Annotated in this window: 53 protein-coding genes; 19 read left to right on the top strand and 34 right to left on the bottom strand. The window is 64.2% G+C overall.

From position 1 onward, the window contains the following. Positions 1 to 57 precede the first annotated feature (57 nt). From OJJ21_RS12675 to OJJ21_RS12685, 3 genes are all read right to left on the bottom strand, one after another. On the bottom strand, positions 58 to 582 hold the full coding sequence (locus OJJ21_RS12675; protein ID WP_297686771.1) for a chemotaxis protein CheW: 525 nt from the start codon (positions 580 to 582) through the stop codon (positions 58 to 60). Then, the gene (locus OJJ21_RS12680; RefSeq protein ID WP_297686773.1) at positions 582 to 2,429 is read right to left on the bottom strand and encodes a methyl-accepting chemotaxis protein; all 1,848 of its coding nucleotides are present in this window, start codon (positions 2,427 to 2,429) and stop codon (positions 582 to 584) included. The genes OJJ21_RS12675 and OJJ21_RS12680 overlap by 1 nt, the downstream gene beginning before the upstream one ends. 304 nt (positions 2,430 to 2,733) lie before the next feature. Further along, positions 2,734 to 3,615, bottom strand: a complete 882-nt coding sequence (locus tag OJJ21_RS12685; RefSeq protein WP_297686775.1) for a bile acid:sodium symporter family protein — start codon at positions 3,613 to 3,615, stop codon at positions 2,734 to 2,736. A gap of 197 nt (positions 3,616 to 3,812) precedes the next feature. Between OJJ21_RS12685 and OJJ21_RS12690 the strand changes: the two genes are divergently transcribed. Next, positions 3,813 to 4,724 (top strand): EamA family transporter, encoded by a 912-nt coding sequence (locus OJJ21_RS12690; RefSeq protein WP_297686777.1) that lies wholly within the window; start codon positions 3,813 to 3,815, stop codon positions 4,722 to 4,724. A 17-nt stretch (positions 4,725 to 4,741) separates the two neighbouring features. Here OJJ21_RS12690 and OJJ21_RS12695 read toward each other — a convergent pair whose 3' ends face one another. Next, complete coding sequence (locus OJJ21_RS12695) at positions 4,742 to 5,221, bottom strand: PAS domain-containing protein (RefSeq protein WP_297686779.1); 480 nt, start codon at positions 5,219 to 5,221, stop codon at positions 4,742 to 4,744. Positions 5,222 to 5,556: 335 nt separating this feature from the next. Between OJJ21_RS12695 and OJJ21_RS12700 the strand changes: the two genes are divergently transcribed. Next, positions 5,557 to 6,597 (top strand): NAD(P)/FAD-dependent oxidoreductase, encoded by a 1,041-nt coding sequence (locus tag OJJ21_RS12700; protein WP_297686781.1) that lies wholly within the window; start codon positions 5,557 to 5,559, stop codon positions 6,595 to 6,597. Here the strand turns inward: OJJ21_RS12700 and OJJ21_RS12705 are convergent. The 6 genes from OJJ21_RS12705 to OJJ21_RS12730 form a co-directional block, all read right to left on the bottom strand. Continuing rightward, on the bottom strand, positions 6,594 to 8,150 hold the full coding sequence (locus tag OJJ21_RS12705; RefSeq protein ID WP_297686783.1) for an acyl-CoA synthetase: 1,557 nt from the start codon (positions 8,148 to 8,150) through the stop codon (positions 6,594 to 6,596). The two genes, OJJ21_RS12700 and OJJ21_RS12705, sit on opposite strands and share 4 nt — an antisense overlap. A 1-nt stretch (position 8,151) precedes the next feature. After that, positions 8,152 to 9,684 (bottom strand): long-chain fatty acid--CoA ligase, encoded by a 1,533-nt coding sequence (locus tag OJJ21_RS12710; RefSeq protein ID WP_297686785.1) that lies wholly within the window; start codon positions 9,682 to 9,684, stop codon positions 8,152 to 8,154. Positions 9,685 to 9,819: 135 nt separating this feature from the next. After that, positions 9,820 to 10,692, bottom strand: a complete 873-nt coding sequence (locus OJJ21_RS12715) for a GNAT family N-acyltransferase (protein WP_297686787.1) — start codon at positions 10,690 to 10,692, stop codon at positions 9,820 to 9,822. Between the two features lie 167 nt (positions 10,693 to 10,859). Beyond that, a complete protein-coding gene (locus OJJ21_RS12720) occupies positions 10,860 to 12,245 on the bottom strand; it encodes an AmpG family muropeptide MFS transporter (protein ID WP_297686788.1) in 1,386 nt (461 codons plus the stop codon). 3 nt (positions 12,246 to 12,248) lie between these two features. Then, complete coding sequence (locus OJJ21_RS12725) at positions 12,249 to 14,150, bottom strand: propionyl-CoA synthetase (RefSeq protein ID WP_297686790.1); 1,902 nt, start codon at positions 14,148 to 14,150, stop codon at positions 12,249 to 12,251. A 128-nt stretch (positions 14,151 to 14,278) separates the two neighbouring features. Beyond that, complete coding sequence (locus tag OJJ21_RS12730; protein ID WP_297686792.1) at positions 14,279 to 15,268, bottom strand: nitronate monooxygenase family protein; 990 nt, start codon at positions 15,266 to 15,268, stop codon at positions 14,279 to 14,281. A 149-nt stretch (positions 15,269 to 15,417) separates the two neighbouring features. On the opposite strand from OJJ21_RS12730, the gene OJJ21_RS12735 reads away from it, so the two are divergent. Further along, a complete protein-coding gene (locus OJJ21_RS12735) occupies positions 15,418 to 16,353 on the top strand; it encodes an alpha/beta hydrolase (protein WP_297686794.1) in 936 nt (311 codons plus the stop codon). 13 nt (positions 16,354 to 16,366) lie between these two features. Here the strand turns inward: OJJ21_RS12735 and OJJ21_RS12740 are convergent, their stop codons facing one another. From OJJ21_RS12740 to ribA, 3 genes are all read right to left on the bottom strand, one after another. Further along, a complete protein-coding gene (locus OJJ21_RS12740) occupies positions 16,367 to 16,876 on the bottom strand; it encodes a L,D-transpeptidase family protein (RefSeq protein ID WP_297686796.1) in 510 nt (169 codons plus the stop codon). A 50-nt stretch (positions 16,877 to 16,926) separates the two neighbouring features. Further along, positions 16,927 to 18,054, bottom strand: a complete 1,128-nt coding sequence (locus tag OJJ21_RS12745) for a hypothetical protein (RefSeq protein WP_297686798.1) — start codon at positions 18,052 to 18,054, stop codon at positions 16,927 to 16,929. A gap of 124 nt (positions 18,055 to 18,178) precedes the next feature. After that, positions 18,179 to 19,303, bottom strand: coding sequence for a GTP cyclohydrolase II (gene ribA / locus OJJ21_RS12750; protein ID WP_297686799.1), 1,125 nt, complete (start codon positions 19,301 to 19,303; stop codon positions 18,179 to 18,181). Here ribA and OJJ21_RS12755 point away from each other — a divergent pair. The 5 genes from OJJ21_RS12755 to OJJ21_RS12775 all read left to right on the top strand — a co-directional run bounded on the left by OJJ21_RS12755 (position 19,302) and on the right by OJJ21_RS12775 (position 25,549). Then, entirely contained in the window at positions 19,302 to 20,324 is a 1,023-nt protein-coding gene (locus OJJ21_RS12755; RefSeq protein WP_297686801.1) for an alpha/beta hydrolase, read from the top strand. The two genes, ribA and OJJ21_RS12755, sit on opposite strands and share 2 nt — an antisense overlap. Before the next feature lie 86 nt (positions 20,325 to 20,410). Beyond that, positions 20,411 to 22,888, top strand: a complete 2,478-nt coding sequence (locus OJJ21_RS12760) for a patatin-like protein (RefSeq protein WP_297686803.1) — start codon at positions 20,411 to 20,413, stop codon at positions 22,886 to 22,888. 77 nt (positions 22,889 to 22,965) lie between these two features. Then, positions 22,966 to 23,844: a peptidylprolyl isomerase gene (locus OJJ21_RS12765; RefSeq protein WP_297686805.1), complete on the top strand. Its 879-nt coding sequence runs from the start codon at positions 22,966 to 22,968 to the stop codon at positions 23,842 to 23,844. Positions 23,845 to 23,868: 24 nt separating this feature from the next. Next, positions 23,869 to 25,104, top strand: a complete 1,236-nt coding sequence (gene argJ, locus OJJ21_RS12770) for a bifunctional glutamate N-acetyltransferase/amino-acid acetyltransferase ArgJ (protein WP_297686806.1) — start codon at positions 23,869 to 23,871, stop codon at positions 25,102 to 25,104. Beyond that, entirely contained in the window at positions 25,085 to 25,549 is a 465-nt protein-coding gene (locus OJJ21_RS12775; protein WP_297686808.1) for a (deoxy)nucleoside triphosphate pyrophosphohydrolase, read from the top strand. Before argJ ends, OJJ21_RS12775 begins: the two co-directional genes overlap by 20 nt. Here the strand turns inward: OJJ21_RS12775 and OJJ21_RS12780 are convergent. After that, positions 25,546 to 25,980: a VOC family protein gene (locus tag OJJ21_RS12780; RefSeq protein ID WP_297686810.1), complete on the bottom strand. Its 435-nt coding sequence runs from the start codon at positions 25,978 to 25,980 to the stop codon at positions 25,546 to 25,548. The genes OJJ21_RS12775 and OJJ21_RS12780 overlap by 4 nt on opposite strands. Before the next feature lie 87 nt (positions 25,981 to 26,067). On the opposite strand from OJJ21_RS12780, the gene OJJ21_RS12785 reads away from it, so the two are divergent. Further along, positions 26,068 to 26,676, top strand: a complete 609-nt coding sequence (locus tag OJJ21_RS12785; protein WP_297686812.1) for a TetR/AcrR family transcriptional regulator — start codon at positions 26,068 to 26,070, stop codon at positions 26,674 to 26,676. A gap of 10 nt (positions 26,677 to 26,686) precedes the next feature. Here OJJ21_RS12785 and OJJ21_RS12790 read toward each other — a convergent pair whose 3' ends face one another. After that, complete coding sequence (locus tag OJJ21_RS12790) at positions 26,687 to 27,580, bottom strand: methyltransferase domain-containing protein (protein WP_297686815.1); 894 nt, start codon at positions 27,578 to 27,580, stop codon at positions 26,687 to 26,689. On the opposite strand from OJJ21_RS12790, the gene OJJ21_RS12795 reads away from it, so the two are divergent. Beyond that, entirely contained in the window at positions 27,570 to 28,727 is a 1,158-nt protein-coding gene (locus OJJ21_RS12795; protein WP_297686816.1) for a patatin-like phospholipase family protein, read from the top strand. The two genes, OJJ21_RS12790 and OJJ21_RS12795, sit on opposite strands and share 11 nt — an antisense overlap. Before the next feature lie 13 nt (positions 28,728 to 28,740). On the opposite strand, the gene OJJ21_RS12800 is transcribed toward OJJ21_RS12795, so the two are convergent. The 9 genes from OJJ21_RS12800 to OJJ21_RS12840 all read right to left on the bottom strand — a co-directional run bounded on the left by OJJ21_RS12800 (position 28,741) and on the right by OJJ21_RS12840 (position 38,122). After that, positions 28,741 to 29,376 carry a 2-dehydro-3-deoxy-6-phosphogalactonate aldolase gene (locus OJJ21_RS12800; protein WP_297686818.1) on the bottom strand — a complete coding sequence of 212 codons (636 nt, stop codon included), beginning with the start codon at positions 29,374 to 29,376 and terminating at the stop codon, positions 28,741 to 28,743. Then, positions 29,373 to 30,263 (bottom strand): 2-dehydro-3-deoxygalactonokinase, encoded by an 891-nt coding sequence (locus OJJ21_RS12805; RefSeq protein ID WP_297686820.1) that lies wholly within the window; start codon positions 30,261 to 30,263, stop codon positions 29,373 to 29,375. The genes OJJ21_RS12800 and OJJ21_RS12805 overlap by 4 nt, the downstream gene beginning before the upstream one ends. A gap of 18 nt (positions 30,264 to 30,281) precedes the next feature. Then, positions 30,282 to 31,355 (bottom strand): sn-glycerol-3-phosphate ABC transporter ATP-binding protein UgpC, encoded by a 1,074-nt coding sequence (gene ugpC / locus OJJ21_RS12810; protein ID WP_297686821.1) that lies wholly within the window; start codon positions 31,353 to 31,355, stop codon positions 30,282 to 30,284. Between the two features lie 44 nt (positions 31,356 to 31,399). Beyond that, positions 31,400 to 32,242 (bottom strand): carbohydrate ABC transporter permease, encoded by an 843-nt coding sequence (locus OJJ21_RS12815; RefSeq protein ID WP_297686823.1) that lies wholly within the window; start codon positions 32,240 to 32,242, stop codon positions 31,400 to 31,402. Then, a complete protein-coding gene (locus OJJ21_RS12820; protein WP_297686826.1) occupies positions 32,239 to 33,117 on the bottom strand; it encodes a sugar ABC transporter permease in 879 nt (292 codons plus the stop codon). Before OJJ21_RS12820 ends, OJJ21_RS12815 begins: the two co-directional genes overlap by 4 nt. Before the next feature lie 22 nt (positions 33,118 to 33,139). Beyond that, positions 33,140 to 34,519: an ABC transporter substrate-binding protein gene (locus tag OJJ21_RS12825; RefSeq protein WP_297686829.1), complete on the bottom strand. Its 1,380-nt coding sequence runs from the start codon at positions 34,517 to 34,519 to the stop codon at positions 33,140 to 33,142. Between the two features lie 198 nt (positions 34,520 to 34,717). Beyond that, positions 34,718 to 36,496: an IlvD/Edd family dehydratase gene (locus OJJ21_RS12830; RefSeq protein ID WP_297686831.1), complete on the bottom strand. Its 1,779-nt coding sequence runs from the start codon at positions 36,494 to 36,496 to the stop codon at positions 34,718 to 34,720. 28 nt (positions 36,497 to 36,524) lie between these two features. Next, positions 36,525 to 37,412 (bottom strand): DMT family transporter, encoded by an 888-nt coding sequence (locus OJJ21_RS12835; RefSeq protein ID WP_297686833.1) that lies wholly within the window; start codon positions 37,410 to 37,412, stop codon positions 36,525 to 36,527. Positions 37,413 to 37,414: 2 nt separating this feature from the next. Then, on the bottom strand, positions 37,415 to 38,122 hold the full coding sequence (locus OJJ21_RS12840; protein WP_297686835.1) for a GntR family transcriptional regulator: 708 nt from the start codon (positions 38,120 to 38,122) through the stop codon (positions 37,415 to 37,417). Between the two features lie 127 nt (positions 38,123 to 38,249). On the opposite strand from OJJ21_RS12840, the gene OJJ21_RS12845 reads away from it, so the two are divergent. Beyond that, positions 38,250 to 39,212 carry a sugar kinase gene (locus tag OJJ21_RS12845; RefSeq protein ID WP_297686837.1) on the top strand — a complete coding sequence of 321 codons (963 nt, stop codon included), beginning with the start codon at positions 38,250 to 38,252 and terminating at the stop codon, positions 39,210 to 39,212. Between the two features lie 2 nt (positions 39,213 to 39,214). On the opposite strand, the gene OJJ21_RS12850 is transcribed toward OJJ21_RS12845, so the two are convergent. From OJJ21_RS12850 to OJJ21_RS12870, 5 genes are read right to left on the bottom strand one after another with little or no spacing between them, the layout of a single operon-like run. Continuing rightward, positions 39,215 to 40,063: a fumarylacetoacetate hydrolase family protein gene (locus tag OJJ21_RS12850; protein WP_297686839.1), complete on the bottom strand. Its 849-nt coding sequence runs from the start codon at positions 40,061 to 40,063 to the stop codon at positions 39,215 to 39,217. Between the two features lie 22 nt (positions 40,064 to 40,085). Continuing rightward, a complete protein-coding gene (locus OJJ21_RS12855; protein ID WP_297686841.1) occupies positions 40,086 to 40,835 on the bottom strand; it encodes an SDR family oxidoreductase in 750 nt (249 codons plus the stop codon). 16 nt (positions 40,836 to 40,851) lie between these two features. Further along, positions 40,852 to 42,060, bottom strand: coding sequence for a UxaA family hydrolase (locus OJJ21_RS12860; protein ID WP_297686843.1), 1,209 nt, complete (start codon positions 42,058 to 42,060; stop codon positions 40,852 to 40,854). Then, a complete protein-coding gene (locus OJJ21_RS12865; RefSeq protein ID WP_297686845.1) occupies positions 42,057 to 42,365 on the bottom strand; it encodes a UxaA family hydrolase in 309 nt (102 codons plus the stop codon). Before OJJ21_RS12865 ends, OJJ21_RS12860 begins: the two co-directional genes overlap by 4 nt. After that, entirely contained in the window at positions 42,352 to 43,017 is a 666-nt protein-coding gene (locus tag OJJ21_RS12870; protein ID WP_297686847.1) for a hypothetical protein, read from the bottom strand. The genes OJJ21_RS12865 and OJJ21_RS12870 overlap by 14 nt, the downstream gene beginning before the upstream one ends. Before the next feature lie 173 nt (positions 43,018 to 43,190). Between OJJ21_RS12870 and OJJ21_RS12875 the strand changes: the two genes are divergently transcribed. From OJJ21_RS12875 to OJJ21_RS12900, 6 genes are all read left to right on the top strand, one after another. Further along, a complete protein-coding gene (locus OJJ21_RS12875) occupies positions 43,191 to 44,012 on the top strand; it encodes a hypothetical protein (protein WP_297686849.1) in 822 nt (273 codons plus the stop codon). Between the two features lie 128 nt (positions 44,013 to 44,140). Next, on the top strand, positions 44,141 to 45,301 hold the full coding sequence (locus OJJ21_RS12880) for a YbfB/YjiJ family MFS transporter (RefSeq protein WP_297686851.1): 1,161 nt from the start codon (positions 44,141 to 44,143) through the stop codon (positions 45,299 to 45,301). A gap of 91 nt (positions 45,302 to 45,392) precedes the next feature. After that, positions 45,393 to 45,704: a metalloregulator ArsR/SmtB family transcription factor gene (locus OJJ21_RS12885; RefSeq protein ID WP_297686853.1), complete on the top strand. Its 312-nt coding sequence runs from the start codon at positions 45,393 to 45,395 to the stop codon at positions 45,702 to 45,704. 18 nt (positions 45,705 to 45,722) lie between these two features. Further along, a complete protein-coding gene (locus tag OJJ21_RS12890; RefSeq protein ID WP_297686856.1) occupies positions 45,723 to 46,256 on the top strand; it encodes a rhodanese family protein in 534 nt (177 codons plus the stop codon). A gap of 11 nt (positions 46,257 to 46,267) precedes the next feature. Then, on the top strand, positions 46,268 to 47,131 hold the full coding sequence (locus OJJ21_RS12895) for an MBL fold metallo-hydrolase (RefSeq protein WP_297686858.1): 864 nt from the start codon (positions 46,268 to 46,270) through the stop codon (positions 47,129 to 47,131). Positions 47,132 to 47,133: 2 nt separating this feature from the next. Continuing rightward, entirely contained in the window at positions 47,134 to 47,910 is a 777-nt protein-coding gene (locus tag OJJ21_RS12900; protein ID WP_297686860.1) for a sulfite exporter TauE/SafE family protein, read from the top strand. A gap of 13 nt (positions 47,911 to 47,923) precedes the next feature. Here the strand turns inward: OJJ21_RS12900 and OJJ21_RS12905 are convergent, their stop codons facing one another. Then, complete coding sequence (locus OJJ21_RS12905) at positions 47,924 to 49,099, bottom strand: 3-hydroxybenzoate 6-monooxygenase (protein ID WP_297686862.1); 1,176 nt, start codon at positions 49,097 to 49,099, stop codon at positions 47,924 to 47,926. A 248-nt stretch (positions 49,100 to 49,347) separates the two neighbouring features. Between OJJ21_RS12905 and OJJ21_RS12910 the strand changes: the two genes are divergently transcribed. Together OJJ21_RS12910 and OJJ21_RS12915 are read left to right on the top strand one after the other, a co-directional pair. Further along, positions 49,348 to 50,643, top strand: a complete 1,296-nt coding sequence (locus tag OJJ21_RS12910; RefSeq protein WP_297686864.1) for a solute carrier family 23 protein — start codon at positions 49,348 to 49,350, stop codon at positions 50,641 to 50,643. A 127-nt stretch (positions 50,644 to 50,770) separates the two neighbouring features. Continuing rightward, positions 50,771 to 50,989 carry an alkylphosphonate utilization protein gene (locus OJJ21_RS12915; RefSeq protein ID WP_297686866.1) on the top strand — a complete coding sequence of 73 codons (219 nt, stop codon included), beginning with the start codon at positions 50,771 to 50,773 and terminating at the stop codon, positions 50,987 to 50,989. Positions 50,990 to 51,004: 15 nt separating this feature from the next. Here the strand turns inward: OJJ21_RS12915 and OJJ21_RS12920 are convergent, their stop codons facing one another. The 4 genes from OJJ21_RS12920 to rfbA form a co-directional block, all read right to left on the bottom strand. Next, positions 51,005 to 51,949: a DUF72 domain-containing protein gene (locus OJJ21_RS12920; RefSeq protein WP_297686868.1), complete on the bottom strand. Its 945-nt coding sequence runs from the start codon at positions 51,947 to 51,949 to the stop codon at positions 51,005 to 51,007. Positions 51,950 to 51,984: 35 nt separating this feature from the next. Next, positions 51,985 to 52,842 (bottom strand): dTDP-4-dehydrorhamnose reductase, encoded by an 858-nt coding sequence (gene rfbD, locus OJJ21_RS12925; RefSeq protein ID WP_297686870.1) that lies wholly within the window; start codon positions 52,840 to 52,842, stop codon positions 51,985 to 51,987. A 4-nt stretch (positions 52,843 to 52,846) separates the two neighbouring features. Further along, positions 52,847 to 53,437, bottom strand: coding sequence for a dTDP-4-dehydrorhamnose 3,5-epimerase (gene rfbC, locus OJJ21_RS12930; protein WP_297686872.1), 591 nt, complete (start codon positions 53,435 to 53,437; stop codon positions 52,847 to 52,849). Then, a partial coding sequence (gene rfbA / locus OJJ21_RS12935) for a glucose-1-phosphate thymidylyltransferase RfbA (protein ID WP_297686874.1) occupies positions 53,438 to 54,286 on the bottom strand: 849 nt, incomplete at its 5' end.

Genomic DNA, 54,286 nt, shown 5'->3' on the forward strand with positions numbered 1-54,286 from the left:
GTGCGATAAAAAAAGGGCGCCGTTGCCGGCGCCCTTTTCGATAGTTATCCGTTCAGATCAGGCTGCGATCAGCGCCGGGCTATGCTCCGGCAGCGCAGCGGGGGTGCCGCGAACCAGAAGATCAAGATTCAGCAGCGACACCATGCGATCCGGGCGCGCCAATAGGGCGGTCAGAAAAGCATGCTCCTCGTCCATGCCCGTCTCCGGCACCGGCTGCAGCTCGCTGTCCGACGCAGACAGGATATCCGATACCGCATCAACCAGCAGACCATAGAAGCCGGCCGCAGCCTCCACCACGATCACCACATGGATCGCGCTCGGCACGCTCGCCTCGGCACCCAGGCGGATCCGCAGATCGTAGATCGGCACGACCTGACCGCGCAGATTGATCACGCCTCGAACCGCCGCAGGGCAATTCGGCAACGGATTTTCCGGCGTCCAACCGCGGATTTCGCGCACAGCCAGAATATCGATCCCGTAATCCTGACCGGCGACCGCGAAGGTGAGATATTCGCGGACTGTGGCGCTGGCACTGGAGCCGGCGCCAGCGCCGGCCCGTTCAGTTACAACGAGCGTGTTCATTAAAATTCCTCCCAGGCTTCGTTCTGCGGCTTCACGGCAGCATTGCCCTGGGTGGAGTCGGTCTTCATAACCCGGACCGGCTTCTGCGCCGGCCGGTTGCTGGCCGCCACCTTCAGCGCCGGGCGAGCGGCAGCTGCCGGGCGAACAACGACCGCGGGCCGGACGGCCGCGCTCTGGCCACTCACCTTGTAACGCTGCACCAGCGTGGCAAGCTCCTCGGCCTGGTTGGACAGCGACTGTGCCGAAGCAGAAGTCTCTTCCACCAGTGCGCCGTTGCGCTGGGTCATCTCGTCCATCTGGCCGACCGCGCTATTGATCTGCTCCAGACCGGTAGCCTGCTCGCGGCTCGCGGCCGCGATCTCGGCCACGATATCGCTCACCTTCTTGATCGCCGAAACGATCTCGGTCAGCGACGAACCCGCCTGATTGACCAGGGTCGCGCCGGTCTTGACCTGGCTGTTCGAGGTCTGGATCAGCGCCTTGATATCTTTCGAGGCATTGGCCGAACGCTGCGCCAGGGCACGCACCTCCTGGGCGACCACCGCGAAGCCCTTGCCGGCTTCACCGGCACGCGCGGCTTCGACGGAAGCATTGAGCGCCAGCAGGTTGGTCTGGAAGGCGATCTCGTCGATCAGGCCGATGATGTCGGAGATTTTGCGCGCACTCTCCTCGATCTGGTTCACGGCGCTCACCGCATTGGCGACCACACTGCCGCCCTTCTCTGCCGTATCCCGCGCCGCAGAGGCCAGCTGGTTGGCGGCCTGGGCATTGTCGGCATTCTGCTTCACCGTGGTGGTGACTTCATGCATCGAAGCCGCGGTTTCCTCGATGGAGGCGGCCTGCGATTCCGTGCGGCTGGCCAGATCCTGGCTGCCGGTGGAGATTTCCGCCGAGGCGGCCGCGATCGTATCGGAGGCCTCGCGGATGCCGCCGATGATATCGGTCATTGCTTCCACCAGATCGTTGACGCCGGTGCAGAGCGAGCGGATTTCACCGGACTTGCCGTCGAGATCGATGCGTTGCGTCAGGTCGTTGGTTTTGGTGGCATCCACCACCTGCTGCACCTGCTGCACGGCGAGCTGGGTCATCTGCGCCAGTTTGGTCTGCGCCGTGATGTCGGTAGCGTATTTCACCACTTTGTAGGGCCGGCCATTGGCATCCATGATCGGATTGTAGCTGGCCTGGATCCAGACTTCCTTGCCGCCCTTGCCGATCCGCTTGTACTGGTTGGCGTCGTATTCGCCCCGTCCCAGCTTGTCCCAGAAGGCGCGGTATTCGACGCTTTCGCGATAGGCAGGCTCGACAAACATGCTGTGATGCTTGCCTTTCACGTCGTCGAGCGAATAGCCGAGGGTGGTGAGGAAATTCTCGTTGGCATGCAGGATGCGGCCATCGAGCGTGAACTCGATCACGGCCTGCGCCTTGTTGATCGCACCGAGTTGGCCCTCGTAGTTGGCCATCAGTAGCTTCTGTTCGGTGATGTCGGTGGCGAATTTCACCACCTTGTAGGGCTTCCCGCTCTTATTGTAGATCGGGTTGTAGCTGGCCTGGATCCAGACTTCCTTGCCGCCCTTGCCGATCCGCTTGTACTGCGCGGCATCGTATTCGCCGCGGCCAAGCTTGGCCCAGAAGGCCCTGTAGTCGGCGCTCTCGCGATAGGCCGGTTCGACGAAGATGCTGTGATGCTGTCCCTTGACCTCATCCAGCGTATAGCCGAGGGCCTTCAGGAAATTCTCGTTGGCATGAAGAATCTTGCCATCGAGCGTGAATTCAATCACGGCCTGGGCTTTGTTGATCGCGTCAAACTGCGCCTTCAGGTCGTCGTGCTCTTTTCCAAATCCGAACATGGCCTCGCCTCTTGCTGGTATCGACCGATCACCTCGGTCAGGTCGGCAGCCATAAGAATATAAAAATTGTATCCTGACACATTACCATTCAGTCACCTTTTGCCAGATTACCGGCAATTTACGTGCACGAAAAAAACACCTTTCTCCGTTTTCAGAAACGCGCCCGACATCCCAGTCCGCAACTGCAGTGCGTAATACAGGCCGCATGGCACGGACTTTTCCCCTTCCGCAGCGCTTCGCTGGCAATCTGCGCGGTTCAGAGGTCCCCCTGCGAAATGCGGGTCGGTTTTGCGGGGTGGCGCGACTAGGCGATCTGCGCGCCGCGCATCACGCCAAAGCGTCGCATGCCGAAGGCGAAGATCAGCCCGCCGGCATACATCAGCACGCCATAGAGCCCACCCGGTATGGCAAGCGCATCATCCTGCAGCACGCTGCTGGCGATCACGATGGCGAGCGTGGCATTCTGGATCGCCGTCTCGATACCGAGCGTGATCGACTGCCGCCGCGACAGCCTTGCCAGCCAGGCGACCAGGAAGCCGCAGGCCAGCATGAGCAGGTTGAGCCCGATGGCAAAGCCCGCCAGGCTGCCGAGATTGTCGCGCAGCAGCGTCCAGTTCCTGGCCACGGCCCCCAGCACGATCAGGATGAACAGGATCGCCGCCAGCCGTGTCGCCCGCGGTTCCCAGCGCAGAGCCGCAGCGGGCCAGCGGTGACGTACCAGCATGCCAAGTCCGACCGGCACGCCGAGCATGAGGAATATCTGCCCCATCATCAGCCCGACAGGCACCGTCACGGTTTGCGCGCTGCCGGAAAAATGCTGCATCGACCAGATCACGATCAGCGGCAGGGTGAAGATCGTCGCCACGCTGGCCACGGCCGTGAAGCTGACCGCCAGCGCCACATCGCCGCGCGCGATATAGGTGAGCAGGTTGGATGTGGTCCCGGTCGGACAGGCGGCCAGGATCATGAATCCGATGGCGAAGGTACCGCTCAGACCGACCGCCTTGATCAGCAGGAAGCAGATCACCGGCAGCAGCACGAAGTGGCAGAGAATGCCGACCAGCAGCGCGCGCGGCTGGCGCACGATCCGGACGAAGTCGGCGAACGTCAGGCCGAGGCCGAGCGAGAACATGATGAAAGCCAGAATGCCCGGCAGCAGGATGCCGGTGACGATATCGCCGTCCATGATGTTACCCTCCCCGGCAGCTCTGCATGGCCACCTGTGGTCACGATACGGCATGCCGCGCATGGTTTCCATGACCGTCGCAGGATGCAATCGCGTGGTCGCAATGCTACGGCCGGCACCGTAGCATTGGCCGCAGACCCTTCCCGCACGGCATGCCATGGTGCGGTCGCATCCCCGATACGCTGGACATCCCGCCCATGACCGTCGCCACTGCTGTTTCCCCGCCCCGCCCGCTGATCGTTGAATTCCTGCTGCTCGCCGTGCTGGCTACGCTCTGGGGTGCCTCCTACACCTTCATCAAGCTGGGCGTCGCCACCATTCCGCCAATCACGCTGATCGCTGCACGCACGATGATTGCCGGCGGCCTGCTGCTGTGCATCCTGCGCCTGCGCGGTATCGGCCTGCCGCGCGATGCTGCCACCTGGCGCCATCTGGCCATCCAGGCCTGCATCAACTCGGTGCTGCCCTTCACCCTGATCGCCTGGGCCGAGATCCGCATCGAGGCCGGACTGGCGACGATCCTGAATGCCACCACGCCGATCTTCGCCTTCCTGATCACCTGGGCGATCACGCGGCATGAAGCCGTCACGGCCCGCAAGCTGTTTGGCACGGTGATGGGGCTGGGTGGCGTCTGCATGATCATCGGCGTCGGCGTATTTACCGATCTGGGCAGCGACCTGTGGGGACAACTGGCGATGCTGCTGGCTTCGCTGTCCTACGGTGTCGCCGCCATCTACGGCCACAATTTCAGGCATCTCGATTCGATGGTGCCGGCGACCGGCTCGATGCTCTGCGGCGCCGCCATGCTGGTGCCGCTCAGTCTGATCGTCGACCGGCCCTGGACGCTGTCGCCCTCACAAAACTCGCTGCTGGCACTGCTGGCCCTGGCGGTGTTTTCCACCGCGCTGGCCTTCGTGATCTATTTCCGGCTGGTGCGCACGCTGGGTTCGGTCGGCACCACGTCACAGGCCTACCTGCGCATCCCGATCGGCGTCGGCATCGGCGTGGTCTTCCTGGGCGAAAGCCTGGCCGGCTCGGCCTGGCTCGGCCTGATCTTCGTGGTGATCGGCGTGGCCGCGATGTCGCTGCCGGCCCGCAAAGCGGTATAACCGTCAGATTTTGATCTTCAGGCGTCGACCTTATCCGACCGGTACAAGGCGCCGAGGATTTTGGTCACCTCGCCGCCTTCCATCAGCGGCAGCGCCAGCTTGTCGACCTGCAGGTATTCGCGCGCCGAAGGGCTGATGCGCGAGGCATAGACCGGCGCGCCGATCCGTACCACCTGGCGATATTCGTCCAGCGGCTTGTCGCCGATCTGGCCGATGGCATCACTGACGCCCTTGCCGGTGAGATCGAAGCCGAACAGGCTGACCAGTTCGGTGCCGTAAAGGCGATAGCGGTATTCATTATTGCCCACGCAGTCGAGCAGCATGAGATGGCCGAACCATGGCCGCAGATCTTCGAAGGAGAAGTCGCTGCGCGGCGGCGCCTGGCGGGTGCCGCGCTTGGCATTCCAAAGATCGTAGAGGGCGCGCAGCTTGGGATTGGCAATATCAATATCTGTCATGTCGTCATGATAGGTGAAAAGCCGGCGTTTGAACTGCATGAACATCGGAGCACCTCGGTTGCTCGCTGGATCGGATGGCTGGCATCGGTTCAGGACAGCAGAGTGGATCGCGTACGACTGCGCCCAGTGGTTTTTCGGTTAGATCACAGCCTGGGGGCGAAAATTTTGATAACCACCCACCTTGTCAGCGAGCCTTGGCCACCGGCGGCAATGCGATGCCCGCAAGACCGCGGCTGCGGGATCCACCCCGAATCGCCCGGTTTCCGGTCGGCAGCAGGGGTAGCCCTGCCGCCCGGAAGCCGCTAAATAACCTGCCTTACCCTCTGGCCATCTCCGGCCCTGGGCCTGTCAACGGCACGGATACGTCCGCAGCAATGAGCATCCAGAAAGCAGATGTCGCCATTATCGGCGCCGGCCCGGTCGGCCTGTTTGCCGTCTTCGAATGCGGCATGGTCGGCCTCTCCTGCCATGTGATCGATGCACTGGATGCCATCGGCGGCCAATGCAGCGCGCTTTACCCGGAAAAACCGATCTATGACATTCCCGGCTTCCCGCGGATCAGCGGCGCCGGCCTGGTCGAGCAGCTGGAAAACCAGGCGGCGCCGTTCAAGCCGGCCTATCATCTGGGCCAGCGTGTGGAAAAGGTCGAGCCGCCGAATGGCACCGGCGGCGGCTTCCGCCTGACGACCTCGAAAGGCACCGTGATCGAGGCCGGGGCGGTGATCATCGCTGCCGGCGCCGGCGCCTTCGGTCCCAACCGCCCGCCGCTCGACAATATCGAAGCATTTGAAGGCCAGCCCGGCGGCAGCGGCGTGCATTACCTGGTGCGCCGGGCCGAGGATTTCCGCGCCCGCCGTATCGTCATTGCCGGCGGCGGCGACAGCGCGGTGGACTGGGCCCTGATGCTGCATGGCATTGCTGCGCAGATCTGGTTCGTACACCGGCGCGACCAGTTCCGCGCCGCACCCGACAGCGTGACCAAGCTGCGTGCGTTGAATGGCCATGGCCTCGATATCGTGGTGCCCTACCAGCTGGATGCGCTGGAGGGCGGCCACGGCGTGCTGACCGGGGTGACGGTGAAATCGCTGGACGGCGACAGCCGGCACCTGCCGGCCGATGCCCTGCTCGCCTTCTTCGGCCTGAAAAGCGATCTCGGCCCCATCGCGCAATGGGGCATCGAGCTGGAACGCCACCACCTGCCGGTCGATCCCGCCACCTGCCAGACCTCGGTACCCGGCATTTTCGCCATCGGCGACGTGGCGGCCTATCGCGGCAAGCTCAAGCTGATCCTGACCGGTTTCGCCGAGGCCGCCTCGGCCGCGCATGCCATCTACCCACTGCTGCATGGCGGACAGCCGCTGCATTTCGAGTATTCGACCTCGAAAGGCGCGCCCGGGAGTACGGCGAAAGCCTAGACAATACGGCTGGTGCGGTTGCCCCAGTAGCGGTCCTTGATCAGCCGCTTGTACAGCTTGCCGGTCGCATGGCGCGGCAGGGCTTCCTCAAAATCGACCGAGCGCGGGCATTTGATGCCGGCGAGATGCTGGCGGCAGTAGGCCAGCAGTTCCTCGGCCAGCGCCGGCCCGGCCTCCTTCATGTCGACCGGCTGCACCACGGCCTTCACCTCTTCGCCGAAATCCTCATTGGGCACCCCGATCACCGCGACATCGGCGACCTTTGGGTGCTCAATCAGCACATTCTCGGCTTCCTGCGGATAGATATTCACGCCGCCGGAAATGATCATGAAGGCCTTGCGGTCCGTGAGGTAGAGATAGCCCTCGGCATCGACATAGCCGACGTCGCCGAGTGTGCTCCAGCCCTTGTCGTTGAAAGCCTGTTTGGTCTTGCCGTCGTCGTTGTGATAGGCGAACGGCTGGCCATTGGCGAAGTAGACCAGTCCGGATTCGCCGACGCCAAGCTCGCGACCGCTTTCGTCATCGACGATGTGGAGTTCACCGATGATGGCGCGGCCGACCGAACCCTTATGCGTCAGCCAGTCCTGGCTGGTGATGAAGGTCATGCCGTTGCCTTCGGAGGCGGCATAATATTCGAACAGCACAGGACCCCACCAGTCGATCATCTGCTGCTTGGTCGCCGCCGAGACCGGGCCGGCGCCATGAATCGCGACGCGATGCGAGGACAGGTCGTAGCGGCTGCGGATTTCGGATGGCAGTTTCAGCATGCGCACGAACATGGTCGGCACCCAGTTGCTGTGGGTGACCTTGTACTGATCGATCAGGCGGAGCGAGCCCTCGGCATCAAAATGCTGCATGATCACCAGCGTGCCGCCCACCCTGGATACCAGCATACAGTAGCGCAGTGGCGCGGCATGATAGAGCGGTGCCGGCGACAGATAGACCATGTCGGGTCCGTAGCCATAGAGGCTGTAGCCGTTATCGACGAAATAGCTGCGCGTGCCGACAGGATCACCATTGATCGGCCGCTTGATGCCCTTGGGCTTGCCGGTGGTGCCCGAGGAATACAGCATGTCGCGGCCCTGCATCTCGTCGGCGACCGGCGTCGCCGGCATGGCCGCCACCGCATCCTCCCAGCTTTCGTAGCCTTCTGCCGTGCCGCCGATCATGTAGAAGCGCTCGACCAGCTTGCACTGCGCGCGCAGCTCGACCGCCATCTCGGCGAAATCCGCAGTGATCACCAGCACGCGAGCGCCGGCATCGCTGACCACATAGGCAACCTCCGGCGCGCTCAGCCGCGTGCTGATCGGCGTGTAATACAGTCCGGCGCGGTCGGCGCCGAAACAGACCTCGAAGAATTCCGACCGGTTTTCGATCACCAGGGCCATATGGCTGCGCGGACCGAGTCCCAGTTTGCGGAACAAATGGGCCGCACGATTCGATGCCGCTTCCAGCTGGCCGAAAGTGGTGACCACGCCGGTCTCGGCCATGACGATGGCCGGCTTGTCGGGCGTGGCGCGCGCATGCTCGGTGATATAGACGAGGTTCGACAATTCAGCCTTCCTTCTGCAGCACAGCACGCAGCTCGGTCTTCAGCACCTTGCCGTAATTGTTTTTCGGCAGGGCCGGCACGAAACGATACTGTTTCGGCCGCTTGAAACGGGCGATATGATCAAGGCAGAGCGAATCGAGTGCCGTCTCGTTCAACATGCAGCCTTTGCGCGGCACCACGAAGGCGATCACTTCCTCGCCCCAGTCGGCATGCGGCTTACCCACCACCGACACCTCGTCGACATCGGGATGACGCAGCAGCACCTCCTCGACCTCGCGCGGATAGATGTTGCTGCCGCCGGAAATGATCATGTCCTTCGAGCGATCCTTCAGGGTGAGGTAGCCATCGTCGTCGAAACTGCCTACATCGCCGGTATGCAGCCAGCCGCCGCGCAGGGTCTGCGCCGTCGCTTCCGGATTGCGCCAGTAGCCGGCCATGACCACCGGGCCACGACAGATCACTTCACCCACCTCGCCATTGGGCAGCGGATTGTCCTCGGCATCAACCACCCGCACTTCCACATCGGTACGCACCGCACCGGCCGAACCGAGGCGGGCCAGATAGTGCGGATGCCCGTCATCGACATGCATGCCCTTGTCCATGCCGGTGATGGTCATCGGCGCCTCACCCTGGCCGTAGATCTGTGCCAGTTTCGGACCCAGCACGCGCATGGCATCCTGCAGGTCGGCGACATACATCGGGCCGCCGCCATAGACGATGGTCTTCAGGTTCGACGTATCGGCCGTGGCGACCTGCGGGGCATGGATCAGGCGATGCACCATGGTCGGCGCGAAGAAGAAGCTGCAACCCGGCCAGTGCGCGATCAGCTCCAGCGTCTCGGCCGGATCGAAGCCGCCGGATTCCGGAATCACCTGGTTGGCGCCGCGCGCCACATGCGGCAGGCCGTAGAGGCCGGAACCATGGCTGATCGGCGCACAATGGATGATACAGTCCTGCGGATCGACGCGGTCGACATCGGCGAAATAATTCATCACCGCCGCCCAGAGATTGCGATGGGTCAGCATCGCGCCCTTGGGCCGGCCGGTGGTGCCCGAGGTGTAGAACAGCCAGGCCAGATCGTCGGGGGCCACCTCGGCCATCGGGATCGGCGGCGCCTCATACAGGGCGGCAAAATCCGGCTCTTCCATGACGATCAGGCGCTGCAGCGCCGGCAGGTCCTGCGCCAGCGGTCTGAGATCATCGGCCAGAGCCGCCGAGGCAATGGCCAGCCTGGCCCCGGCATTGTCGAGAATCCAGGCGACTTCGCGGGCATGCAGCTTGGCATTCACCGGCACGGCCACGATGCCGGCATGCCACAGAGCGAACAGCAATTCCCAGTATTCAGGACAGTTCTTCAGCAGCAGGGCCACACGGTCGCCGCGCTGCAGCTGGCCGGCCGCAACCAGCCCGGCTGCCAGTTGCGGTACGCGCCGGCCCACCTGCGCATAGCTGAGCCGAACCGACGTGCCGACCGACAGGGCCGGCCGCTCACCCCAGATTTTGGCTGCACGATGCAGCAGATGCGCCAAATTCATGATCGCCCCGGATTGTTTCCTCGGGAACGATGTTACGCAGAGCGCCGCCGGGCCGACAACGCCTTCGATTTCACCCATAAAAAAAGCGGCGCCGAAAATTGGCGCCGCGGTGTCGGGGTGGACTGTCTGCGCCGGTCAGGCGTGATATTCGGTCACCACCAGGCCTTCATCGGCCGAGAAGCGGTTCTGGTATTTCGGCGCAATGCGCTCGACCGGCAGCAGGATGAAGACATCGGTGGTGCCGAACTGCTGGTCGATCACTGCGCCGTCGCCGATATAGGCGCCGAGTCGCAGATAGCCCTTGATCAGCGGCGGCAGGGCATGCAGCGCAGCACGCGGATTGACCTGGTCGGCCGTCGTCAGGTTCATCGACACGAAGCGCTCTGACAGCGCCCGCACCCGCCATTCCGGCGGCGGCAGGTGGTTATGGTGGAGATAGCTGAGCGCCAGGGCATGCTGCTGCGGGTCGGTGCCCGGGAAGGAGGCGCAGCCGAACATGAAGCTGATGCTATGATCGGCGACATAGGTGGAAATGCCCCGCCACAGCAGCTGGATCGTCGCATTGGTGCGGTAGTCGCGATGCACGCAGGAGCGGCCGAGTTCGAGCAGGCCGCCGCTGGCACCGACAAAATCGAGCATCGGCTGCAGATCGTATTCCGAGGACGAGTAGAAACCGCCATGCAGTTCGGCCATCTGGCGCCGCAGCAGACGGTAGGTGCCGACCACCTGCTTGCCTTCGGGACGGCGGCGGTCGAAGACCATGAGATGGTCGCAGAGCCGGTCGAACTGGTCGAAATCGAGACCAAGACGGGCCATTTCCGGCGAAGGCTCCGCCGCCATTTCCTCGTAGAAGACCTGGTAGCGCAGCCGCTGTGCCGCAGCGATATCTTCCGGGCTGCGGGTCAGACGCACTTCGAACCGGCCATCGGCAGACGTGCACTGCCAGCCGCTGCGCGAGGGGCGGGGCTGTGTGAGGGCCGACGGGACGGAGGAGAGAGGCAGCTGCATGTTCATACTCCGACTATCGCTATACACGATGATGCAATAGTGTCAAATCTATGACAGATATATTAAAACGGGTATGCACGGGAAATATGTTGCGGTCGCATCGGGACTGCAACCCCAAAATGTAGCATCCCGCAACAGACACGCGACGGGGCCCCTCTGGCTGCGGATCAATCCTCGGCTGCAATGCCTGCGCTGCCGGGCCGGCGCGAATCCAGGCGGGTCTCCGCGCCGCGCCGGGTCAGCCAGGCCAGCAGGGCAAGGCCCGGCAGGGCCGCCAGGGTGGTCAGCATGAAAAACGCCGGCCAGCCGAAGGCCCCGGCCAGAAAACCGGCATAGGATGACAGCAGCGTGCGGGCCACCGCGGTGAGCGACGACAGCAGGGCATATTGCGTGGCCGTGTAGGCGACATCGCACAGCGCCGAAAGATAGGCGACCAGCACCGCCGTCCCCATGCCGCCGGCGAGATTCTCCATTCCCACCGTCAGCGCCAGGAACCACAGGTCATGGCCACGCATGGCCAGCACGGCAAACAGCAGGTTGGACACCATCTGCAGCAGGCCGCAGATCCACAGTGAGCGGTACAGCCCAACCGCCTGCATCAGCCAGCCGCCAATGAACAGCCCCAGCATGGTGGCGCCGAAGCCATACAGCTTGCCGATCTCGGCAATCTCGGTCTTGGTGAAACCGATATCGAGATAGAAGCTGGTGGCGAGCACGCCGGCGAGGCTGTCGCCCAGCTTGAACAGCATGACGAAAAGCAGGATGCCGACCCAGCCCCTGCGTGACATGAACTGCAGGAAGGGTCCGGCCACACTGGCGTAAAGCCAGGCCATCACGCCCGCAACCGGTCCGGACAGGTGCGGCCGCGCCGCCAGCCAGGCCTGAGCTTCGGCAAAGCGCCGCTCGGCATCGCCGCGCGGCTGCGCCTGCGGCTCGCCAACCATGAGCACGGTGATGGCGCCGATCACCAGCAGGGCCGCCATGGCCAGATAAACCAGCGGCCAGGCAAATTGATCGGCGAGATAGAGCGCGCCAGCTGAGGACACCAGCATGCCAAGGCGATAACCGAACACGATGGAGGCCGCACCGGCTGCCAACTGGCGCTGATCCAGGATTTCGACACGCCAGGCATCGATGACGATATCCTGGGTCGCCGAGGCGAAAGCGACCGCTACGGCGCAGAGCGCGGTGAGGACCAGCGCCTGGCCCGGATTGCTGAAGGCCAGCGCGACGATGGCGGCCATCAGCAGCGCCTGCGCGAAGATCAGCCAGCCACGGCGGCGGCCAAGCCAGCGCGTCAGGATCGGCAACGGCAGGCGGTCGACCAGCGGTGCCCAGAGGAATTTCAGCGTGTAGGGTACGCCGACCAGAGCGAACAATCCGATGGATTGCAGCGAGACGCCGGATTCCTTCAACCAGGCCTGCAAGGTCTGCCCGGTCAGTGCCAGCGGCAGGCCGGAAGCAAAGCCCAACACCAGAATTGCCAGCACCCGGCGGTCGCGATAGACCGCCAGTGCCGCCAGCCAGGAGGAAACCCGTACGCTCAGCGGCACCGCTCAGGGCCGCTTGGCATAGCCGAGCGGCTGCAGCACCTCGGAGATCTCACCCAGGATGGCGGGATCGTCGATGGTGGCTGGCATGCGGTAGTCCTGCGCGTCGGCGATTTTCTGCATGGTGCCGCGCAGTATCTTGCCCGAACGCGTCTTCGGCAACCGTTTCACCACCGCCGCCTGCTTGAAGGCCGCCACCGGGCCGATTCGGTCGCGAACCAGCTGCACCAGCTCGCGCAGGATCTGCTCCTCGGGCTTGGACACGCCGGCCTTGAGCACAACGAAGCCGAGCGGCACCTGCCCCTTCAGGGCATCGGCGACACCCACCACGGCGCATTCCGCCACGTCGGGATGCGAGGCGAGTACTTCCTCCATGCCGCCGGTGGACAGCCGATGACCGGCGACATTGATGATGTCGTCGGTGCGGCTCATGATGAAGATATAGCCATCCTCGTCGATGAAGCCGGCATCGCCGGTGTTGTAATAGCCGGGGAAGCGCGCGAGGTAGCTTTTCTGGAAGCCCTCATCGTTGTTCCACAGCGTCGGCAGGCAGCCCGGCGGCATCGGTAGCTTGATGACGATATTGCCGATATCGCCGGCTGCGACCGGATGGCCGTCGTCATCCAGCACCTGCACGTCATAGCCCGGCACGATGCGGGTCGGGGAGCCATGCTTGACCGGCAGCACCTCGATTCCCATGCAGTTCGACGCGACCGGCCAGCCGGTTTCGGTCTGCCACCAGTGATCGATCACCGGTTTGTGCAGATTGTCCTCCGCCCATTTCACCGTATCGGGATCGGCGCGCTCGCCGGCCAGAAACAGGGTGCGGAAATGGCTGAGGTCGTATTTCTTCAGCAATTCGGCCCTGGGGTCTTCTTTCTTGATCGCGCGGAACGCGGTGGGTGCTGTGAACAGCGCCACCACCTTGTGCTGCTCGATCACGCGCCAGTAGGCGCCGGCATCCGGCGTGCCGACCGGCTTGCCCTCGTAAAGCAGCGTGGTGCAGCCATACAGCAGCGGCGCATAGACGATATAGGAATGGCCGACCACCCAGCCGACATCGGAAGCCGCCCAGTAAACCTCGCCGGGATTGATGCCGTAGACATTCTTCATCGACCAGTGCAACGCCACCATATGGCCGCCATTCTGGCGCACCACACCCTTGGGGATGCCGGTGGTGCCGGAGGTATACAGCACGTAAAGCGGATCGGTGGCCTGCACCGGCACGCAACCGGCAGGCGCCGCCCTGGCAATCTCCGCGTCGAAATCGAAATCGCGCCCTTCGGTCATCGGACCGGCATACATCGGGCGCTGGAACACCAGACAGGCCGATGGCTTATGCGTCGCCATATCGATGGCCTGGTCGAGCAACGGTTTGTATTCGACCACGCGGCCGGCTTCCAGGCCGCAGGAACTGGCGATGATGAGTGTCGGCTTGGCATCGTCGATGCGCGTCGCCAGCTCGCGGGGCGCGAAACCGCCGAACACCACCGAATGGATGGCACCGATACGGGCGCAGGCCAGCATCGCCATCGCCGCTTCCGGCGTCATCGCCATATAGATGATGACGCGGTCGCCCTTCTTGACGCCATGCGCCTGCAGCGCACCCGCCAGCTTCGCCACCCTGTCGCGCAGCTCCAGCGTGGTGAAACGCCGGATCGTGTTGGTGACCGGCGAGTCGTAGATCAGCGCGATGCGCTCGCCATGGCCATCCTCGATATGGCGGTCCAGCGCGTTGTAGCAGGTGTTGCATTCCGCGCCGGGGAACCAGCGGTAAAAGGGCGGGTTCGAGGCATCGAGCACCCGATCCCAGGGCTTGTACCAGCGCAGCGCCTTTGCCGCCTCGGCCCAAAAACCCTCGGGATCAGACTTTGCTGCTGCGTAAACCTGTTCGTAGCGGCCGGACATCCGCGCCTCCCTGTTTTTGTTCTTGGCACGATCTATAGCAGGTCGCACCCATAACAGGCCACGGGGGCGGGCTAAGACCCTGGTCTAAGCCGGGCAGGCCGGTAGCGAGACGCTACGCTGCTGCCAGCTCACTCCGCAGCCTGGGCCGCGCGGCTGCCGCCGACCAGCTCGGACTTGGCCGCATCGTATTCCCGCTTCAGCCGGGCAACCAGATCCGCCACGCTCGGCACATCCTCGATCAGGCCGACACCCTGCCCGGCGCCCCAGATATCGCGCCAGGCTTTCGACTTCGAGCTGCCGCCGGAGCCAAAGCTCATCGTGCTCTTGTCGGCTTCCGGCAGGTTATCGGGATCCATGCCGGCAGCGATGATGCTCTTTTTCAGGTAATTGCCATGCACGCCGGTGAACAGCGAGGAATAGACGATGTCGCCGGCCGCAGAGTCGACCAGCATCTGCTTGTAGCCCGGCACTGCATTGGCTTCCTGCGTGGCGATGAAACGTGTGCCCATATAGGCGAAGTCGGCCCCCATCGCCTGCGCGGCAAGGATATGGCGGCCGTGCGCGATCGAGCCCGACAGCGCCAGCGGCCCGTCGAAAAACTGGCGCACTTCCGACACCAGCGCGAAGGGGCTGAGCGTGCCGGCATGACCGCCGGCGCCGGCGCAGACCAGGATCAGGCCATCGACGCCGGCCTCCAGCGCCTTCTTGGCATGGCGGATGTTGATCACGTCATGCAGCACGATGCCGCCATAGGAATGGATGGCATCCACCACTTCGTTCGGCGCGCGCAAGCTGGTGATAACGATCGGCACCTTGTATTTGACGCACATCTCGACGTCATGCTGCAGCCGGTCGTTCGACTGATGCACGATCTGGTTGACGGCAAATGGCGCCACCGGCTTGTCGGGATGGCTGGCGCGATACTCGTCCAGCTCGGCGGTGATGCGCTGCAGCCACTGTTCCAGCACTTCGGCCGGTCGTGCATTCAGGGCAGGAAACGAGCCGACGATGCCAGCCTTGCACTGGGCGATCACCAGTTCGGGGCCGGAGACGATGAACATCGGCGAGCCGATGACCGGCAGCGAAAGGCGGCCCTGAACGACGGCGGGAAGGGTCATGGGTTTCCTCCAAGGAAATTCGTTGGCCGGATGATCCGTCAGGGCCCGGGTGCCGTCAATCCGGCCGGTTGTGAATCCCTCACGTTGACGTTACGGCAGTCATCCGCTTTGCCCGCACGCCCGTACAAGTCGGCAACCAAGCGGAAGCCATGCTCACAGCCCTGATCCTCCTCGGCGCCGCCCTGTTCGGGCTGGGCGCCACCAGCGAACATCTGACAGCGCAGGCGGAACAGGATTTTCCGCCCAGCGGCCGTTTCATCGAGGCCGGCGGCATCCGTCAGCATGTCATCGAGAGCGGCAGCGGCGCACCGCTGGTGATGATCCATGGCGCCTACGGCTTTGCCGAGGATTTCGCCGTCAGTCTGATGCCGCAGACAGCAAAGCAGTTCCGCTCCATCGCCATCGACCGGCCCGGGCATGGCTATACCGAGCAGGGGAACCCCGACGACACCGCAACGCCGGACGGCCAGGCGCGCTCCCTGCATGCCGCACTGGACAGGCTCGGCGTAAAGAAGCCGATCCTGCTCGGCTTTTCCTATGGCGGCGCCGTCGCACTGACCTACGCCCTGCAATATCCCGGCGAGGTCGCAGCCCTCGTCCTGGTCAGCCCGGCCACACATCCCTGGCGCAGTCGTGCGGTCATGCCATTTGGCATCGCCGATGCGCCGCTCATCGGCCCCGTACTGAAACACACCATTGTCACGCCAGTCGGAGCACTGCTGAAAGACGGCGCCGTGGACTCCGTCTTCGCACCCGAACCGGTGCCGGAAGCTTTCGGCCGCACGCCGGTCGCGCTCGGGCTGCGGCCCGACGACTACGCCGCCACCGCGCGCGAAGTCCGCGCACTCGATGCGTTCCTGCGGGAACAGGTGCCGCGTTATGCGTCGCTGCGCCTGCCCGTGGCGATCGTGGTCAACGATGCCGACCGTTCGGTATCGTCGCATATTCACGGCCGTGCCCTGGCCGCAGCCGTATCGGGTGCTGAACTGATTGTCACCGATGGCGGCGGGCATCCGCTGCATTTCTCGCGCCCGGACTCGGTGCTCGCCGCCATCGAGCTGGTGGCGGCACAGGCAGGGTTTTAAGACGGGCCGGACTTTAAGTCACGCGCAGATCGATATGGGTTGCCGGCCGGATCGCAGCCAGCAGGGCAAGCAGGTCAGGCAAAGCGAGAGCGACGCAGCCTTCCGTATCGCTGAAATCCGGGCGGGCGACATGCATAAAAATCGCACTGCCCAACCCCGGCACCGGCGGGGCATCGTTATGCCCCAGCACCACGATCACGTCGTAGACGTGATCCTCGCGCCAAAGCGTCTCGTGGCTGGCCGCATACGGCAGCGTGACAAAACGATTATAGGCGGGATCGAGCGGATCGTCGCACCAGCCGTCCTGCGGCGTCAGCGCCTGCACCGGCAGGCGCGTATCGGGTGCCGCCAGCCGGTCCGGGCGATAGAAAACCTGCCGCAGGGCATAACGGCCGAGCGGCGTGACGCCATCGCCTTCGCGCTTGTCGGATTCCGGCAGCACACCGCCCTTGCCCAATGCGCAGCGGAAACGCAGGCCGCCGAATTGCAGGGTGCCGTCCGGAGTAACGAGAATATCGCTCATGGCGCGATGAAGCGGCATTCACACCAGCGATGCAAGAGCCGGCTCAATCGTTACTGCACGATGCCGGCGCGGCGGTTTTTCTGGTCCTGCATCTCGAAATATTTCTGATAGGCGTCGCTGGCGCGATTGGCCCATTCGTTCTGCTGATCGACACCTTGCAGCATGGTTGCGCTGGCGGCCGTGGCAGCCTGCGGCGTAGTGGCAAAATTGTTGCCCTTGGTAACGCCGAATTTTGACGTCACCGCCGTCGGTGTCACGGGCGATGTTCCGACAGCGCGGGTCGGCACGCCGCCACCGCCCATCGGGAAGGCCGGGAACCAGGTCCGCCCATCGGCACCACGAATGGCATTATCCGGCATCGGGTTGCCAGTCCCGGGCATCGCATTGGTCTGCATCGGCCCGGCCGCACGGGCCTGCGGCTGCTGGCCCGGAATAGGGTTCGCCTGGGCGCCATTGACGACCGCCGAACGGGCATCGGCCTGCTGGGCGGCCGCCGTCTGCTTCAGGGCCTGGAACAGGTCGGCAGGCAATTCGATCGGGCCATCGGATTTCCCGGCGGATTGCGCGGTCTGCCGACCTTGGGCAGCCGTGGCTTCGGCAGGCTTGCGGCCGCGACCGTTATCCATCGTTACGCCAAGCTTCATGTCCTGGCCCGGGGTCTGGGCAGTTTTGGCCCGGGCGGCCTGCATCTGCGCCCCCTGGGCCTGCAGTGCGGCCAGTTCGGCCGGCGCGACCGCTTCGGAACGCGCGGCGGCTTCGGCCACCATGGTGGCCGGTTCGTCCTTGCCGGCCGGCCCTATGTCTATGCCCAACGCCGCCAGCGCATGTTCGCCCGGATCCTTGCCGGTGGTTTCCTCGATGATGCCGCTGACCACGGAGGCGGCCAGGCCGATCGGGCCGCCGAACAGACCGCCGCCGGCCAGGCGAGCCCCCGGATCGATCTTGTCGCCGGTGATCGCCCGATAGACCGTCGAGACGATCGGGATGTGCTGCAGCGGATTGATGATGTCGAGGAAGTCGCTAAAGGTGAACCCGTCCTTGCCGAAGAGCGGATGGTTTTCCTGCACATCATCGCCGGGCACACCATCCCCAACCGCCCCCGCCGTCCTGGCCGGACGGGGCGCCATTTCGGCAATGCCGTGGACGCTGTAGGTGGTTGCTGGAATCGGGCTCGACATGACGGTCCTTTCTCGGGACACATCTTTGCAAGCCACAGGCCAAGAAACTGATTAATAAAATCATATAGTTAAAGGCACAATCCAGGCTACCCGGCAATTCCTGCCGGGTCTTTACAGCCGGGTGTCAGAGGTAGTGCCCGGAGCGTTTGCGCTTGGCCGCCAGATAGGCCTCGTTATGGGCATTGGACGGGAATTTATGCGGCACCCGCTCGGCCACCTCGATGCCGCAGGCTGCCAGCCCCTTTACCTTCTCGGGGTTGTTGGTCAGCAGCCGGACGCGGTTGAAGCCCAGCCGCTGCAGCATGCGCGCGGCCGGCAGGAACCAGCGTTCGTCGGCATCGAAGCCAAGCCGCTGGTTGGCATCCACCGTATCGAAACCCTGGTCCTGCAGCTGATAGGCGCGCAGCTTGTTGACCAGCCCGATGCCGCGGCCTTCCTGGGCCAGATACAGCAGCACGCCGCCGCCGGCCTCGTTGATGGTGCGGATGGCGCCACGCAGCTGCTCGCCGCAATCGCAGCGCAGGCTGCCCAGCAGGTCGCCGGTGAAGCATTCCGAATGCAGCCGGGTCAGCACCGGCCCTGCGGGATCGGGCGAACCGATCACCAGGGCGAAATGCTCCTGCCGGCCATCGGCCGGACGAAAGGCAAAAAGCTGCGCATTCTCCGCATCGGCCACCGGCAGGCGCGCCTGGCTTACCGGCAGCAGGGTTTCCGCGGCGGCCGTGTCATAGGCGGCGATGGCTGCGCCGGACACTTCCAGAATGCCGGGCGGAACAGCGGCATCGGCCGGCAAGTCGATGTGAACCGCAGCCGGCAGCAGATAGGCGGTCTTGGCCAGTTTCACCGCCAGCCGGGCGGTTTCCGGCGGCGCTGCCTTGACGCGCGTGAACGGCCCGCGCAGCGGTGCGGCCAGATCGCGGCTGGCATCGGCGAGATCGCGGATCAGCGAGGCACGCTCCTCGGCTGGAACCGGCAGGTCATGCAGGGGTAACAGAAGCGTGTCATGCCCGGTGGGGCCGATATGCAGCACGGCGGCACGCGAGGCCGGCAATACAAGGGCCGTCGTATTGTCCCACTGCCGCAAATCGGCGAGGGTTGCTTCGGTCAGGGTTTCGGCCGCCAGCACCAGAATGCGTCCAGTCTGGCTGCCGGTCAGCAGGACCGGACGCCCACGACGCAATTCGTGGCCGGCACGGTCGACGGCGATGGCGGCGCCAATGGCATCGGCGGAAGGGGAAAGACCAGTCATGACCGATCCGATGTACGACTCTGGCGGCACCCCGGCAAGCCACCGGACCGAGGATGGGCCTCATGGTGACGCCGGGCACACCGACCCGCTGCCGCCGGGGAATGCGGAATTTGCTCCCTGGACCACGCCCAGCCTGCAGTCCCGGCTGATCGCCCGCGGCCTGCGCCGGCTGATCAAGCCGCGCCGGGTCAATCGCGCCGACGTGTCGCTGATCCGCGCGCTGATGGGGGCCTTCACCCGCAGCCGGCCGCTGCCCGGTATCACGATCGAGCGGGTCAAAACGCCGGTGCATGGCGAATGGCTGCGGCCGCGTCAGCCGCGTCGCGGCCGCGCGCTGTTCTATCTGCATGGCGGCGGCTACATGGCCGGCAATCCGCGTACCCATCGCGCCATCACTGCGCGGCTTGCCCATCGACTCGGCGTGTCGGTTTTCGCACTGGATTACCCCCTGGCGCCCGAGCATCCCTATCCGGCGGCCCTGCAGGATGCGCTGGCGGCCTGGCAATGGCTGCTGGCCGAGGGCTGGCGGGCCGACCGGTTGTGGCTGGCCGGCGATTCGGCCGGCGGCGGCCTGGCGCTGGCGTTCATGCTGGCCTGCAAACGGCAGGGCCTGCCGCTGCCGGCGGCAGCGGCACTGTTCTCGCCCTGGACCGACCTGACCTGCAGCAGCCGTGCGATCGCCGAGAATGCCGAGCGCTGCGCCTGGTTCACCGCGGCGCATCTGCGCTTTGCCGCCGGTCTTTATGCCGGCCGCCACGACCGCACCGACCCGCTGCTCTCACCGCTCTTTGGCGACCTGTCAGGGCTGCCGCCGCTGCTGCTGCATGCCAGCGACAGCGAATTGCTGCGCGACGACACGCTGCGGCTGGCCGCGTTGGCACGCACCGCCGGCACACCGGTGCGCCTGCGGCTGTGGCACGGCCTGCCGCACGCCTGGCCGAATTTCGCCGGGCTGATGCCGGAAGGCGATGCCTGCCTGGAGGATGCCGCCAGCGCCCTGCTCGCCCTCTCTGCCGGCTAAGCCATTCTGCCGCTTGAGCCCGGACCCGTAGCAAGGCAGACTCAGCCCCAACGCCGCGCAGCCGCGGCAGGACCGGGGAGACCTGCTTGCAGGAAAAGGAACTGCGCCTTGCGCTGGTATGTTTCGGCGGCGTCTCGCTCGCCATCTACATGCATGGCGTCACCAAGGAAATCCTCAAACTGGTGCGGGCCTCGCAGGCCTATCACGCGCTGCCCAAGGGCGCGGCGCGCGATGCCGCGCGTTTCGCCGACCATGTGCATCCGAGTGACACCGAGTATGACAGCGAGCATGCCTATTTCGAGCTGCTGCATGAAATCGGCAAGCATGTCGACCTGCGCGTCGTCGTCGATGTGATCGCCGGCGCCTCGGCCGGCGGCATCAACGGCCTGATCCTGGGGCGCGCGCTGGCGCATGACCTGCGCATCGACCATTTCCGCAACCTGTGGCTTCGCGAGGCCGATGTCGAACGCCTGCTCGATACCGAGAAGCGCGCCGGCCAGTGGAGCAAAGCCTATATGCGGCCGCTGTTGTGGCTGGCGGCGCGCTCGCGTTTCGGCCGGCTGCTGCTCGGCGATTCCGAAGTGCTCAGCAAGATATCGCTGTTCACCCGCTCGCGCTGGTTTCAGCCGCCCTTCGATGGCCAGCATCTGCTGCGCCAGCTGCTGGCCGGGCTTGAGGCGATGGGCGATCCGGCCGAACCCGGCAAATCGCTGGTGCCGACCAACCTGGCCCTCGACCTCCTTGTAACTCTGACTGATTTCTACGGCTTCCTGCAGCACATCCCGATTCACGATCCGCCCTATGTGCGCGACCGCGAACATCGGCACACCCTGCGCTTCGGCTATCGCCGCTGGCCGAGCGGCGAGGAGCAATCCGATTTCACGCGTGCCGATGCACCGGCGCTGGCTTTTGCCGGCCGTGCCACTTCGGCCTTCCCGGGCGCCTTCCCGCCGGCGCAGATCGGCGAGGTCGACCGCCTGCTGGCCGAGCAGGGCCGGCAATGGGAAAACCGCGGTGCTTTCATCGCACGCAATTTCGCCGATTACCTGCGCGCCGACCTCGACCCCGAACTGACATCCTTCGTCGATGGCGGCGTGCTGGCCAACAAGCCCTTCGCCGCCGCGATGAAGGCGATCCGTGGCCGGCCGGCCTATCGCGAAGTTGATCGTCGCCTGGTCTATATCGATCCGCAGCCGTTGCGGCCCGCGCCGCCGCCGACCGGGCGCATTCCCGGTTTCTTCCGCGTGCTGAAAGGCGCGCTGAGCGACATTCCGCGCAACGAGCCGATTGCCGACGAACTGATCGGCGTCAGCCGCTTCAACGAACGCGTACGCCATCTGCGCGGCGTGATCGACGCAACCCAGCCGCAGATCGCGCAGCTGGTGGAAGAAAGCGCGCCGCAGCATCTGGATGCGCCGCTGAGCGAAATGGAAGTGCGGCTCTGGCGCATGCAGGTAAGCGAGCGCGCGGTGCGCGAGGCCGGCTTTGCCTATCAGGGCTATGTGCGCCTCAAACTGGGCGCCGTGCTGGATTTCGTCACCCGGCTGGTCTGCGATGCCTGCGGTTTCGGCGAACGCTCGACGGAAGCGCAATGGACCCGCCAGGCCTTGCTGCACTGGGCCGAGACGCGCGGTGTGTGCTACACGAACAAACAGTTCGAACGCGCCCGCTCCGGCGCCAGCATCGACGAACTGCCCGGCTGGGTGCGCTTTCTGCTGCGCTTCGACGTCGCTTTCCGCCAGCGCCGCGTGCGCTTCCTGGTGCAGCAGCTCAACCAGCTTTACGGCAAACTGACCGAACCCGAGCATCGCGGCCTGAAAGCCGAAGAACTCGACAAGCTCAAGCGCGCACTTTACGAGGCACAGGAAACCCTGCGCCATTTCGGCAGCGCGAACTGCCTGACACCGGCAACAGTCGAGCGTATCAAGACGCTGTTCTTCCGTCGCGTAGCACTGCAGCAGGCCGAGCAACTGGCGCAGGATGCGCAATCCTTTGCCAGCGGCAATCTCGGCGCCATCGATGCCGCCGTGGATGCGATGGCCGCCGATATCGATCTTAACCGCCGGACTGATCAGCTGGATGCGATGTTTGCCGATCTGGCACCGCAGGACTGGAGCAGCAAGGCACGACAGACTCTGTTGGTCAGCTATATCGGTTTCCCGTTCTGGGACGTGCTGACCTTCACCATCACCAACTGGCGCGATCTCGGCGAATTCAACGAAATCCGCATCGACCGCATCAGCCCGGAAGATGCCGTGGCAATCCGGCGCGGCAACACCCTGAAGGGCGTCAATCTCGGCCGCTTCGGCGGATTCTTCAGCCGCGCCCATCGCGAAAACGATTACCTCTGGGGCAGGCTGCACGCGGCTGACCGACTGATCGACATCGTCTACGATGCCGCCAGCGGTCCGGGCCAGCCGATCCCGCTCGACCGTACCGCGATCAAGCTGAAGGCCTTCCGCCTGATCCTCGATCGCGAGGCGGCCAACCTGGCCGTCAGCCAGACGCTGATCGCCGATCTCCGCCTGGAACTGGACACCATCGCCGCCGGAAAAGCCGCCTGAATCGCTGTTTCCGCGCCTTGTCCGGAAACGGATTTGGCGTATGCTCGGCCGCCTCTTTTCAGCCAAGCGAGCCAGCCGTGACCCGTTCGATCCGTTCCGCCTTTTTTGTCGCTGCCGCCTTTGCGGTTGCCAGCCCGGCCGCCCTGGCGCAGCCGGCCAAGACCGCCGGTGATCCGGTGGTGGCCCGCGTCAACGGCCAGCCGATCACGCGTTCGGCCGTGATGGAATTCTACAACCAGCTGCCGCCGCAGATGGCGCAGATTCCGCTGGAGCAGATTCTGCCCGGCATCATCAATGAACTGGCTGCACGCCGGCTGCTGAGCGATGCCGCCGAGAAGGCCAAGCTGGGTGATGACGCTGCCGTGAAGAAACAGCTGCAGTCGGCGCGCGAGCAGGTTCTGCAACAGGCCTATCTCGACCGCAAGGTGAAAGAAGACGTCACCGAAGCGAAAATGAAGACCCGCTACGACGAGCTGATCAAACAGCAGCCGCCGCAGGAAGAGGTGCATGCGCGCCATATCCTGGTGGCCAACGAAGCCGATGCGAAAGCCGCTCTGGACGAAGTGAAGAAGGGTGCTGATTTCACTGAAGTGTCGAAGAAGCGCTCGACCGGGCCGACGGCGGCGACCGGCGGCGATCTCGGCTTCTTCACCAAGGACAAGATGGTGCCGGAATTCGCCGAGGCCGCCTTCAACCTGCAGCCCGGCCAGGTCACCGAAACGCCGGTGAAGACCCAGTTCGGCTGGCATGTCATCAAGGTCGAGGCGCGCCGCAAATCCGATCCGCCGAAGTTCGAGGACGTGCGCGGCCAGGTCTATGACATGATGGCGGGCGAAGCCGTCGAGAAACTGGTGGCCGATCTGCGCAAGAGTGCCAAGATCGAGCAACTCGACTGGCCACAGGACGGCGGCAGCAAGCTGCCGACCATCGCCCCCGCCGAACCCAAGAAGAAATAACTTTAAGACTCCAGGAGCTTTCCGATGGCTGCGCATCCGGTTTCGCCGCTGGCCCCGTCCGCCTATCCCGAACTGCCGGCCGTGGCTGGCGCGCGGTTTGCCGCTGCCCTTTCCGGCATGCGCTACAAGGGCCGCGACGATCTGTTGCTGATCGAATTCGCCACGGGAACCAAGGTGGCCGGCCTGTTCACGCGCTCCTCCATGCCGGGTGCACCGGTGGAATGGTGCCGCAAGATTCTGCCAAACGGCGCGGCCCGGGCCCTGGTGGTCAATGCCGGCATCGCCAATGTGTTTACCGGCAAGGCCGGAGCGCAGGCAACGAAGGCCACCGCCGATGGCGCTGCCAGGGCGGTCGGCTGCAAGGCCAGCGAAGTCTATCTCGCCTCCACCGGCGTGATCGGCCAGATTCTGCCGGCCGAAAAGATCGTGGCGCAGATGTCGAAGCTGAAGGCTGGACTGAAAGCCGAAGGCTGGATGACCGCCGCCAGGGCGATCATGACCACCGACACCTTCCCCAAGCTGGCCACCGCAAGCTGCAAGATCGACGGCAAGACCGTGACGATCAACGGCTTCTGCAAGGGCTCGGGGATGATCGCGCCGGACATGGCAACCATGCTGGCCTTCATCGTTACCGACGCAAAGCTGCCGGCCGATACGCTGCAGGCCCTGCTGAAGGGCGCCAACAACCAGAGCTTCAACTGCCTGACGGTGGATGGCGATACCTCCACCTCGGATACCGTGCTGCTGTTTGCCACCGGTCAGGCCGGCAATGCACCGCATGCCAAGGCCTCCGACAAGCGGCTGGCCGATTTCCGCCGCGCGCTGGCAGCCGTGATGAGCGACCTCGCCCAGCAGATCGCCCGCGATGGCGAAGGCGCGCAGAAGCTGGTGACCATCGACGTGACCGGCGCCAGGAGCGATGCCTCGGCCCGTATCATGGCCCGCGCGATTGCCAATTCGCCGCTGGTGAAGACCGCGATTGCCGGCGCCGATGCCAACTGGGGCCGCATCATCATGGCGGTCGGCAAGTCGGCCGAGCCGGCCAACCGCGACAAGCTGGTGATCAAGATCGGCGGCAAGGCCGTGACCAAGAACGGCATGGTGCGGCCCGATCACGACGATGCCGCCGCCACCAGGCATTTCCAGGGCCGCGATGTGCGCATCGAGGTGGATGTCGCCGTCGGCAAGGGCGCGGCGCGCGTCTGGACCTGCGACCTGACGCACGGCTATATCGACATCAATGCCGACTATCGCAGCTGACGATCCACTCTGTCCCGGCGATGCAACCGCCTTGCTGGCACCCAAGCCGGTGGTGCTGGTGGTGGCCGTCGCGCTGGTGGATACCGACGGCCGCGTGTTGCTGACCCAGCGCCCGCCGGGCAAGAAACTGGCCGGCATGTGGGAATTTCCCGGCGGCAAGGTCGAAGCGAACGAAACGCCGGAAGCGGCCCTGATCCGCGAACTGCATGAGGAACTGCATCTCGATATCAGCGCGGCCTGCCTGGCGCCGTTTGCCTTCGCCAGCCATGCCTACGACGATTTCCACCTGCTGATGCCGCTCTATGTCTGCCGCCGCTGGGCCGGCCAGCCGCAGCCGCGCGAAGGTCAGGCGATGAAATGGGTGCGCCCGGTTAAAATGACCGGACTCCCGATGCCGCCGGCGGACGTGCCGCTGGTGGCCATGCTGCGCGACCTGCTGGGCTAGCCCGAAATCTTGTCCAGAATCTCGGACTTGTACTGCGCCGCGAATTCTTCCGATGGCGCGATCGGCTTGATCACATCGACCAGTACGCCGCTCGGATCGGCGAGGATGAAATGACGCTGGCCGAAGACCTCGTCCCGCAGCGTCAGGCGGATATCCAGCCCGGACTTCCGGGCCTTTTCATAAGCCGCATCCACATCCTCGACCTCGAAATTGAGCAGCATGCCCTGGGCCGGCTTGCGATAGCCCTCCGGAATCGTCGGATGACTGTGGTCGAGTATGGCAAGATGGACGCGCGAATCGCTCCGGCTGGTCAGATGCACATACCAGTCGCTCTCGAAGGCCGCGGCGAAATCGAAATGGGCCTCGTAAAACGCCCGGGTTTCGGCCAGCGCGGCGGTGCAGATCACGGGGTAGTAACTGGTGAGCTTCATGACGGCTCCTCGGCGGATCGGATGGACGATGTGTAAACCGGCTCGACAACCGGCCCTGGACTGAATATAAACATACAGGCTGTATGTATGCAAGAGAAACGCCAAAGCAAGGCTGAAAAACATGCGGCCACGCGGGCAGCCCTGCTGGCCACCGCGCGGGCGCTGTTTGCCGAAAAGGGCTATGCCGCCACCGGCACCGAAGAGGTGGTGGCGCAAGCCGCTGTCACGCGCGGCGCGCTCTACTATCATTTCGCGGACAAACAGGCGCTGTTTGCCGCCGTGGTCGAACAGGTGGCACAGGAAGTGCTGAGCGCCATCGAACGGGCGGCGGCCAGGGCGAAGTCGCCGGTCGATGGGCTGGTCAGGGGCACGCAGGCTTTCATGGATGCCTGCCTCGAACCGGCCGCCAGGCAGATTTACCTGACCGATGCGCCATCGGTGCTTGGCTGGCAGCACTGGCGCGAAATCGACGCGCGCTATGGCATGGGCTCGCTGCGGCAGGGGATCGATGCCGCATTGGCCGAATTGCCGCGCGGCCAGCGCCTTTCTGCCGAGGCCCTCACCTACCTGCTGAGCGGGGCGATGAACGAAGCGGCGCTGTGGCTGGCAGAGGCGAAGGATGAAGCGGTGGCGCGCAAAGCCGCCGATACCGCGCTGAAACGCATCCTGGAACTGCTGTTCACACCGGAAAGCTAGTTCGGGCCGGCTAATGCGCCTTGGGCGGTCCGCCGACCGGATGGGCCACGGTGCCGAGCGCATCGGAAAGGCGATGCGTGGCCTGGCCCGGGCGCAGCGGCTTCTGCTGGCTTTCATGCGGCGACCAGCCGGTCAGCGTGATGACCTCGAAGCTCGCCGGGATGCGTCCGTCGGTGCCGGCAAAACGCTGCTGATACAGTTCGGCCATGCGGAACAGCGTGGCCCGCCGGGTGAAATGCTTGCGCCGGTCGCGCACGGCATTGGTCTCGCCCATGCCGCGCAGGTCGCGCATCAGGCGGAAGGCATCGGCATAGGTGACCGGGATCACCTCGCTGTCGGCGACCGGCAGGGCAAAGCCGGCGCGCTGCAGCAGGGCGGCGCCATCCAGGGTTTCTGCCATCGGCGAAATGCGCGGGCTGGCACCGCCTTCCAGCTCGGCTTCAGCCGCCAGCCATGACTGGCGCATCTCGGTCAGGGTCGAACCGCCCAGCATGGTGCCGAGGAAAAGCCCGTCCGGCTTCAGCGCATGGCGGATCTGCAGCAGCGCGCCGGGCAGGTCGTTCACCCAGTGCAGATTGAGCAGGGCGATCACCAGATCGAATTTCGCCGCACCGAAAGGCAGGAACTCCTCGTCGCCGATCACATGACTGCCGCGACCGGCAAGCGAATCCATGGTGATCAGGGTTTCAATCTGGCCGCGCCTGCCCAGATGCGGTTGCAGCCAAGCCGCATCGCAGCCCTGCACCAGTGCAATGGGAAAGCCGCGCCGCACATCGTCCAGGCGGTCGAGCAGCCGCTCGGCCACCGCCGCACGCAGAAAGTCGTAGTCGCCGGCCTGTGTGGCAGGGCGCTGGCGCTGACGCCGCTTGGCGGCGCGGTCGAAGACCTGCATAGTGTCGCTCATCGCCGCATTTTGCCACGGGCTCTCGCACCTCGCCATGCCGGTACAGACCAAAATTAAGAAGGCCGTCGCCAAGGCCGTTAAAGCCGCTGTGGCCAGAACCCGCACGGCCAAGCCGAAACCCGCGCGCCGGACGCGGAAGCGCAAGCCGCTCAACCTCGCCCTGCAGGGCGGCGGCACGCATGGCGCCTTCACCTGGGGCGTGCTGGACCGGCTGCTGGAAGAAGACTGTTTCGAGATCGAAGGCATCAGCGGCACCTCGGCCGGCGCGATGAATGCCGCCGTGATGGCCTATGGCCTGCATAAAGGCGGACCGGCGATGGCCCGTGCCAGCCTGCAGGACTTCTGGAAACGGGTGGCGGATGCAGCCGCGCTGTCGCCCTTCCGCCCCACCCTGCTGGACCAGTGGTTCAAGTTCGGCGGGATCGACTATTCACCGAGCTACCATCTGCTCGAGATGACCACCAAGCTGGCATCGCCCTACCAGACCAACCCGCGCAACAACAATCCGCTGCGCGACATCCTGGAAAAGACCATCGACTGCGACAGCCTGCATGAATGCATCTCGCTGAAGCTGTTTGTCTGCGCCACCGATGTGCTGGAGGGCAAGATCAAGGTCTTCCAGAACCAGGAGCTCAGTATCGACGCCCTGCTCGCCTCGGCCTGCCTGCCGCAACTGTTCCAGGCGGTGAAAATCGGCAAGAGCCATTACTGGGACGGCGGCTTCATGGGCAATCCGCCGATCTTCCCTATCATCTACAACTGCGACTGCCGCGACGTGCTGATCGTGCAGATCAACCCGATGAAGATTCCCGCCGTGCCGAAGACGCCGCAGACGATCCTCGACCGCGCCAATACGCTGAGCTTCAATTCCAGCCTGGTGCGCGAGATGCGGGCGATTTCTTTCGTCACCCGCATGATCGAAGCCGGCTTCGATGATGGCGGCCGGCTCAGGCGCATGATGATTCACACCATCGACGCAGAGAAGGAACTCGCCGCCTACGGTGCGACCAGCAAATACAATGTCGAATGGGGCTTCCTGCAAAAACTCCATGCACTGGGCCGTCGTCAGGCCGGCAGCTTCTTGCGCCAGCACTACGACGACATCGGCAGGGTTTCGACCACGGATATCGCGGCGAAATTCCTCTAGCCTGTTGCTCCAGCTATTCCGCCGCCTGGGCCGGCTGGATCACGCGCATCACCGCCCGCGCCCGCTTGGCCACCTTCTGCGGCGTGAAGCCAGGCTTGTAGAGCGAACCGCCAAGGCCGAAGCCGGCTGCGCCGGCCTCCAGCCAGGGATCCATATTGTCGGCATTGATACTGCCGACCGGGATCACCGGCATGGTGCTGGGCAATACGGCACGCAGGCTTTTCAGCACAGCCGGAGAAGCGGCCTCGGCCGGAAACAGTTTCAGCCCGTCGGCGCCGGCCTGGATCATCGCAAAGGCTTCGGTCGGCGTGAAGAAGCCGGGAATGGCGATCATGTCGAGCACCTTGGCCTTCTGCACCACATCGCCGCAGGCATGCGGCGAGACCACCAGCTGTGCGCCGGCCTGGCAGATGCGCTTGACCATGGTGCAATCGACCACCGTGCCGGCCCCGATCAGGGCCTGGTCGCCATAGCGCTTGGCCAGATTCTTGATACTGGCCAGCGGATCGGGGGAGTTGAGCGGCACCTCGATGATGCGGATGCCGGTTTCGATCAGGGCTGCCCCGATATCGACCACCTCGTCGGGCTTTACGCCGCGCAGAATGGCAATCGCGGGGCAGGCCTGCAGCCAGGCTGACAGGTCCTTCATGGCGTCCTCCTCGCCGCCAGCTGGCCGAGACGGTATAGCCCGGCTGCTGCGGCATCTTCCGGCGCCACATCGGCATCCATGCCGAGGAAGGCGAAAGCCTTCCGGTAACGCATCGCCAGCACGCCGGTTCCGACGATGACGACCCGTCCGGCCCAGGCGGTAACCCGCAGCTCATGGCCGATCAGGATACCTGAAAGATAGTGCGTCGCAGCCGTCCCGGAAAGCTCGTTGAACAGCCTTCGCGTGCGCACACTGAAGATGTGATGCAGCAGACCGCCCGGCCGGCCGGATAAGGCAAGGCCAGCCTCGAAGGCAGCGGTATCCAAATCCGCGCCGGTTTCAGGTTCCAGCATCGCCGCGATCAGACCGTGGTTTTTCAGCAGGGCGAAAACCTCACCGGTCATCGCCGTGGCAAAACCAACGATGCGTCCGGCTCGCAGTTGCACATGCTTGGAATGGGTACCGGGCAGGCAGATGCTGGCATCGCCAGCCAGGTCGAGACCGAAAATCTGCGTTTCTTCGCCGCGCATCACATCGGGAATGCCCTCCGCGTTGCGGCAGGACAGGCCTGGCACGATATGAGCGATCCGACCATCGCCGAGCTCGACCGGGCAGAGCTTGTCCGCCAGGTCGCCCGGACCGACGGGACATTCGGCATAGGCGGCCTCGCGCCAGCCCTGCCGGCTGCCGACCATGCCTGACAGCAGAACCGCCGCTTCGGGTTCGGCCTGCAGCCAGTCGCCGATCTGTTGCTGCAGCACGGCGGCATAATCGGTCGGCGTCAGGCTGGCAATGCCGGAAGCGGCAACGCGGCGCTCAAGTACCGCGCCGTCAGATGCAATGCGATAGGCGCGGAAGCCGCTGCTGCCCCAGTCTATGCCGATCATCGGGCGCGGCGCCGCTGATCAGCCGACGAGACGGTGGCCCGTACCGGCATCGAAGAGATGCACGCGGTCCAGCTGCGGCATCAGGTGCATGGTTTCGCCGGAATGGAAGCCGTGCCGCTCGGTGAATACGCCGCAGATCTGCGCGCCGCTCAGGTCAGCATAGACGAAGGTGCTGGCACCAGTCGGCTCGACCACATCCACCCTGACCGGCAGACCGCCGTCATTGCCCAGAGCCAGATGTTCCGGCCGGAAGCCGTAGACCACGGCCTGCCCGTCCTTGCCGCCGGCATTGCCGCCCAGTGGCAGGTCGATACCGGCATCGGTGGCGACCCAGTTGCGACCACCGTCGCGGCGCAGCGTGCCGCGCAGCAGATTGATCGCCGGCGAGCCGATGAAGCCGGCGACAAACAGGTTGGCGGGCCGGTCGTAGAGATCGAGCGGCGTGCCGACCTGCTCGACGATGCCGTCATGCATCACCACGATACGGTCGGCCATGGTCATCGCCTCGATCTGGTCGTGAGTGACGTAGATCGAGGTGGTTTTGAGTTTCTGGTGCAGCGCCTTGATCTCGGTGCGCATCTGCACGCGCAGTTTCGCGTCCAGGTTCGACAACGGCTCGTCGAACAGGAAGACCTGCGGGTTACGCACGATGGCGCGTCCCATGGCGACACGTTGGCGCTGACCGCCCGACAGTTGCTTGGGATAACGGTCCAGCAGGCTGCTCAGGCTGAGGATTTCTGCCGCCCGGCGCACCTGCTCCACGATCACGCTCGTTCCGGCACCGCGCAGTTTCAGGGAAAAGCCCATATTCTCACGTACCGTCATATGCGGATAGAGCGCATAATTCTGGAACACCATGGCGATATCGCGGTCCTTCGACGGGACTTCGTTGACCACGCGTTCGCCGATGCGGATGATGCCGCCGGAAATTTCCTCCAGGCCGGCGATCATGCGCAGAAGAGTGGACTTGCCGCAGCCGGACGGGCCGACCAGCACGACGAACTCGCCGTCCGGGATCACAATATCGATGCCGTGGACCACTTCCAGCGCGCCATAGCGTTTGCGCACCGCTTCCACACTCACGCTCGCCATTTCAAACTCCCTGTAACTCTTCTTTTGTAGTGTCGAGTAAAGACCTACGACTTCACTGCCCCCGCAGTGAGACCGGACACCATGTAACGCCGGAACACATAATAGATCGCCGCCGGCGGCAGCGCATAAACCGCACCGGTCGCCATCAGCACGTTGAATGGCGCATCGTCGGTGGTGAGGAAATGGCCAAGCGCCACGGCCAGCGTAATGTCCTTGTCTGCCGACAGCAGCAGGAAAGCATAGAGATATTCGTTCCAGGCCAGCAGCAGGGCATAGGTGCCGATCGCCACCAGCGACGGCGCCATCAACGGCAGGTAGATCAGACGGAATATCTGCAGCGGGCTGGCACCGTCGATGCGGGCCGCCTCATCCAGTTCATAAGGCAGCTTGTCGGCATACTGCTTCAGCACCCAGATGGCATAGGGCGAAGCGAAGGTCACCATGGTGAGGATCAGCGACCATTGCGTATTGAGCAGGCCATAGACACCCATCACCTTGTACATCGGAATCGCCAGGAAGGCCGGCGGGATCAGGTAAGTCGCCAGTGCCATGTTCGAAACCAGCCGGCCGCCGCGCACCCGCAGCCGACTGATCGCAAAGGTGGCGGTCGAGGCAATGGCCAGGGTAATGGCGCAGACCATCACCGCAACAAAGGCACTGTTCCACAATTGCTGCCAGAAATGCTCAAGATAGTAGTGCCCCTGCTTTACCACGGTCTCATAGTTTTCCAGCGTCGGGCGCGACGGCCAGAGCGCACCGGCGAAGGTTTCCACCCGCGGCGTGATCGACATGACGAACAGGTGATAGATCGGGATCAGCGTCCAGATGAAGATGACGATCCCGAGCAGCATCAGCCGTGCTTCGTTGAAGATTTTACGGAGACTCATGGCTGCTCGCCCTTCCTCATGCGCCGCAGCATCAACACCAGCAGCGGCAGCATGACCGGCAGCGCCACCACCACGGTGGTCACGCCCACTTCGACCTCGGACATGCCGAAGGCGTAGCGGATACCCAGCGTGGCCAGAGTCTGCGTCGAGTCGGCGGGTCCACCACCGGTCAGCAGGTAGATCGAGTTGAAATCGCCCAGACTCATGATGGTCGAGAGCAGGGTGCAGGTGATGTAAAGATTCCGCATGCTGGGGAAAGTGACATAGCGGAATTTCTGCAGCCCACTGGCGCCGTCGACATCGGCCGATTCATAGAGATCCTTCGGAATGGCCAGGCGACCGGCCAGCAGGATCAGGGTCCAGAACGGCAGGTATTTCCAGATATGGACCAGGCTGATCATGCCCAGACCGCTCCAGCGGTCGAGCAGCCAGTTCGGCCCGTCTTCCAGCGTGAGGCGGAAGATCAGTGAATTCAGCATGCCCCATTCGGCATTGAGCATCCAGCGGAAGGACAGGATGGTAGGGATCGAGGGAATCGCCCAGGGCAGAATGAAGATCACGCTGAGCCAGCGAATCCAGCGCTTCTCGTGGACGAAGAAGCCTGACAGCAGCAGAGCGAGGAACAGCTTGATATTCACCGCCACGCCGAGAAAGACCACGGTATTGACGATGGTGCGCGTGAAGACCGGATCGGTCCACAGACGCACATAGCTTTTGGGGTTGGAGCCGAGGATCAGTCCGTAGCCGACCGGATAGATCACCAGGGTGAGAAACAGCACGATATACGGCACGAGGAAAATGAGGCCCCAGACCGCCTCTTGCGAGAGACGACCTGGGGCCTTTTCCCCGGCTTGCACGTCGAGAACAGCAACCACGACGATCAGCCGCTGCTCAGACTCAGCCTTCGACCAGCTGCTTGATGCGGGCGAACATCTCGTCGACCGCCTGCTCGGGCGAAATCTTGTCCTGGACGACGCGCGACATGGCACGGCCCCACACGTTCTCAGCGTTCACCGTGGTGAACTTGTAGTTATAGACGAACTGGAACGGCACGGTCGGCTGCTTCACGAACTGCTGGTACACATTCTTGCGATGCTGGTCTTCCTGCCAGAAGGGGCGTTCCGCCGCTTCCTTGGTCACCGGGAACCAGCGGCCGAGCGAACCCTCGGTATAAGGGATCAGATTCTCAGGCTGGGCCAGGAAGGCGAGGAATTCCTTGGCGCGCTTCTTGTTCGGCGAGTCGGCGAAGGCCACTGCCAGCTTGATCGACACCAGGTTGGGCAGCGGCTTGCCATCGGGCTTGGCCGGCCAGTTGGTGGTGCGGATCAGGTCGTAGTAGTTGATCTTCGCCTGGTCGCGATCCTTCTGCTCCTTGGCATTCATCATGTCGTCCATGTGTTTGCCGGGCAGCGAGATGGTCGCGTTATGCGTCATCGGCGTGGTCTTGTTGTGGAAGGCGACGTTGTTGTCGACATCCTTCCACGACAGCGAACCGGGCGGGGTGCAACCCTTGATCACAATATCCGTATAGTCCTTCAGGGCCGCAGCCATGTTGGCCTTGATCTTCGGATCGTTGATCAGAAGCTTGCCGTCCTTGTCGACCGGCGATGCATCATAGGCATTCACGTAGGAGAGGAAGCTGAAGAAGGTATCCGAGGCTTCCACCGACGAGGGGTGGCCGATGCCATAGACGCGCTTGCCCTTGGCGCGCAGCGCGGGCTGCACCTTGTCACACCAGAATGACCAGTAGCCTTTCCAGTCCTTCGGAATGTCGGTTTCCTTGAAACCGGCCTCCTCCACCATGTCCTTCCAGTAGTTGGCATGCATGGTCTGCTGGTAGATCGGCATGCCGTAATAGGCGCGCTTGCCGCCCGGACCCTGCAGGAACGCCGTATCGAGCACGCCGGCCAGGAACTTGTCCTTGTTCGGCGTGATGATGTCCGACAGGTCTTCCAGCTTGCCTTCATAGGCCCACTTGCCGGCGGTGCGGAAATCGAAGGTCCAGCCGAAGGCGGCATCCGGCGGTGTCTTGGCTTCGACCGCCGAGACCGCCTTGGTGATGATGTCCTCGACCCCGAACAGGCTGAGTTCGACAGTGACGCCGGTCTTCTGCTTGAAGCGTTCGATCACGGCATTCAGCGCGATGTCTTCCGCCGGGTAGAACCCCTTGTTGAACCAGACGGTGAGCTTTTCCTGCGCCAGTGCAGGTGTCGCACCGGCCAGAACCGCTCCGCCCAGAATCGCAGTGGCGACGATCCGCCCCGCGGTTTTACGCATGGCTGACTTCATTTTTTAATTCCTCCCTGCCTGACCCGTTGTGGGTTTTTCTATCGGTTTTCAATGCGACGCGGCATATGTCCGTAGCATCTCATATATCAGTTTAGCCAGCCGGAACCGCCCTGCCAAGCCCCCAGTGCGGGACAATTCTTAGACACTCGTCTGATGTAGATACATCAGACTTGGCGCTTTATTCCCTCAGTGGTTATGCCGCGGCACACCGAAGGTTTCGGCAATGCGCTGATAGTCTGTGGCAAAGTCGAGGCAGCCGCCTGTGGACAACTGGCCGACATACTTGCGCTGCAGTTCCTGCCACGGCGTCTGGTTGACCAGCTTGGGCGGTACCCAGGCCTTGCGGCGACGTTCCAGCTCTTCTTTCGGAATTAAAATGTCGGCGCTCCGCTTGTTCAGGTCGATGCGAATCCTGTCGCCGGTCTGCAGCATCGCCAGGCCGCCGCCAATCGCGGATTCCGGCGAAGCATTCAGGATCGACGGGCTGCCCGACGTTCCGCTCTGCCGGCCGTCGCCGATGCAGGGCAGCAGGTTGATCCCCTGTTTCACCAAACGGTCGGGCGGCAGCATGTTCACCACCTCGGCCGCTCCGGGATATCCAATGGGCCCGGTGCCGCGGATCACCAGGATACTGTTCTCGTCGATTGGCAGTTTCGGATCGTTGATCCGCGCGTGATAATCCTCCGGCCCCTCGAAGACGATGGCCGTGCCCTCGAAGGCATTCGGATCGCCCGGCCGTTCCAGATACTTCTTGCGGAATTCCGCCGAGACGACCGAGGTCTTCATCACGGCTGAGTCGAACAGCGTGCCGGAGAGCACGGCGAAGCCGGCTTCCGGCAGCATCGGCTGCTTGTAGGGCTTGATGACGTTGCGGTCCTCGCAGACGGCGCCTTTCACATTCTCGCCCATCGTCCTGCCGTTCACGGTGAGCGCATCGGCATGCAGCTTGCCGGCTTCCAGCAGCTCGCGCATCACCACCGGCACGCCGCCGGCATGATGGAAGCCCTCGCCGAGATATTCCCCGGCCGGCATCAGGTTGACCAGCAGCGGAATATCGTAACCCACCTTGTCCCAGTCCTTCACGTCCAGTTCGACGCCGATATGGCGCGCGATGGCATTCAGATGCGGCGGGCAGTTGGTGGAAGCGCCGAGTGCGCTGGCGGCCACGATGGCATTCTCGAAGGCCTTGCGCGTCATGATCTTCGACGGGCGCAGGTCTTCATGCACGATCTCGACGGCGCGACGGCCGGTCTCGTAGGCCATCTGCGCGCGCTCGCGATACGGTGCCGGGATCGAGGCACAGCCGGGCAGCGACATGCCGAGCGCCTCGGCCATGCTGTTCATCGACAGCGCCGTGCCCATGGTATTGCAGTGGCCCGGGCTCGGCGCAGACGACGCCACCATCTCCAGGAACTGGTCGTAATTGATGCGGCCGGCCGCCAGCTCCTGGCGTGCGAACCACACCACCGTCCCGGACCCTGCGCGCATGCCCTTGTACCAGCCATCCAGCATCGGGCCGCCCGACAGCACGATGGCGGGAATATCCACGGTGGCCGCCGCCATCAGCATACCCGGCGTGGTCTTGTCGCAGCCGGTCGTCAGCACCACGCCGTCGAGCGGATAGGAATAGAGCAGCTCGGCGAGCGTCATATAGAGCAGGTTGCGGTCGAGCGCGGCGGTCGGTCGCTTGCCCGTTTCCTGGATCGGATGGGTGGGAAATTCCATCGGGATGCCGCCGGCATCGCGGATGCCATCGCGGATGCGCGTCGCCAGATCGAGATGATGGCGATTGCAGGGCGACAGGTCGCTGCCTGACTGGGCGATGCCGATGATCGGCTTGCCGCCGCGCAGCTCGGCCAGCGTGAGGCCGAAATTCAGATAGCGTTCGAGATACAGCGCGGTCATGCCGGGATCGTGCGGATTGTCGAACCATTCGCGGCTGCGCAGCTTTTTCTTCTCGGTCATTCAGGCCTCCCTCGAAACCATAAATTACTCAGGTCGTCTTGATCTGGCGCTCCCGGTGCAGGACGAACAGTCCGCTCGCCACGATGATCGCCGCACCCAGCAGCATCAGCGGCGTCGGCAGATCGGCGAAAAACAGCCAGCCTAGCAGGATCGCCCAGAGCAGTGATGTATACGTATAGGGTGCCACCACGGCGGCCGGCGCCAGCCGCAGCCCCTGGTTCATGCACATATGCGCCGCCGTGGCGACCACGCCGATCAGCGCCAGATAACTGATGCCGGTCATATCAACGGCCGGCCAGCCCCAGGGCAGCGTCAGCAGTCCGGCGGCGCCGACCGCCAGCGTATGATAGATGATCAGTGACAGCGCACCGGTCTGCCGCAGCTGCCGCGTGACGATCATCATCAGGGCATAGGCGGTGGAACCAGCCAGCGCGATCAGCGCCGCTGCGGTGAACACGCCGCCTTCCGGCTGCAGCACCAGCAGCACACCGATGAACCCCACCGCCACTGCGAGGCCGCGACGCCAGCCGACCGCCTCCCCCAGCAGCGGGATCGCCAGCACGGTGACGATCAGCGGCGTGGCCTGATAGACCGACATCACATCGGCAAGCGGCAGATGCCGCACCGCCAGATAGAAGCAGGCCACTTCGGCCACGATCAACGCCAGGCGAACCGCATGCCGGCCCGGCTGGGCCAGTACAAAAACCTCGCTCCAGCCGGCGCGATGCACCAGCGGCAGCAGGATCACCAGGGCGGCGGCCGAGCGGATGAACAGCAGCTGGCCGACGGCCACACTGGCCACCATCCATTTACCCAGGGCATCGTTGAAGGTGAACAGCGCCGTGCCCAGCAGCATGAAGGCGATGCCGCGCCAATGGCCGGTATCCACGCCATGACTCAAGGCACGCTCGGCCATGCCTAGCCGCTCCGCCTGTCCCGCCCGCGAGCCTGTTCATGCAGGATGATCTGGTAGTCGCGCGAGGCGGCGCGGATATGCACACCCAGCAGGTTGAGCGCCTTGGTACGTTCCTTGGCGCGCAGCAGCTTGACGATATTCTGGTGCTCCGCCAGCGAATCCCCGACCGTACGTTCCTTCGAGGTGACGCGGGCGCGCAGGGCCTGAATTTTCATTTCCAGCTGCTGATGGGCCTGGGTCAGGAAGCGGTTGCCGGCCCGGTTCAGGATATGCAGGTGATATTCGGTATCGAGCCGGCGATAGGCTGGGATATCGCCATCGGCCACCGCCTTGGCCATGCGTTTGACATTCTGCTCCAGGGCATCGATCAGCCCGGCCTCGTCATGGGCCAGCGCATCGCGGAGTGCCGCCGATTCCAGGATCACGCGATACTGGCACATCTCGGCCGCCTCTTCGGGCTCCAGGGAGAAGACGAAGCTGCCGCGCTGCGGCTGGATATCGACCAGGCCTTCCAGCTTGAGCTGCAGCAAAGCCTCGCGCACCGGTGTCTTGGAAATGCCAAGCTGGGCCGCCAGCACGTTTTCCGACAGCGCCTCGCCCAGCATCAGCTCGCCATGGGTGATCCGCCGCCGGACATGATCCTTCACCAGTTCGGTGAGGGATTTCGGGCGCTCCAGCCGCGTGGTACGGGCTGTGCTTGCTTTTGCCATAAGGGACGGACCTTCTTCACTGTCTGCCGACAGCGTAGCAGTGTGGTCCGGGTCGCTTCAAGTCGGATAGTATCTGATATGTCAGTTGGCTTGCCCTCTCCGCGCCTCTCGGCTAGGAAAGACGGGTATGGAGGCGCTTCAAATGGCTTTCGACATTCTTTGTCTCGGCGAAGCCATGGTCGAATTCAACCAGACCGGCGGAGCCGATAGCGACCAGTATCTCCGCGGCTATGGCGGCGACACCTCGAACTGCGCCATTGCTGCAGCGCGGCAGGATGCTGTTGTCGCCTATTGCACCCTGGTCGGTCAAGACCCGTTCGGCGATCTGCTGCTCGATCTGTGGCGGCAGGAGCGGGTCGATATCAGCACCATCGGCCGCCGCTCCGATGCGCCGACGGCGGTCTATTTCGTCACCCATGGCGAGAAGGGCCATACCTTCACCTACTTCCGCAAGGATTCGGCCGCCAGTCGCATGACGCCGGCCGATCTGCCCGGCGACGCGCTGGAAAACACCAAGCTGCTGCATGTCTCCGGCATCACGCTGGCGGTCAGTGCCTCTTTGCGCGATACCGCGATGGCGGCAATTACCCGCATGCGCAAGGCTGGCCGCAAGGTCTCTTTCGACACCAATCTGCGGCTCAAGCTCTGGCCGCTGGAAACCGCGCGCGAAGCCATCCATGCCGCGCTCCGGCTCAGCGACATCGCGCTGCCCAGCCTGGAAGATGCCACGGCGCTCAGCGGCCTGAGTGATCCGCTGGCCATTCTCGATTTCTACCGTGGCATGGGGATTCCGCTGGTGGTGCTGAAATGCGGCGCCGAGGGCGTACTGGTCGCCAATGCCGAGGGCCGCTGGCGTCTGACCGGCCATCGCGTGCCGACCGTCGATGCAACCGGCGCCGGCGACTGTTTCGACGGCGCCTTCCTGGCCGAACTCGCGCGCGGCATGTCGCCGCTGGATGCCGTCACCTATGCCAATGCGGCGGCGGCGCTGACCACGATCGGCTACGGCGCGGTGGCCCCGATTCCGCGCCGTGCCGCCGTGGAAGCCTTCTTCACATCGGTGGGGCGCATCGCGCCCCAGCCTGTGTAGCTTCAGCCCTTGTAATTGCGCGCGGTCTGGTGCTGCTCGCCCAGGCCGGCGATGCCGAGGTGGATCTTGTCGCCATCCTTCAGGTAAAGCGGCGGCTTCTGGCCCATGCCGACGCCCGGCGGCGTGCCGGTCGAGATCACATCGCCGGGATGCAGCGACATGAACTGGCTCAGGTAGCTGATCAGATAGCGTACGCCATACACCATGGTCTTGGTCGAGCCATCCTGGAACCGCTTGCCATTGATGTCGCAGAACATCGAAAGATTCTGCGGATCCGGTATTTCGTCGGCCGTCACCAGCCAGGGACCGATGGGGCCGAAACTGTCGGCGCTCTTGCCCTTGGTCCACTGGCCATGGCGCTCGGTCTGGAAGGCACGCTCCGACACATCGTTGATCAGGCAGTAGCCGGCGACATGCTTCATCGCATCGGCCTCGCTGACATAGCGGGCCACCGAGCCGATCACCACGCCAAGCTCGACCTCCCAGTCGGTCTTCTGCGAAGTCTTCGGGATGATCACATCGTCATTCGGTCCGGTAATCGCCGACGTCGCCTTCATGAAGATGATCGGCTCGGGCGGCACGGTGGCGCCGGTTTCGGCGGCATGGTCGGAATAGTTCAGGCCGATGCAGATGAACTTGCCGACATGGCCCACGCAGGGACCGATGCGCGGATTGCCCGCGACCGCCGGCAATGCCATCGGATCGAGCGATTTGAGCTTGGCCAGGCCCGACGGACCGAGCGTGGCACCGGCAATGTCGGGCACTACCGTGGACAGATCACGGATCGCGCCCGCGGCATCGAGCAGGCCGGGTTTCTCCTGGCCCACCGGGCCGTATCGCAGCAGTTTCATTGTTCTCTCCTCAAGCCAGAAATCAGATCGACCAGCCGCCGTCGATGACGTGGATGGTGCCGGTGGTGAAGGCCGATTCATCGGCGGCGAGATACACCGCGAGCGCCGCGATTTCCTCCGGCGTGCCGAGCCGGCCGAGCGGCTGGCGCGCCACGAAGCCGGCGCGCGCCTGCTCGACACCGCCGGCCGCCGCAGCCTGGCTGGCGATGCGGTCGTCCAGCGACGGCGTCTGGATGGTGCCAGGGCAGATCGCATTGGCGCGGATGCCATGCTTGATGAAATCGGCGGCGATCGATTTTGTCAGGCCGATCACGGCCGCCTTGGTGGTGCCGTAGACGAAACGGTTCGGCGCGCCCTTCACCGAGGAACAGGCCGACGACATATTGACGATCGAGCCGCCCTTGCCGGCGGCAATCATCGCCGGCAGCAAAGCCCTGGTCAGGCGATACATGGCGCGCACATTGAGGTCGAAAGAGAAATCCCAGTCCTTCTCTTCCGTTTCCAGGATGGTGCCGTGATGCACGAAGCCGGCGCAGTTGAACAGGATGTCGACGGCGCCGACCTCCCTGGCGAAGCCGGCAATCGCCCCGGTGTCCAGCACATCCAGCCTGCGGGTGCGGATATTCGGCAGGCTGCCGAGCTCCTTCAGCTTGGCCTCGTTCACATCGGTGGCGATCACCGTGGCGCCTTCGCGCGCGAACGCGATGGCCGAGGCCCGGCCGATCCCCTGGGCCGCCGCCGTCACCACTGCCGTCTTGCCTTCCAAACGCATGCCTGTCTCCCGCGTGTTATGCGACCGCCGGCAGGCAGGCCGGGCCGATCGGTTCGAAACTCTTGTAAGTGAGGATGAATTCCTGGTGGCCGAGGCCTTCCGACCTGGTCGCCTCACCTGCCCCGACCCGCTTGATCAGGTCGAAGATTTCCCGGCCGACGGTATCCAGGTCGGCGCTGCCTTCGAGAATCCGGCCGGCATTCACATCCATGTCGTCGGCCATGCGCGCGAAAGTTCTGGGATTGGCGCAGACCTTGATCACCGGGGCAAGCGCCGAACCGACCACCGAGCCGCGCCCGGTCGAAAACAGGATCACATGCGCGCCGCAGGCAATCAGCTCGGCGATTTCGGCATTGTCGCTGATATTGGGGAAACCGAAACGCACCTCGCCATCGGGCACGACGTCGAGAAGATAGAGCCCTCCGCGCGGGGGGATGTCCCCCGGCTTGATGATGCCGCTGATCGGCGAGGCGCCGCTTTTGGCATAGGCGCCAAGCGACTTTTCCTCGATCGTGGTCAGGCCGCCATCGGCATTGCCCGGTGCGAAGCTGGGATAACCCAGCGTTTCGTAATACCGCGCTGCCTTGGCGACACAGGCCTTCAGTTCATGGCCGAGTTCCGGCGTGACGGCGCGTTCGGCCATCCAGCCTTCCATGCCGATCAGTTCGCCGGTTTCCTCGAAGATCGCCGCCGCCTTTTCCTGCACCAGGAAATCGAAGGCGCGGCCCATCGCCGGATTGGCGGTCAGGCCCGAGGTCGCATCCGAGCCGCCGCAGATGGTGCCGACCACCAGGTCCGACACCGCCATCGGTTCGGTCGGCTGGGCCGCCAGCGACTTGAGCTGCGTCTCGACCCATTGGCGGCCCTTCTCGATGGTCGAGCGGGTACCGCCATTCTCCTGGATCGCCAGCAGCTCGACCGGGCGACCGCTGTCCCTGATCGTGCGTTCCAGCAGTTTCTTGTTGAAGCCCTCACAACCCAATGAGACCAGCAGCACGGCGCCGACATTGGGATGCGTGCAGAGCCGCTGCATCATTTTCAGCGCATAGGCATTGGGATAGCAGCCGGGAAAGCCGATCACGTGGGCGCCCTGCTCGCGATAGGGCCAGGCGATTTCCTTGGAAACGTGGTGGGCGCATTCGACCAGATAGGCCACGGCCACATAATTGCGGATACCCTTGCGCCCGTCGGAGCGCAGCCAGCCACGCATCGCCAGATCAGTCATGGCGCCGCCTCCACCGCTACTGTATTGGGCATGTAGTCGCTGGCGACATTGTGGTTATGCACGTAGTCGCCGAGCGCAATATCCGCTGTGGCGCGGCCGATCGGTGCGCCGTATTTGACGATCCGCTCGCCTGCAGCGATGTCGCGCAGCGCGATCTTGTGGCCGAAGCCCAGGGCGCGCTGCAGCATCACCGGCCGCCCCACCACCTGCAAGGTCGTGCCGGCCGCAATCTCCAGACGGGCGACGGCGATATTGTCGCCCGGCGCCAGCACCAGCAGCCTGGGATCGGTGTCAGAACTTGCCATACCGCTCGTAGGCCTCCTGCGGATCCATGCCGGCCATGATGTTGCGGCGGACTTCACCTTCAGTGCCCATCACCTCCTCGGTGCGGGTGATCACGTCGGCGGCCTTCGCCGCCGGAATGATCACGATACCGTCGCGGTCGGCGATCACATAGTCGCCGCTGCAGACCGTGACGGTGCCGATGGTGACCGGAGCACCGAAGCTGTCCGGCACCCAGCGCGAGACGATGTCGGAGGGCGTGTAAAAGCTGCACCAGACCGGGAAACCTATTTCGTCGATCATCGCCGCATCGCGGCAGCCGCCATCGACGATATAGCCGCGCACGCCCTTGAGCTGCAGCGCCGAGGCCGAGAGTTCGCCCATCAGCGCCACTTCCCTGTTGTTCGGCTGGCAGACCACCACCTTGCCGCCCGGCGCCTTCGACAGCACGCCGGTCCATTGCAGCAGTGTCTCATGGGCCGATTTGGTGCGGTCGATATGCCCGCTCACCGTCCAGACCTCGCCGGCCAGGGTATGTTTGATATTGAGCGGCCGGATGTCATAGGGCAGCAGGCAGTTATCGTGACCCTGCGCCCGCAGCACATCATGGACGGCGGAAGCGTAGCAGCGGCTCAAACGCTCCGCCAGCGGATCGGCCGGCAGGGTCTCGGACATTGTCACTCCCATCTGATATATCAGTTGCGCTAACTTTAGCCAGATTCCCGAGCCCTGACTAGTCGCGGCCAGATGACGGCTGAAGACAGATCGTGATTGAAGGTTGACGCCCGGCGGGCGGATAATCCGCCGCAGTGTTCGGGGACAGGCAGGATGCATCGGAGGACACAGCCATGATCAAGAAAATCGCCCTTGCCGTAGCCATCGTTGTCATCGCCATTGCCGGCGCGGCCTATTACTTCGCCTCCAATATCGACAGCCTGGTCAAGGCGGTGGTCGAGCGGTATGGCTCGGAAGCCACACAAACCAGCGTGACGCTCAAAGCCGTCAAGCTGTCGATCACGGACGGCAGCGGCGAACTCAGCGCGCTGACGGTGAAAAACCCCAAAGGGTTCAGTTCCGCGGATGCCATCACCCTTGGCGATATCAGGATGGCGCTCGATATCTCGACCCTGCAATCCAATACCATCGTCATCAAGGACGTCACCATCCTGCAGCCGGCGGTGCTGTATGAATATGCCGGCGGCGGCGGCAATCTCGAAACCATCCAGAAGAATGTGCAATCCTATGCGGCCAAATTCAGCGGCGGCAAGACCACCCCTGACCAGAGCGCGGGTGGCAGTGCCGGCGCCGACAAGACGGCCAGCAAACAGCCTGAGAAAAAAGTCATCATCGAGAATCTGGTGATCCGCGACGGCAAGATCGCCATGACCCACCAGGCGCTGCAGGGCCGCACCCTCTCTGCGCCCCTGCCCACCATCCAGCTCAAGGATATCGGCAAGGACAAGGGCGGCGCCACGCCGGCCGAGGTGGCCGAAAAGGTGATCGGGACGATCAGCGCGCAGGCCTCGCGCGTCGCCACTGCCGAATTGCAGAAACAGGTCGGCACCCTGCTCAAGGATCAGGCCGGCGGCCTGCTCGGTGGCACGGGCGGCGGCAGCACGACGGGGGGCAGCAGCCCGACCGACAAGCTGAAAGGCCTGCTCGGCAAATAACCCTGAGCCGGCGCGGAACGCATACGAGCTATCGCCAAATATTATAGCGGCAGGGGTCGTAGATATCGGATTGCCGGGCTAGCATGCCCGCCGGCTTTTCTGGCCCGCTTTCCGGTGTCTTCGCCCCCATGATCAATCCCGTCATACGCAATGCCCTGGCCGGTTTCGGTGCATTGCTGCTTGGCCTCGGTCTGGCCCGTTTCGGCTATACGCCGCTGATCCCGGTGCTGATCCAGGATGGCTGGCTCAGTGCCGGCGCGGCGGCCTATCTCGGCGCCACCAACCTGTTCGGCTATGTCGCGGGCAGCCTGCTTGCCACCACCCTGGCCAGAATCGTGCCGGCGCCGCGACTCATCCGCGCCTCCATGCTGCTGTCGGCCGTCAGCCTGATGGCCTGCGCCCTGCCCTGGGGCTTTGTCTGGTTCGCGCCCTGGCGGTTTCTTGCCGGTTTTACCGGCGGCCTGCTGATGGTCGGCGCGATCCCCTTGATCCTGTCGCGCGCGCCGCTGGCCCAGCGCGGCCGCAGCAACGGCATCATCTTCACCGGCGTCGGCACCGGCATCATCACCGCCGGCATGCTGGTGCCCGCGCTCGCCAGCTTCGGCCCGGCGCCGACCTGGATCGGCATGGGCCTGCTGGCGCTGGTTATCGCGAGGCTGACCTGGAAACAGTGGGATGGCGATACCGCCCTGCCACCGCCGCCGCAGGGCGAGGCGCCGGCCCGCGCCTTCACCCTGCCGGTCGCCCTGCTGCTGGTTGCCTACACGCTGGACGCCGCCGGTTTCGTACCGCACACCGTTTTCCTGGCCGACTATGTCGCGCGCGGCCTGGATCGCGGCGTTGCCGCCGGCGGTTTCTACTGGGTGCTGTTCGGCGTCGGCGCCATCAGCGGTCCGCTGCTGGTCGGTTTCGCCGCCGAACGGTTCGGCTTCTACCGCAGCATCGTTGTCGTGCTCACCATCAAGAGTTTCGCCATTGCCATTCCGCTGGTTTCGCAGCATCCGGTTGCGCTGGCGGTTTCTGCCGTCACCGTCGGCGCGATGACGCCGGGCATCTCGGCACTGGCGTCCGGACGCGTGGTCGAACTGGTGGGCTTTGCCGCGCACCGCAAGGTCTGGGGCTGGCTCACCGCCGGCTTCGCCGGGGCCTCGGCCGGCGTGGGCTACCTGTTCTCCTACCTGTTCGACCGCACGCATTCCTACGATCTGCTGTTCGCGCTCGGCGCCGGCGGCGTGTTTGCCGCCATGCTGCTGACGATTTTCGCCAGAAAACCCCGGAACCCCACCTGATTTCAGGGTTTGTATATTTCACAGGCCGGGTCTTGATTTTTATATTAGCATTATCTAATTTAGCGATACCTAATTAATCCGCGAGGACACCATGCGCAAAGCCGATCTGGCCAGGCTGAAAGCCAGTGCCGCCGAGGCGAGCCGCTTCCTGAGTGCGCTGGCCAACGAAAAGCGCCTGCTCACGCTGTGCCAGCTGGTCGGCGAAGAGCGCTCGGTCGGCAGCCTCGCCGAGGCGGTCGGCCTCAGCCAGTCCGCGCTGTCGCAGCACCTGACGCGCCTGCGCGAGGACGGCCTGGTCGCCACGCGTCGCGACAGCCAGACGATCTACTACCGGCTCGCCGATCCCCGCATCGAAACGATGATCGGCCTGCTGTACGAGCAATTCTGCAAACCCGCCCGCTGACACCCCCGGAGTAACCTCATGTCAATCCTGCCCAAAATCGCCCCCGCCGACCTGCAGCAGCGTCTGCAGGCTGGCGAAATCGTCCTGATCGACATCCGCGAGCCATCCGAATATGCACGCGAGCATATCCGCGGCGCCCGTCTGGTGCCGCTGGCCGCCATCGACAGCCACGACTTCGATGCCGAGCGCAGCAAGGTCGCCGTTTTCACCTGCCGCAGCGGCAACCGCACGGCGATGAATGCCTCGCGCCTGCTGGCCAAGGGTTTCCGTGAAGCTTACGTGCTCGAGGGGGGTCTCGATGCCTGGAAGCGCGCCGGCCTGCCGGTCCACTTCAATGCCGAGGCGCCGCTCGACCTGCAGCGCCAGGTGCAGATCACCGCCGGCGGCATGGCCCTGCTTGGCGCCGTGCTGGCCTGGCTGGTCTCGCCCTGGTTCATCGCACTCAGCGGCTTTGTCGGCGCCGGCTTGCTGATGGCCGGCGTGACCGGCTTCTGCGGTATGGCCCGCCTGCTGGCGGCGATGCCCTGGAACCGCAAATTCCTCTCTGCCTAATGGAGCAAGTGATGAAGCCCCAGGTCCATGCGTTTTTTGATGAACCGACCTTCACGGTCAGCTATGTCGTCGCAGACCCGGCCAGCAAGGCCTGCGCCATCGTCGACTCCGTGCTCGACTTCGATCCGGCATCCGGACGCACGCGCAAGGCTTCGGCCGATGCCATCGTTGCCTTCATCCGGCAGCAGGGCCTGAAAACGGAATGGATTCTGGAAACCCATGTCCATGCCGATCACCTTTCGGCAGCGCCCTATCTGAAACAGCAGCTCGGCGGCAAGCTCGGCATCGGCTTCAACATCACCGTGGTGCAGAACACCTTCGGCAAGGTCTTCAATGCCGGCACTGAATTCGCCCGCGACGGCAGTCAGTTCGACCATCTTTTCAAGGACGGCGAATCCTTCCGGATCGGCACTGTCGAAGCCCGCGCCATGCATACGCCGGGCCATACGCCGGCCTGCATGACCTATGTGATCGGCGATGCCGCCTTCGTCGGCGATACGCTGTTCATGCCTGATTACGGCACCGCGCGTTGCGATTTTCCCGGCGGAGATCCGCGTCAGCTCTACCGCTCGATCCGCAAGATCTTTGCGCTGCCGGCCGAGACGCGGCTGTTCATGTGCCACGACTACAAGGCGCCGGGCCGCGACGACTATCGCTGGGAGACCAGCGTGGCCGAGGAGCGCGCCAGCAACATCCATGTTCATGACGGCACGGACGAAGACAGTTTCGTTGCCATGCGCAGGGCGCGCGATGCCACGCTCGACATGCCGCGGCTGATCCTGCCTTCAGTACAGGTGAATATGCGCGCCGGCGAACTGCCGCCGCCGGAAGCGAACGGCCTGCGCTATCTGAAACTGCCCGTCGACGCGCTGTAGTCATGCTCACCCTCACCGCAGCACAATCTGCCTGGGCAGTTGCTTCCGGCGGGGCCGTCGGTTTCGCGCTTGCGCTGGTCGGCGGCGGTGGCTCGATCCTGGCCGTGCCGGCCCTGCTCTATCTGGTTGGCATCGCCGATACACATCTGGCGATCGGCACCAGCGCGCTGGCAGTGGCACTCAATGCCTTTGCCAATCTGGCCATGCATGCGCGCCGCCAGAGCGTGAAATGGCGTTGTGCCGCCGTTTACGCCGTGAGTGGCGTGCTGGGAGCTGCTGCCGGATCGACTCTCGGCAAGCTGGTCGACGGCCGCCATCTGCTGCTGCTGTTTGCCGCTGCCATGGTGGCGGTCGGCCTTGCCATGCTGCGGCCCAAGGCAGCCGGCGGCGATCCGGACGTGCAGCTGAACCGGCGCATTTTCCCCAAGCTGGTGGTGCTTGGACTGCTGACCGGTCTGGTCAGCGGCTTCTTCGGCATCGGCGGCGGGTTTCTGGTGGTGCCTGGCCTCATGGCCGGCAGCGGCATGCCGATGTTCAATGCGGTGGCGGCCTCGCTCGTCTCGGTCGGCAGCTTCGGTCTGACCACGGCGGCGAATTATGCGCTGAGCGGCCAGGTACACTGGATCGCGGCCGGCTGGTTTATCCTCGGCGGACTGTTCGGCGGTATGGCCGGCCTGCGGATGGCTTCCTATGCCGCAACCCGCAAGGGGCTGCTCAACCGTATCTTCGCCGGGCTGATCTTCGTCGTCGCCGCCTATGTCGGCTGGCGCGCCCTCTGATCAATCGCCGACATCAGCCGCCATACAGCCAGTCATTGCCGGCATAGGCCTGCGCCTTGGTGCGGCTGCCGAGCGCCATGTTGCGCAATTCGCGCACCGGCCCGGTGGCGTGATAGAAGTCGCCATAGACCCGCGCCATCACCTGTACCCGCGCGGTGCGCAGGTAGCGCTCCTGCTGATAGGCCAGGAAAGCGGCATTGGGATCGTCGCGCCGCGCTGCCAGTTTGTCGGCCAGGCAGACCGCGTCTTCGATCGCCATGCAGGCGCCCTGCGCCAGATACTGCAGCATCGGATGCGCGGCATCGCCCAGCAGCGCGATGCGGCCCCTGGTCCAGTTCGCCACCGGCTCGCGGTCGCACAGCACCCACATGCGCCAGGAGTCGATCTTGTCGAGCAGCTTGTGCACCTGCGGCTGCTGGTTCTGGAAACGCTCGTTCAGCTCCGCCACATCGCCGAAGCTGTTCCAGCCTTCTTCGTAACGGTTGGAATGGAACACCGCGACCAGGTTGAACAGCGTGCCGCGGCGCAGCGGATAATGTACCAGATGCGTCTTCGGCCCGGCCCAGAGCACCACGTTGTTTTCAAACTGGTCCGGCGGCACCTCGCCGGCCGGCAGCACGGCGCGATAGGCGATATGGCCCGAGACGCGCGGCTTGCCGTCGCCGACGATCTGCTCGCGCACCTGCGACCACAGGCCGTCGCAGGCCACCAGGCTGCTGCCTTCGATCGTTTCGCCATCGGCCAGCGTGACCGAGACGCTGTCGCCGGCATCCTGCCAGCCCGTCACCCTGGCGCTGGTGCGCAGCGTGATCGGCGTCTGCGCCAGGCAGGCCTGCAGCAGCGTGTTGTGCAGGTCGGCGCGATGCGTCACCGCATAGGGCATGCCCCAATGTGCGCGCGCCTGCTCGCCCATCGGCAGGCGTGTGACCTCTTCGCCGGTCAGGGCATCGCGCATGATGAGGTTTTCCGGAAACACCGCATCGGCCTCGATGGCGGCGCGGATACCCAGCGTCTCGAAGCGGCGGAAGACATTGGGGCCGAGCTGGATGCCGGCGCCGACCTCGCGGAATTCGGCCGACTGCTCGAGCAGCACCGAGGGCAGCCCCTTCAGCGCCAGCGCCAGCGCCGTCGCCAGACCGCCGATGCCGCCCCCGATGATGATGACCGGGCGATCCTGAACTGCCGCCATTCTGTCTTCCTCCCGAATATAATCCTTACACGGACTAATTGTCGATGACTATAACTCCGTTCCCGCCCGCAATCCAGCAAACTATTGCCGAATCTCCTTTTTCGCGAATCGACACGAGGATTTGACACCCTGGGGACGAGGTCGAATGATCGACTTTAGTCGAAGACAGGCCGCCCGATTCCAAATCACAACACAACGCTGCCGCCTCCGACGCTCGCACTCGCAGATGAAATGCAAAGGGGAAAACAATGGCACAGTCAGACGACGGCTTCCTGTCGCGATGGACCTTGAAGACCGGCGGCGTGATCGCCCCGGACGAACGCCTGCCGATGGGGCAGACGATTGCGGTCGGCCTGCAGCATGTGGTGGCGATGTTCGGCGCCACCGTGCTGGCGCCGCTGCTGATGGGCTTCGATCCGAATGTCTCGATCCTGTTTTCCGGCATCAGCACGCTGATCTTCTTCGCCGTCACCGGCGGCAGGCTGCCGAGCTATCTCGGGTCCAGCTTCTCTTTCATTGCCGTGGTGATCGCCGCCTCGGCTTATAGCGGCAGCGGGCCGAATGCCAATATCGGCGTGGCGCTCGGCGGCATCATCGCCGCCGGTGCGGTCTATGCCATCATCGGCCTGATCGTGATGAAAGCCGGCCATGGCTGGATCGAAACCCTGATGCCGCCGGTGGTGACTGGCGCCATCGTCGCGGTGATCGGCCTCAACCTCGCGCCGATTGCCGTCAAAGGCGTCAGCGCCAACGGTTTCGACGCCTTCATCGGCCTGCTCACCGTGGTCGCGGTCGGCGTCGTGGCTGTCTACGGCAGCGGTACGGTACAGCGCCTGCCGATCCTGCTCGGCGGCCTGATCGCCTATGTCGTCCATGCCGTAATGGCCAACGGCATGGGCATGGGCAAGCCGATCGATTTCAGCGGTGTGATGAATGCCGCCTGGATCGGCATGCCCAATTTCACCGCGCCGGTCTTCGAGGCTGGCGCCATGGCGCTGATCGCACCCGTGGCGATCATCCTGGTGGCCGAGAATCTGGGCCATGTGAAAGCCATCGGCGTGATGACCGGGCGCAACCTCGATCCGCTGCTCGGGCGCGCCTTCCTCGGCGACGGCATCGCCACCATGATCTCCGGTGCCGGCGGCGGCACCGGCATGACCACCTATGCCGAAAACATGGGCGTGATGGCGGTGACCAAGATCTTCTCCACGCTGATCTTCATCGTCGCCGCGCTGTTTGCCATCCTGCTCGGCTTTTCGCCCAAATTCGGTGCACTGATCCTCACCATCCCCGGTGCGGTGCTCGGCGGCCTGTCGCTGGTGGTGTTCGGCCTGATCGCGGCCACCGCCGGCCGCATCTGGGTCGAGAACAAAGTCGACTTCTCCAATGCGCGCAACCTGATCACGGTCGGCGTCGCCCTCACCGTCGGCGCCGGCGACCTGATGCTGAAATTCGGCGGCTTCTCGCTGGGCGGCATCGGCACCGCCACCTTCGGTGCGATCATCCTGTACCAGATCCTGAACCGCCGCCCGGATAGCAAATAGCCTGGCAGCAAGTAAGCCATCCGCGACAACGCACCGCGGCGGACATCCTTCCGCCGCGGTTTTTATATGGCGGTATCCGGGTATGATGCATCCATACGAGCATCAGCGAGATCCAGGAGAATTCCGCGTGGACGTGAAAGTGAAAGACAGCAACGGCAACCTGCTGGCCGAAGGCGACAGCGTCGTCCTCATCAAGGACCTGAAGGTGAAAGGCGCGAATGCCACCCTGAAGCGCGGCACGGTGATCAAGAACATCCACCTCACCGACGATGAGGAGGAAATCGAGGGCCGCACTGACAAAGTGAAAGGCCTGGTGCTGAAAGCCTGCTTCGTCAAAAAGGCCTGACCGGACGTATTCCGCTCAGGATCGCCGGCGACCTTCGGCGGCCCGTTTTCCGCCGCGGGTTTTCCTTGTGACGAAATCCTCCAGCGGCGGTGGGCCGGCCTGCACTTTCAGGCGTCCGGCGAGCTTCAGCGCATCGAAGGGCGCCTTTACCTTCATGTCGTTGTCGAAATAGACGAAGATATCTTTCACTTTCGTCCGCGGCTTGGCGGATGACACCCGGTCGATCGCACGCGGCGACCGGCTTTGGCTCCAGCTGCGCAACCAGCGCGCCCAGTCAGCCAGCGCCGTTTCGGAATAGCCGCTGGCATAAAGCTGTTCCGAGCCGTGCAGGCGCACATAGACGAAATCCGCGGTGATATCGCCAAGACGGGGCCATTCCACCGTATCGGCGACCACAAGGCCGACGCGATACTTGCGCAGTAATGCGATGAAACGTTCGTCGCGGAAACTCTCATGCCGGATTTCCATGGCGTGGCGCAGCGGGCGCTTGCGGTCAGGTGTCAGGAAGACGCGCCCCTTCATGCCGGCTTCGTGCCGGCGTGCCATCCGGGCCGCCGCCATGGTGTCATGCGGCAGCAGCTTGAGGAAATCCTCCAGCCGCCCGGGATCGAATCGATAGCTCGGCGGCAGCTGCCACAGGATCGGCCCCAGCTTCTCCCCCAGCGCCAGCACGCCCTGCGCGAAGAAATTCGCCAGCGGTTTTCCCGCATCGCGCAGGCGACGGATATGCGTGATGTAACGCGACGCCTTGATGGCGAAAACGAAATCGCCCGGCGTACCGTCATACCAGACCTGGAAAGTCCCGGGCTTCTGCAGGCCATAGAAGGTGCCATTCACCTCGATGCTGGGGAATGTGCGCGCCGCATAAGCCATCTCACGCTTCTGCGGCAGGCCTTTGGGGAAAAACACCCCGCGCCAGGGTTTGTAGGTCCAGCCCGAAATTCCGATGCGGATGGTCATGGCAGATCAACACGCCGCCCGGACCGGGGTTCCCCTCAGGCCAGCAGCCGGGCCACGCAGCGCCGCACGCCGTCCTGCCAGGGCGGCAGACGGATGCCGTAGGCCGATGCGATCTTCGCCGTATCGAGCACCGAGTTGGCCGGGCGTTGCGCCGGCGTCGGGTAGTCCGCCGTGGTAATCGCGTCGACGGGAATCCTGCGCCCGGCTGCCGCCATGATCTCGACCGCCAGGCCATGCCATGTCGTGGAGCCGGCGCCCGCCAGGTGGAAAACGCCGGTCTCGCCGCCAGCGGCCAGTTTCCGTGCCAGAACGAGGATCGCTGCAGCCAGATCGGGCGCATAGGTTGGCGAGCCCTGCTGGTCGGCCACCACGCGCAGGCGGTCGCGCTCGGCGCCGAGCCGCAGCATGGTGCGTACGAAATTGCTGCCGAAGGGGCTGTGTACCCAGGCGGTGCGCAGGATCACGGCGGCCGGCAGCGCGGCCAGCACGGCCTGCTCGCCCGCCAGCTTGGACGCACCATAGACACCCTGCGGATTGCAGAGATCGTCTTCGCGCCAGGCGCCGGCCTTGCGGCCGTCGAAAACGTAATCGGTGGAGACATGAACCAGCGGCAGCCCGCGCCGGGCGCAAACCGCCGCCACGGCGGCGGCACCGTCGCAATTGATGCGGAAGGCCAGGTCGGATTCGCGCTCGGCCCTGTCGACGGCGGTATAGGCGGCGGCATTGACGACCAGGTCGACCGGCAGGTCGGCCAGTACGGGCGCCACCGTCTCGGGCTGCGCCAGATCGAGCTGCGGCCGGCCGATGCAGGTCACCGTCACATCGCCAGCGGCGATCTCGGCCAGTGATCGCGCCAGCTGTCCCTGCGTCCCGATCACGGCAACGCGCAGCATGGCGTCAGCCCGGATGCTTGCCGTTGGTCACGATCAGCGGCGGCAGCGGGTAATACGGCGGCAGTACCCGGGCCTCGCTCAGCAGCGGCGCGGCCATGTCCTTTTTGGCGATGATCGGATCGCTGACCTTCCAGTCGATGCCGATGGCCGGATCGTTCCAGCGGATCGCATGCTCGCAATTCGGATCATAGGGTGCGGTGCACTGATAGATGAAATCCGCCTGCTCGCTCAGCACCGAGAAGCCATGCGCGAAACCCGGCGGTATCCACAGCTGATGGTGATTGTCGCCGGTCAGCAGCGTGCCGGTCCAGCGGCCGAAGGTGGGGGAGCCCTTGCGAATATCGACCGCGACGTCGAATACCTCGCCAGCCACCACCGTCACCAGCTTGCCCTGGCCATGCGGCTCCTGGTAATGCAGCCCGCGCACCACGCCCTTGCGCGAGCGCGAGAAATTGGTCTGCACCGACGGCACGCCGAGCCCCTGGTTGAGATAGCGCGGTGCGTTCCACAACTCCTTGATGAAGCCGCGGTCGTCGGAGAATACCCTCATCTCGATGATGAAGACGTCGGGCAGGTCGGTGGCGAGGATACGCATTTAGCGGTCGCGGCCTTCATTGAGGATGCGGCGCAGATACTGGCCATAGGCATTCTTGCCATAGGCGGCGGCGATCTTCTCCACCTGGGCGGCATCGATATAGCCCTGACGCCAGGCGACCTCTTCGGGCGCGGCGATCTTCAGGCCCTGGCGCTTTTCCACCGTGGCGATGAAGTTGGAGGCTTCCAGCAGGCTGTCCGGCGTGCCGGTATCGAGCCAGGCGAAACCGCGGCCGAACAATTCCACCGTCAGCTTGCCGCGCTTGAGGTAGACATTGTTCAGATCGGTGATTTCCAGTTCGCCGCGCGCCGAAGGTTTCAGCGCCGCGGCTATATCGCAGACATCCCTGTCGTAGAAATACAGGCCGGTCACCGCCCAGTTGGTCGGCGGGTCCTTCGGCTTCTCGATGATGGCGCGCGGTTTCTTGTCGGGTCCGAGATCGAGCACGCCGTAGCGTTCCGGGTCGGCAACCCAGTAGCCGAACACCACGGCACCGTCCTGGATGCGCGCCGCGCGCCGCAGCACCTCGCTGAAACCCTCGCCGTAGAAGATGTTGTCGCCCAGCACCAGCGCGCAGGGCTCGCCGTTGACGAAATTGCGGCCGATGATGAAGGCCTGCGCAATGCCGTTCGGCTCCAGCTGCACGGCGTAGGTGATGCTGATGCCCCACTGGCTGCCGTCGCCCAGCAGGTTGCGAAACGACACCTGGTCGCGCGGCGTGGTGATGATCAGGATTTCACGGATGCCCGCCAGCATCAGCGTGGTCAGCGGGTAATAGATCATCGGCTTGTCGTAGACCGGGATCAGCTGCTTGCTGGTGACGGCCGTCGCCGGATGCAACCGCGTGCC

This window comes from Ferrovibrio sp. (assembly GCF_025869515.1).
Lineage (GTDB): Bacteria > Pseudomonadota > Alphaproteobacteria > Ferrovibrionales > Ferrovibrionaceae > Ferrovibrio.

Coding starts and splice junctions, on each gene's coding strand:
- OJJ21_RS12675 (WP_297686771.1), bottom strand. CDS start 582: ATGAACACGCTCGTTGTAACTGAACGGGCCGGCGCTGGCGCCGGCTCC.
- OJJ21_RS12680 (WP_297686773.1), bottom strand. CDS start 2,429: ATGTTCGGATTTGGAAAAGAGCACGACGACCTGAAGGCGCAGTTTGAC.
- OJJ21_RS12685 (WP_297686775.1), bottom strand. CDS start 3,615: ATGGACGGCGATATCGTCACCGGCATCCTGCTGCCGGGCATTCTGGCT.
- OJJ21_RS12690 (WP_297686777.1), top strand. CDS start 3,813: ATGACCGTCGCCACTGCTGTTTCCCCGCCCCGCCCGCTGATCGTTGAA.
- OJJ21_RS12695 (WP_297686779.1), bottom strand. CDS start 5,221: ATGCAGTTCAAACGCCGGCTTTTCACCTATCATGACGACATGACAGAT.
- OJJ21_RS12700 (WP_297686781.1), top strand. CDS start 5,557: ATGAGCATCCAGAAAGCAGATGTCGCCATTATCGGCGCCGGCCCGGTC.
- OJJ21_RS12710 (WP_297686785.1), bottom strand. CDS start 9,684: ATGAATTTGGCGCATCTGCTGCATCGTGCAGCCAAAATCTGGGGTGAG.
- OJJ21_RS12715 (WP_297686787.1), bottom strand. CDS start 10,692: ATGCAGCTGCCTCTCTCCTCCGTCCCGTCGGCCCTCACACAGCCCCGC.
- OJJ21_RS12725 (WP_297686790.1), bottom strand. CDS start 14,150: ATGTCCGGCCGCTACGAACAGGTTTACGCAGCAGCAAAGTCTGATCCC.
- OJJ21_RS12730 (WP_297686792.1), bottom strand. CDS start 15,268: ATGACCCTTCCCGCCGTCGTTCAGGGCCGCCTTTCGCTGCCGGTCATC.
- OJJ21_RS12735 (WP_297686794.1), top strand. CDS start 15,418: ATGCTCACAGCCCTGATCCTCCTCGGCGCCGCCCTGTTCGGGCTGGGC.
- OJJ21_RS12740 (WP_297686796.1), bottom strand. CDS start 16,876: ATGAGCGATATTCTCGTTACTCCGGACGGCACCCTGCAATTCGGCGGC.
- OJJ21_RS12745 (WP_297686798.1), bottom strand. CDS start 18,054: ATGTCGAGCCCGATTCCAGCAACCACCTACAGCGTCCACGGCATTGCC.
- OJJ21_RS12755 (WP_297686801.1), top strand. CDS start 19,302: ATGACCGATCCGATGTACGACTCTGGCGGCACCCCGGCAAGCCACCGG.
- ribA (WP_297686799.1), bottom strand. CDS start 19,303: ATGACTGGTCTTTCCCCTTCCGCCGATGCCATTGGCGCCGCCATCGCC.
- argJ (WP_297686806.1), top strand. CDS start 23,869: ATGGCTGCGCATCCGGTTTCGCCGCTGGCCCCGTCCGCCTATCCCGAA.
- OJJ21_RS12775 (WP_297686808.1), top strand. CDS start 25,085: ATGCCGACTATCGCAGCTGACGATCCACTCTGTCCCGGCGATGCAACC.
- OJJ21_RS12780 (WP_297686810.1), bottom strand. CDS start 25,980: ATGAAGCTCACCAGTTACTACCCCGTGATCTGCACCGCCGCGCTGGCC.
- OJJ21_RS12785 (WP_297686812.1), top strand. CDS start 26,068: ATGCAAGAGAAACGCCAAAGCAAGGCTGAAAAACATGCGGCCACGCGG.
- OJJ21_RS12790 (WP_297686815.1), bottom strand. CDS start 27,580: ATGAGCGACACTATGCAGGTCTTCGACCGCGCCGCCAAGCGGCGTCAG.
- OJJ21_RS12800 (WP_297686818.1), bottom strand. CDS start 29,376: ATGAAGGACCTGTCAGCCTGGCTGCAGGCCTGCCCCGCGATTGCCATT.
- OJJ21_RS12805 (WP_297686820.1), bottom strand. CDS start 30,263: ATGATCGGCATAGACTGGGGCAGCAGCGGCTTCCGCGCCTATCGCATT.
- ugpC (WP_297686821.1), bottom strand. CDS start 31,355: ATGGCGAGCGTGAGTGTGGAAGCGGTGCGCAAACGCTATGGCGCGCTG.
- OJJ21_RS12815 (WP_297686823.1), bottom strand. CDS start 32,242: ATGAGTCTCCGTAAAATCTTCAACGAAGCACGGCTGATGCTGCTCGGG.
- OJJ21_RS12825 (WP_297686829.1), bottom strand. CDS start 34,519: ATGCGTAAAACCGCGGGGCGGATCGTCGCCACTGCGATTCTGGGCGGA.
- OJJ21_RS12830 (WP_297686831.1), bottom strand. CDS start 36,496: ATGACCGAGAAGAAAAAGCTGCGCAGCCGCGAATGGTTCGACAATCCG.
- OJJ21_RS12835 (WP_297686833.1), bottom strand. CDS start 37,412: ATGGCCGAGCGTGCCTTGAGTCATGGCGTGGATACCGGCCATTGGCGC.
- OJJ21_RS12840 (WP_297686835.1), bottom strand. CDS start 38,122: ATGGCAAAAGCAAGCACAGCCCGTACCACGCGGCTGGAGCGCCCGAAA.
- OJJ21_RS12845 (WP_297686837.1), top strand. CDS start 38,250: ATGGAGGCGCTTCAAATGGCTTTCGACATTCTTTGTCTCGGCGAAGCC.
- OJJ21_RS12850 (WP_297686839.1), bottom strand. CDS start 40,063: ATGAAACTGCTGCGATACGGCCCGGTGGGCCAGGAGAAACCCGGCCTG.
- OJJ21_RS12855 (WP_297686841.1), bottom strand. CDS start 40,835: ATGCGTTTGGAAGGCAAGACGGCAGTGGTGACGGCGGCGGCCCAGGGG.
- OJJ21_RS12860 (WP_297686843.1), bottom strand. CDS start 42,060: ATGACTGATCTGGCGATGCGTGGCTGGCTGCGCTCCGACGGGCGCAAG.
- OJJ21_RS12865 (WP_297686845.1), bottom strand. CDS start 42,365: ATGGCAAGTTCTGACACCGATCCCAGGCTGCTGGTGCTGGCGCCGGGC.
- OJJ21_RS12870 (WP_297686847.1), bottom strand. CDS start 43,017: ATGTCCGAGACCCTGCCGGCCGATCCGCTGGCGGAGCGTTTGAGCCGC.
- OJJ21_RS12875 (WP_297686849.1), top strand. CDS start 43,191: ATGATCAAGAAAATCGCCCTTGCCGTAGCCATCGTTGTCATCGCCATT.
- OJJ21_RS12880 (WP_297686851.1), top strand. CDS start 44,141: ATGATCAATCCCGTCATACGCAATGCCCTGGCCGGTTTCGGTGCATTG.
- OJJ21_RS12885 (WP_297686853.1), top strand. CDS start 45,393: ATGCGCAAAGCCGATCTGGCCAGGCTGAAAGCCAGTGCCGCCGAGGCG.
- OJJ21_RS12890 (WP_297686856.1), top strand. CDS start 45,723: ATGTCAATCCTGCCCAAAATCGCCCCCGCCGACCTGCAGCAGCGTCTG.
- OJJ21_RS12895 (WP_297686858.1), top strand. CDS start 46,268: ATGAAGCCCCAGGTCCATGCGTTTTTTGATGAACCGACCTTCACGGTC.
- OJJ21_RS12900 (WP_297686860.1), top strand. CDS start 47,134: ATGCTCACCCTCACCGCAGCACAATCTGCCTGGGCAGTTGCTTCCGGC.
- OJJ21_RS12905 (WP_297686862.1), bottom strand. CDS start 49,099: ATGGCGGCAGTTCAGGATCGCCCGGTCATCATCATCGGGGGCGGCATC.
- OJJ21_RS12910 (WP_297686864.1), top strand. CDS start 49,348: ATGGCACAGTCAGACGACGGCTTCCTGTCGCGATGGACCTTGAAGACC.
- OJJ21_RS12920 (WP_297686868.1), bottom strand. CDS start 51,949: ATGACCATCCGCATCGGAATTTCGGGCTGGACCTACAAACCCTGGCGC.
- rfbD (WP_297686870.1), bottom strand. CDS start 52,842: ATGCTGCGCGTTGCCGTGATCGGGACGCAGGGACAGCTGGCGCGATCA.
- rfbC (WP_297686872.1), bottom strand. CDS start 53,437: ATGCGTATCCTCGCCACCGACCTGCCCGACGTCTTCATCATCGAGATG.